This window comes from Ruegeria arenilitoris, from assembly GCF_013030985.1.
Taxonomy (GTDB): Bacteria; Pseudomonadota; Alphaproteobacteria; order Rhodobacterales; family Rhodobacteraceae; genus Ruegeria; species Ruegeria arenilitoris_B.
This window is the reverse complement of the sequence record NZ_WPYP01000008.1, coordinates 1-55,847: the sequence shown is the minus strand read 5'-3', so window position 1 is coordinate 55,847 and position 55,847 is coordinate 1. Positions and strand designations below refer to the sequence as shown.

General features: G+C 60.9%; 57 protein-coding genes (1 of these 57 running past the window's edge). 30 read left to right on the top strand and 27 right to left on the bottom strand.

Annotated elements, in window-relative coordinates:
* A protein-coding gene (locus GOX88_RS16025) for a phytanoyl-CoA dioxygenase family protein (protein ID WP_170403911.1) crosses the window boundary here: on the bottom strand, window positions 1–196 show its 5' end (the start). 602 nt of this gene lie to the left of the window's left edge; only the first 196 of its 798 coding nucleotides appear in the window; its start codon is at window positions 194–196; its stop codon lies off the left edge, out of view.
* An 87-nt stretch (window positions 197–283) separates the two neighbouring features.
* Between GOX88_RS16025 and GOX88_RS16020 the strand changes: the two genes are divergently transcribed.
* Complete coding sequence (locus GOX88_RS16020; protein WP_170403908.1) at window positions 284–1,174, top strand: LysR family transcriptional regulator; 891 nt, start codon at window positions 284–286, stop codon at window positions 1,172–1,174.
* A 2-nt stretch (window positions 1,175–1,176) separates the two neighbouring features.
* Here GOX88_RS16020 and irrA read toward each other — a convergent pair whose 3' ends face one another.
* Window positions 1,177–1,593: an iron response transcriptional regulator IrrA gene (gene irrA / locus GOX88_RS16015; protein WP_170403906.1), complete on the bottom strand. Its 417-nt coding sequence runs from the start codon at window positions 1,591–1,593 to the stop codon at window positions 1,177–1,179.
* Between the two features lie 188 nt (window positions 1,594–1,781).
* Between irrA and fabA the strand changes: the two genes are divergently transcribed.
* Genes fabA through GOX88_RS15995 form a run of 4 tightly spaced genes read left to right on the top strand, consistent with a single transcriptional unit; the run spans window position 1,782 to window position 4,594 of the window.
* On the top strand, window positions 1,782–2,291 hold the full coding sequence (fabA, locus tag GOX88_RS16010; protein ID WP_142639419.1) for a bifunctional 3-hydroxydecanoyl-ACP dehydratase/trans-2-decenoyl-ACP isomerase: 510 nt from the start codon (window positions 1,782–1,784) through the stop codon (window positions 2,289–2,291).
* Window positions 2,292–2,322: 31 nt separating this feature from the next.
* Window positions 2,323–3,552 carry a beta-ketoacyl-ACP synthase I gene (gene fabB / locus GOX88_RS16005; protein WP_170403903.1) on the top strand — a complete coding sequence of 410 codons (1,230 nt, stop codon included), beginning with the start codon at window positions 2,323–2,325 and terminating at the stop codon, window positions 3,550–3,552.
* Between the two features lie 5 nt (window positions 3,553–3,557).
* Window positions 3,558–4,349 carry an enoyl-ACP reductase FabI gene (locus GOX88_RS16000; RefSeq protein ID WP_170403902.1) on the top strand — a complete coding sequence of 264 codons (792 nt, stop codon included), beginning with the start codon at window positions 3,558–3,560 and terminating at the stop codon, window positions 4,347–4,349.
* 59 nt (window positions 4,350–4,408) lie between these two features.
* On the top strand, window positions 4,409–4,594 hold the full coding sequence (locus GOX88_RS15995; RefSeq protein WP_170403899.1) for a hypothetical protein: 186 nt from the start codon (window positions 4,409–4,411) through the stop codon (window positions 4,592–4,594).
* A 23-nt stretch (window positions 4,595–4,617) separates the two neighbouring features.
* Here the strand turns inward: GOX88_RS15995 and GOX88_RS15990 are convergent, their stop codons facing one another.
* The gene (locus GOX88_RS15990) at window positions 4,618–5,046 is read right to left on the bottom strand and encodes an FKBP-type peptidyl-prolyl cis-trans isomerase (protein ID WP_170403896.1); all 429 of its coding nucleotides are present in this window, start codon (window positions 5,044–5,046) and stop codon (window positions 4,618–4,620) included.
* A gap of 127 nt (window positions 5,047–5,173) precedes the next feature.
* On the opposite strand from GOX88_RS15990, the gene GOX88_RS15985 reads away from it, so the two are divergent.
* From GOX88_RS15985 to GOX88_RS15945, 9 genes are all read left to right on the top strand, one after another.
* Window positions 5,174–5,860: a haloacid dehalogenase type II gene (locus GOX88_RS15985; protein ID WP_170403893.1), complete on the top strand. Its 687-nt coding sequence runs from the start codon at window positions 5,174–5,176 to the stop codon at window positions 5,858–5,860.
* Window positions 5,860–6,687 carry an alpha/beta fold hydrolase gene (locus GOX88_RS15980; RefSeq protein WP_170403890.1) on the top strand — a complete coding sequence of 276 codons (828 nt, stop codon included), beginning with the start codon at window positions 5,860–5,862 and terminating at the stop codon, window positions 6,685–6,687. The genes GOX88_RS15985 and GOX88_RS15980 overlap by 1 nt, the downstream gene beginning before the upstream one ends.
* Window positions 6,684–7,658 (top strand): threonine ammonia-lyase, encoded by a 975-nt coding sequence (locus GOX88_RS15975; RefSeq protein ID WP_170403888.1) that lies wholly within the window; start codon window positions 6,684–6,686, stop codon window positions 7,656–7,658. The genes GOX88_RS15980 and GOX88_RS15975 overlap by 4 nt, the downstream gene beginning before the upstream one ends.
* A 58-nt stretch (window positions 7,659–7,716) precedes the next feature.
* Window positions 7,717–8,505 (top strand): 3-oxoadipate enol-lactonase, encoded by a 789-nt coding sequence (pcaD, locus tag GOX88_RS15970; protein WP_170403885.1) that lies wholly within the window; start codon window positions 7,717–7,719, stop codon window positions 8,503–8,505.
* Between the two features lie 12 nt (window positions 8,506–8,517).
* Window positions 8,518–9,240: an alpha/beta fold hydrolase gene (locus GOX88_RS15965; protein WP_170403882.1), complete on the top strand. Its 723-nt coding sequence runs from the start codon at window positions 8,518–8,520 to the stop codon at window positions 9,238–9,240.
* 71 nt (window positions 9,241–9,311) lie between these two features.
* On the top strand, window positions 9,312–10,511 hold the full coding sequence (locus GOX88_RS15960; protein WP_170403880.1) for a TCR/Tet family MFS transporter: 1,200 nt from the start codon (window positions 9,312–9,314) through the stop codon (window positions 10,509–10,511).
* Between the two features lie 82 nt (window positions 10,512–10,593).
* Complete coding sequence (locus GOX88_RS15955; RefSeq protein ID WP_170403877.1) at window positions 10,594–11,688, top strand: Zn-dependent alcohol dehydrogenase; 1,095 nt, start codon at window positions 10,594–10,596, stop codon at window positions 11,686–11,688.
* Between the two features lie 6 nt (window positions 11,689–11,694).
* Window positions 11,695–12,927 carry a mandelate racemase/muconate lactonizing enzyme family protein gene (locus GOX88_RS15950; protein WP_170403874.1) on the top strand — a complete coding sequence of 411 codons (1,233 nt, stop codon included), beginning with the start codon at window positions 11,695–11,697 and terminating at the stop codon, window positions 12,925–12,927.
* Between the two features lie 110 nt (window positions 12,928–13,037).
* Entirely contained in the window at window positions 13,038–13,325 is a 288-nt protein-coding gene (locus GOX88_RS15945) for an ArsR/SmtB family transcription factor (protein ID WP_170404487.1), read from the top strand.
* On the opposite strand, the gene GOX88_RS15940 is transcribed toward GOX88_RS15945, so the two are convergent.
* The gene (locus GOX88_RS15940; RefSeq protein WP_170404484.1) at window positions 13,322–16,318 is read right to left on the bottom strand and encodes an ABC transporter transmembrane domain-containing protein; all 2,997 of its coding nucleotides are present in this window, start codon (window positions 16,316–16,318) and stop codon (window positions 13,322–13,324) included. The two genes, GOX88_RS15945 and GOX88_RS15940, sit on opposite strands and share 4 nt — an antisense overlap.
* A gap of 239 nt (window positions 16,319–16,557) precedes the next feature.
* On the opposite strand from GOX88_RS15940, the gene GOX88_RS15935 reads away from it, so the two are divergent.
* Complete coding sequence (locus tag GOX88_RS15935; protein ID WP_437436429.1) at window positions 16,558–16,917, top strand: DUF3307 domain-containing protein; 360 nt, start codon at window positions 16,558–16,560, stop codon at window positions 16,915–16,917.
* 34 nt (window positions 16,918–16,951) lie between these two features.
* On the opposite strand, the gene GOX88_RS15930 is transcribed toward GOX88_RS15935, so the two are convergent.
* The 6 genes from GOX88_RS15930 to GOX88_RS15905 all read right to left on the bottom strand — a co-directional run bounded on the left by GOX88_RS15930 (window position 16,952) and on the right by GOX88_RS15905 (window position 24,137).
* Entirely contained in the window at window positions 16,952–18,256 is a 1,305-nt protein-coding gene (locus GOX88_RS15930) for an NAD(P)/FAD-dependent oxidoreductase (RefSeq protein WP_170403868.1), read from the bottom strand.
* Window positions 18,253–18,927 (bottom strand): TetR/AcrR family transcriptional regulator, encoded by a 675-nt coding sequence (locus tag GOX88_RS15925; RefSeq protein ID WP_170403865.1) that lies wholly within the window; start codon window positions 18,925–18,927, stop codon window positions 18,253–18,255. Before GOX88_RS15925 ends, GOX88_RS15930 begins: the two co-directional genes overlap by 4 nt.
* Entirely contained in the window at window positions 18,928–20,481 is a 1,554-nt protein-coding gene (locus tag GOX88_RS15920) for a trimethylamine methyltransferase family protein (protein ID WP_170403863.1), read from the bottom strand.
* Entirely contained in the window at window positions 20,481–22,883 is a 2,403-nt protein-coding gene (locus GOX88_RS15915; RefSeq protein WP_170403860.1) for a GcvT family protein, read from the bottom strand. The genes GOX88_RS15920 and GOX88_RS15915 overlap by 1 nt, the downstream gene beginning before the upstream one ends.
* Window positions 22,884–22,994: 111 nt before the next feature.
* The gene (locus GOX88_RS15910) at window positions 22,995–23,624 is read right to left on the bottom strand and encodes a glutathione S-transferase family protein (RefSeq protein ID WP_170403857.1); all 630 of its coding nucleotides are present in this window, start codon (window positions 23,622–23,624) and stop codon (window positions 22,995–22,997) included.
* Between the two features lie 15 nt (window positions 23,625–23,639).
* Complete coding sequence (locus GOX88_RS15905) at window positions 23,640–24,137, bottom strand: class I SAM-dependent methyltransferase (RefSeq protein WP_367647779.1); 498 nt, start codon at window positions 24,135–24,137, stop codon at window positions 23,640–23,642.
* Window positions 24,138–24,370: 233 nt separating this feature from the next.
* Here GOX88_RS15905 and GOX88_RS15900 point away from each other — a divergent pair, with 233 nt between their 5' ends.
* Genes GOX88_RS15900 through GOX88_RS15880 form a run of 5 tightly spaced genes read left to right on the top strand, consistent with a single transcriptional unit; the run spans window position 24,371 to window position 31,592 of the window.
* Window positions 24,371–26,143: an ABC transporter ATP-binding protein gene (locus GOX88_RS15900; protein WP_170403852.1), complete on the top strand. Its 1,773-nt coding sequence runs from the start codon at window positions 24,371–24,373 to the stop codon at window positions 26,141–26,143.
* Window positions 26,136–28,046, top strand: coding sequence for an ABC transporter substrate-binding protein (locus GOX88_RS15895; protein WP_170403849.1), 1,911 nt, complete (start codon window positions 26,136–26,138; stop codon window positions 28,044–28,046). The genes GOX88_RS15900 and GOX88_RS15895 overlap by 8 nt, the downstream gene beginning before the upstream one ends.
* A gap of 14 nt (window positions 28,047–28,060) precedes the next feature.
* Entirely contained in the window at window positions 28,061–29,089 is a 1,029-nt protein-coding gene (locus GOX88_RS15890; protein WP_170403846.1) for an ABC transporter permease, read from the top strand.
* Window positions 29,086–30,240, top strand: a complete 1,155-nt coding sequence (locus tag GOX88_RS15885) for an ABC transporter permease (RefSeq protein ID WP_170403843.1) — start codon at window positions 29,086–29,088, stop codon at window positions 30,238–30,240. The genes GOX88_RS15890 and GOX88_RS15885 overlap by 4 nt, the downstream gene beginning before the upstream one ends.
* Entirely contained in the window at window positions 30,237–31,592 is a 1,356-nt protein-coding gene (locus tag GOX88_RS15880) for a CoA transferase (RefSeq protein WP_170403840.1), read from the top strand. The genes GOX88_RS15885 and GOX88_RS15880 overlap by 4 nt, the downstream gene beginning before the upstream one ends.
* Window positions 31,593–31,681: 89 nt before the next feature.
* Here GOX88_RS15880 and GOX88_RS15875 read toward each other — a convergent pair whose 3' ends face one another.
* A complete protein-coding gene (locus GOX88_RS15875; RefSeq protein WP_170403837.1) occupies window positions 31,682–34,045 on the bottom strand; it encodes a mechanosensitive ion channel domain-containing protein in 2,364 nt (787 codons plus the stop codon).
* Window positions 34,046–34,402: 357 nt separating this feature from the next.
* Here GOX88_RS15875 and GOX88_RS15870 point away from each other — a divergent pair, with 357 nt between their 5' ends.
* From GOX88_RS15870 to GOX88_RS15840, 7 genes are read left to right on the top strand one after another with little or no spacing between them, the layout of a single operon-like run.
* Window positions 34,403–35,617 (top strand): glycosyltransferase family protein, encoded by a 1,215-nt coding sequence (locus GOX88_RS15870; RefSeq protein ID WP_170403834.1) that lies wholly within the window; start codon window positions 34,403–34,405, stop codon window positions 35,615–35,617.
* Window positions 35,614–36,861 carry a glycosyltransferase family 4 protein gene (locus tag GOX88_RS15865; RefSeq protein WP_170403833.1) on the top strand — a complete coding sequence of 416 codons (1,248 nt, stop codon included), beginning with the start codon at window positions 35,614–35,616 and terminating at the stop codon, window positions 36,859–36,861. Before GOX88_RS15870 ends, GOX88_RS15865 begins: the two co-directional genes overlap by 4 nt.
* Window positions 36,861–37,937, top strand: coding sequence for a glycosyltransferase family 4 protein (locus GOX88_RS15860; RefSeq protein ID WP_170403829.1), 1,077 nt, complete (start codon window positions 36,861–36,863; stop codon window positions 37,935–37,937). Before GOX88_RS15865 ends, GOX88_RS15860 begins: the two co-directional genes overlap by 1 nt.
* A complete protein-coding gene (locus GOX88_RS15855) occupies window positions 37,934–38,518 on the top strand; it encodes a histidine phosphatase family protein (RefSeq protein WP_170403826.1) in 585 nt (194 codons plus the stop codon). The genes GOX88_RS15860 and GOX88_RS15855 overlap by 4 nt, the downstream gene beginning before the upstream one ends.
* Entirely contained in the window at window positions 38,515–39,654 is a 1,140-nt protein-coding gene (locus tag GOX88_RS15850; RefSeq protein WP_170403823.1) for a glycosyltransferase family protein, read from the top strand. The genes GOX88_RS15855 and GOX88_RS15850 overlap by 4 nt, the downstream gene beginning before the upstream one ends.
* Entirely contained in the window at window positions 39,651–40,427 is a 777-nt protein-coding gene (locus GOX88_RS15845) for a polysaccharide deacetylase family protein (protein WP_170403820.1), read from the top strand. The genes GOX88_RS15850 and GOX88_RS15845 overlap by 4 nt, the downstream gene beginning before the upstream one ends.
* Window positions 40,424–40,900: a class I SAM-dependent methyltransferase gene (locus tag GOX88_RS15840; protein ID WP_170403819.1), complete on the top strand. Its 477-nt coding sequence runs from the start codon at window positions 40,424–40,426 to the stop codon at window positions 40,898–40,900. The genes GOX88_RS15845 and GOX88_RS15840 overlap by 4 nt, the downstream gene beginning before the upstream one ends.
* Here the strand turns inward: GOX88_RS15840 and GOX88_RS15835 are convergent, their stop codons facing one another.
* Window positions 40,901–42,040: an alpha-D-ribose 1-methylphosphonate 5-triphosphate diphosphatase gene (locus tag GOX88_RS15835; protein ID WP_170403816.1), complete on the bottom strand. Its 1,140-nt coding sequence runs from the start codon at window positions 42,038–42,040 to the stop codon at window positions 40,901–40,903.
* Window positions 42,041–42,092: 52 nt separating this feature from the next.
* Between GOX88_RS15835 and GOX88_RS15830 the strand changes: the two genes are divergently transcribed.
* Window positions 42,093–42,776 carry a DUF1045 domain-containing protein gene (locus tag GOX88_RS15830; protein WP_170403813.1) on the top strand — a complete coding sequence of 228 codons (684 nt, stop codon included), beginning with the start codon at window positions 42,093–42,095 and terminating at the stop codon, window positions 42,774–42,776.
* Here the strand turns inward: GOX88_RS15830 and phnN are convergent.
* The 8 genes from phnN to phnG are packed head-to-tail and all read right to left on the bottom strand — an operon-like array spanning window position 42,758 to window position 48,016.
* Window positions 42,758–43,306 carry a phosphonate metabolism protein/1,5-bisphosphokinase (PRPP-forming) PhnN gene (gene phnN / locus GOX88_RS15825; protein WP_170403810.1) on the bottom strand — a complete coding sequence of 183 codons (549 nt, stop codon included), beginning with the start codon at window positions 43,304–43,306 and terminating at the stop codon, window positions 42,758–42,760. The genes GOX88_RS15830 and phnN overlap by 19 nt on opposite strands.
* Entirely contained in the window at window positions 43,303–43,986 is a 684-nt protein-coding gene (gene phnL, locus GOX88_RS15820) for a phosphonate C-P lyase system protein PhnL (RefSeq protein ID WP_170403808.1), read from the bottom strand. Before phnL ends, phnN begins: the two co-directional genes overlap by 4 nt.
* Before the next feature lie 11 nt (window positions 43,987–43,997).
* Window positions 43,998–44,768 (bottom strand): phosphonate C-P lyase system protein PhnK, encoded by a 771-nt coding sequence (gene phnK, locus GOX88_RS15815; RefSeq protein WP_170403805.1) that lies wholly within the window; start codon window positions 44,766–44,768, stop codon window positions 43,998–44,000.
* Window positions 44,765–45,625, bottom strand: coding sequence for an alpha-D-ribose 1-methylphosphonate 5-phosphate C-P-lyase PhnJ (locus GOX88_RS15810; protein WP_170403802.1), 861 nt, complete (start codon window positions 45,623–45,625; stop codon window positions 44,765–44,767). The genes phnK and GOX88_RS15810 overlap by 4 nt, the downstream gene beginning before the upstream one ends.
* Window positions 45,622–45,891: a hypothetical protein gene (locus GOX88_RS15805; protein WP_170403799.1), complete on the bottom strand. Its 270-nt coding sequence runs from the start codon at window positions 45,889–45,891 to the stop codon at window positions 45,622–45,624. Before GOX88_RS15805 ends, GOX88_RS15810 begins: the two co-directional genes overlap by 4 nt.
* Window positions 45,888–46,979: a carbon-phosphorus lyase complex subunit PhnI gene (locus GOX88_RS15800; RefSeq protein WP_170403797.1), complete on the bottom strand. Its 1,092-nt coding sequence runs from the start codon at window positions 46,977–46,979 to the stop codon at window positions 45,888–45,890. Before GOX88_RS15800 ends, GOX88_RS15805 begins: the two co-directional genes overlap by 4 nt.
* A gap of 3 nt (window positions 46,980–46,982) precedes the next feature.
* Complete coding sequence (gene phnH / locus GOX88_RS15795; protein ID WP_170403794.1) at window positions 46,983–47,558, bottom strand: phosphonate C-P lyase system protein PhnH; 576 nt, start codon at window positions 47,556–47,558, stop codon at window positions 46,983–46,985.
* Window positions 47,558–48,016 carry a phosphonate C-P lyase system protein PhnG gene (gene phnG, locus GOX88_RS15790; protein WP_170403791.1) on the bottom strand — a complete coding sequence of 153 codons (459 nt, stop codon included), beginning with the start codon at window positions 48,014–48,016 and terminating at the stop codon, window positions 47,558–47,560. Before phnG ends, phnH begins: the two co-directional genes overlap by 1 nt.
* Window positions 48,017–48,119: 103 nt before the next feature.
* Here phnG and phnF point away from each other — a divergent pair, with 103 nt between their 5' ends.
* Complete coding sequence (gene phnF / locus GOX88_RS15785) at window positions 48,120–48,830, top strand: phosphonate metabolism transcriptional regulator PhnF (protein WP_170403789.1); 711 nt, start codon at window positions 48,120–48,122, stop codon at window positions 48,828–48,830.
* Window positions 48,831–48,995: 165 nt separating this feature from the next.
* Here the strand turns inward: phnF and GOX88_RS15780 are convergent, their stop codons facing one another.
* From GOX88_RS15780 to phnC, 5 genes are all read right to left on the bottom strand, one after another.
* Window positions 48,996–49,610, bottom strand: a complete 615-nt coding sequence (locus GOX88_RS15780) for a chloramphenicol acetyltransferase (protein WP_170403786.1) — start codon at window positions 49,608–49,610, stop codon at window positions 48,996–48,998.
* A 23-nt stretch (window positions 49,611–49,633) separates the two neighbouring features.
* Window positions 49,634–51,001, bottom strand: coding sequence for a phosphonate ABC transporter, permease protein PhnE (phnE, locus tag GOX88_RS15775; protein WP_170403784.1), 1,368 nt, complete (start codon window positions 50,999–51,001; stop codon window positions 49,634–49,636).
* Window positions 50,998–51,879 carry a phosphonate ABC transporter, permease protein PhnE gene (gene phnE, locus GOX88_RS15770; protein WP_170403781.1) on the bottom strand — a complete coding sequence of 294 codons (882 nt, stop codon included), beginning with the start codon at window positions 51,877–51,879 and terminating at the stop codon, window positions 50,998–51,000. Before phnE (GOX88_RS15770) ends, phnE (GOX88_RS15775) begins: the two co-directional genes overlap by 4 nt.
* 68 nt (window positions 51,880–51,947) lie before the next feature.
* Window positions 51,948–52,850 (bottom strand): phosphonate ABC transporter substrate-binding protein, encoded by a 903-nt coding sequence (phnD, locus tag GOX88_RS15765; RefSeq protein WP_170403778.1) that lies wholly within the window; start codon window positions 52,848–52,850, stop codon window positions 51,948–51,950.
* Window positions 52,851–52,916: 66 nt separating this feature from the next.
* Window positions 52,917–53,738: a phosphonate ABC transporter ATP-binding protein gene (gene phnC / locus GOX88_RS15760; RefSeq protein ID WP_170404480.1), complete on the bottom strand. Its 822-nt coding sequence runs from the start codon at window positions 53,736–53,738 to the stop codon at window positions 52,917–52,919.
* 163 nt (window positions 53,739–53,901) lie between these two features.
* Between phnC and rpe the strand changes: the two genes are divergently transcribed.
* Window positions 53,902–54,588: a ribulose-phosphate 3-epimerase gene (gene rpe / locus GOX88_RS15755; RefSeq protein WP_170403775.1), complete on the top strand. Its 687-nt coding sequence runs from the start codon at window positions 53,902–53,904 to the stop codon at window positions 54,586–54,588.
* Here rpe and GOX88_RS15750 read toward each other — a convergent pair.
* Window positions 54,585–55,250: a Crp/Fnr family transcriptional regulator gene (locus tag GOX88_RS15750; protein ID WP_170403772.1), complete on the bottom strand. Its 666-nt coding sequence runs from the start codon at window positions 55,248–55,250 to the stop codon at window positions 54,585–54,587. The two genes, rpe and GOX88_RS15750, sit on opposite strands and share 4 nt — an antisense overlap.
* A 142-nt stretch (window positions 55,251–55,392) precedes the next feature.
* Window positions 55,393–55,596 (bottom strand): hypothetical protein, encoded by a 204-nt coding sequence (locus tag GOX88_RS15745; RefSeq protein WP_170403769.1) that lies wholly within the window; start codon window positions 55,594–55,596, stop codon window positions 55,393–55,395.
* Window positions 55,597–55,847: the final 251 nt, after the last annotated feature.

Sequence of the window (55,847 nt, the reverse complement as noted above, 5' to 3'; positions counted from 1 at the left end):
TGCAATAATCGTCAAAGAACAGGCCGGTCTCGCCCTGCTTCTTGTTGTCGGACGCATAAGGCCCCGGCTCGGCCATGTTCGCGGCAACGCCATCGCGCAAGGCCTCGACGTGATCGGCAAACAGCCCTTTGATCAGGACAACTCCGTCCTGCTGATAGGCGTCGATCATCTCTTGCGTGACCAGAGGGTGCGTCATGTCTGTCTCCGTGTCGTAGGGTTGGGTGATCTGCACATGGGAAAGCCCTCTGTTCAAGTCATATCTTTCAAAGATACACTTAACTTCATGTTATATATCTCGCTGCGCCAATACGAATATGTCTGTGCCATCGGACGGCATGGCAGCCTGTCCGCCGCGGCGCAGCACCTGAATGTCTCGCAACCGGCGCTGTCCAACGCCCTGACCCGGGTCGAGGAACAACTGGGCTATCCCCTGTTCGCCCGTCGGCGCGGTGCTGCGATGGCGTTGACCCCGCAGGGGCGCAGCTTCATTGAAGAGGCCGAGGCGCTGCTTGCCAGCGCCGCACGGTTGGAAAACGCGGCCGAAAGCGGCACGGGCAAGGCGCGCTTGCGGCTGGGCTGTTTCGTCGATCTGGCCCCGTTTCTGCTGGCTCGCGCCCTGCGACAGTTGCGCGCCGAGATGCCGGATGTGGCGATGTCCTACCGGGTGGACAGTTTCGAGGGCCTGATTTCCGGCCTGATCGACGGGCGGATCGACCTCGCGCTGACCTATGGGCTGAGTATGGACGCGACGTTCACTCGACACACCTTGTTCACCAGCTCTCCGCGCGCACTTTTGTCGCCGGATCACCCTTTGGCCACAAACAGTCAGGTTTCCCTGCAGGACCTGGCCGCACACCCGCTGATCCTGTCCGAGGAAGGTCTGTCCGCCCAGCATGTGCTGGGGCTGTTTCGTCAGATCGGAGAAAGCCCGACAGTGGCCCACCGCGCCGCCTCGCTGGAGATTCAGCGCAGCCTTGCAGCCCATAATGAGGGCGTCGCGATCAGCTATGCCAATCCGCCTGCCCAGGTCAGCTATGACGGAATGCCGCTTCTGACCCTGCCGGTCACGGACCCGTTCGCAGCCGAACCCGTGGTGCTGGCTCGACACGGCACGGGCCCCACGGACGCGCAGATAGCGGCCGCCGAGCGAGCACTGAAAGGACTGGTGACGTGAGGTTACTTCTTCCGCAGACGGATCACGACATCGACGGACGCGATCTCAACCCCTTCGGGGGCGTCGGGCAGGCGCTGAATCACCAACTGTTCTGAGGGTGCATCGCTCAGCCGGCTTTCGTCTTCCCAGTAGAAATGGGGGTGATCATGGGTATTGGTGTCGAAATAGCTTTTCGACCCGTCCACCGTGATTTCCTGCAGAACACCGGCCTCACAAAACGCGCGCAGCGTGTTGTAGACGGTTGCAAGAGACACAGCATCGCCGTTCTTTTTTGCCGATTCAAACAGGCTTTCTGCCGTTACATGGCGGTGGCGGCCATCGCCGACCAGCAATTCAGCCAAAGCCATACGCTGACGCGTCGGACGCAATCCTGCGTCGACCAACCAATTCGTGGCTCTGCTCTGGCTCTGAGGTGTCATGAATCCGAAACCCGTTTGTTGCTGATCTATATATAAGTACTCAGGTCAGGTAATTTCAAATGAAATTCATTCGCAAAGAATGTCCAGAACACAACATGATGTGGGCGACCGCTCTTGCAGGACCTTGCATACGGGTGCTAGGTGAGGCCAGATTAGAGAAACGGACCCCTGGCAGGAGAGGCGGCAGAATGGCCCAATTCCCGAGCAGCTTTGACAAGGACGATCTGCTGAAATGCGCCCGAGGCGAATTATTCGGCCCCGGTAATGCGCAGTTGCCTGCCCCGCCGATGCTGATGATGGATCGGATCACCGAAATCTCGGCCGATGGCGGCGCGCATGGAAAAGGTCACATTCTGGCCGAGTTCGATATCACCCCGGACCTTTGGTTCTTTGACTGCCATTTCCCCGGCAACCCGATCATGCCCGGTTGTCTGGGACTGGACGGACTGTGGCAGTTGACAGGCTTCAACCTGGGCTGGCGCGGCTGGCAGGGGCGCGGCATGGCCGTGGGTGTGGGTGAGGTCAAACTGACCGGCATGGTACGCCCGGACCGCAAGATGCTGACCTATAAAATCGATTTCAAAAAGGCGATCCAGACACGCCGCCTGACCATGGGTGTGGCGGATGGTATCGTCGAAGCGGACGGCGAAATGATCTACGACGTCAAAGACATGAAAGTCGTTCTGTCCGAAGCCTAAGCCGGACCGGCCTGAAATAAGGAGCACGCACATGCGTCGAGTAGTTGTCACCGGTCTGGGGGTTGTGTCCTCCATCGGGAACAATGCCGAAGAGGTTCTGGCCTCGCTGAAAGCCGGTAAATCCGGCATCGAGGCCAATGAACAGATGGTCGAACATGGCTTTCGCAGCCAGATCGCCGGAACGCTCAAGATCGATCCGGCCGAGCATGTGGACAAGCGGACGCTGCGCTTCATGGGGCCCGGTGCCGCCTATGCTCATATCGCGATGAGCCAGGCGATTGCCGATTCTGGCCTGACGGAAGATCAGGTTGTAAACCCGCGCACCGGTCTGGTTGCCGGGTCCGGTGGCCCCTCGACCAGTGCGATGCTGACGGCGCATCAGACCGTGCTGAAAACCGGCGCCACCAAACGGATCGGACCGTTTGCGGTTCCGAAATGCATGTGCTCGACGATATCCGCGAACCTTGCGACCGCGTTCAAGATCAAGGGCATCAACTACTCGATCACCTCGGCCTGCTCGACCTCGCTGCACTGTATCGGCAATGCGGCAGAGCAGATCATGCTGGGCAAGCAGGACGTTATGTTTGCCGGTGGCGGCGAGGAATTGGACTGGACCCTGTCCTGCCTGTTCGACGCGATGGGCGCGATGTCCTCGAAATACAACGACACGCCGGAAAAAGCCTCGCGCGCGTTTGATCAGGATCGCGATGGGTTCGTGATCTCGGGCGGCGGCGGCATCGTCGTACTGGAGGATTTGGACCACGCGCTGGCGCGCGGTGCCAAGATTTACGCCGAGGTCACCGGCTATGCCGCCACTTCGGATGGCCACGACATGGTGGCCCCGTCGGGTGAAGGCGGTGAACGCGCGATGCGTCTGGCGCTGGCGACGCTGCCCGAAGGCCGCAAGGTCGATTATATCAACGCCCACGGTACCTCGACCCCAGTCGGCGACGTGGGTGAGGTTGAAGCCGTCCGCCGCATCTTTGGCGAGGGCTACGTGCCGCCGATTTCTTCGACCAAGTCGATGACCGGCCACGCACAGGGTGCCGCTGGTGCGCTGGAAGCCATCTTCTGTCTGCTGATGCTGGACAATGACTTTATTACTCCGTCGATCAACGTCGACACACTTGCCGAAGGCATCCTGCCCGGTGAAATTGCAACTCAAGTAGTTGAAAACGCAGGTCTGGACAGTGTCATGACCAACAGCTTCGGCTTTGGCGGCACAAACGGGTCCATGGTTCTGTCAAAATATAACGGGTGAACATGATGTCGGATCTTCTCAAGGGCAAACGCGGCCTGATTATGGGCGTGGCCAACGACCGCTCGATTGCTTGGGGCATTGCCAAGGCGATGCACGAGGCAGGCGCGGAACTGGCTTTCACCTATCAGGGTGAAGCATTCGGCAAACGCCTTGAGCCGCTGGCTCAAAGCCTTGGCAGCGACTTCATGGTGGATGCCGATGTCACTGATGACGAGTCGCTGGACCGCGCGTTCAGCGAGCTGGGCGCACGCTGGCCGACGATAGACTTCGTGGTCCACGCCATCGCCTATTCGGACAAGTCAGAACTGACCGGTCGGTTCCTGAACACCACGCGGGCGAATTTCAAACACTCGATGGATGTGTCGGCCTATTCCTTTATCGAGGTTGCGCGCCGCGCCTATCCGCTGATGAAGGACAATGGCGGTACTCTGTTGACGCTGACCTATCAGGGGTCGAACCGGGTTGTGCCGAACTACAACGTCATGGGTGTGGCCAAGGCCGCGCTGGAATCGGCAACGCGCTATCTGGCAAACGACCTTGGCCCCGAAGGCATCCGCGTCAACGCCATCTCGCCTGGCCCGATGAAGACGCTTGCGGGCGCGGCCATCGGCGGCGCACGCAGGACCTACAAGTTCTGCGATCAGAACGCGCCGATGCGCTCGAACGCGACGTTGGAGGCCGTTGGCGGCACCGCCGTTTACCTTGCATCCGAAGCCGGGGCCTGCACCTCGGGTGAGATCATCAAAGTCGATGGCGGCTTCCACGTTCTGGGAATGCCACAGCCCGATCACATGTGACCCGATCTTTCCCTGCCCGCGCCAAGATTTGACCATCTTTCGCGGGCACGGATAGCGGCATGAGCAAAGCAGAACAAATCCTCTCGAACACCTCTCGGGCTTCCCGGCGCAAACAGGGTTTTCTGGGGCAACGCGGCCGTTTCGCGTTGCTGAGCCTGACCGTGCTGCTGCTGCTGTTTGTGTTCTTCACACAACCAGATGTGCGCGCAGCCCTTACATCATGGACCAGCCTGATTTCAGGCTGATCCTTCACACTGACCTTCTGTGTTCAGTTGACTGAAACGACTTCGATTTCAAAAATCAGGTCCTGACCGGCCAGCGGATGATTTGCGTCCAGCGTGACGGTCGCTTCGTCTGAATCCACCACGGTCACCGGCACCGCCTGCCCGTCCGGCGTCTGCATCTGCAGCTGAGTGCCGGGCTCCAGCGGGATGTCGTCCGGGATGCCTTCACGCGGGATCTGCTGGCGCGCGGCAGGGTTGATCGGGCCATAGGCGTCCACGCAGGCGATCTCGACCCGCTTTTTCTCCCCCACCGTAAGACCGGGCATTGCCGTATCCAGCCCGGGGATGATCTGACCTGACCCGACCACGAACTCCAGCGGATCGCGCCCTTCGGAACTGTCGAACACGTTGCCGTCCAACAGCGTACCTGTGTAGTGGATGCGAACGGTGTCGCCTTGTTTGATCTCGGTCATGGGTGGCCTCCGGCCGTTAGGGGTTTAAGCGGCCAAGCCTAGGGTGTGACACGGCATTGTAAACCCTTCCCCCTTTTGCGCTTGCAACTCTTGTGCCAACCTGCGCGCGACCAAGGGAGGGGTACTGATGCCGATCACCACCTGCGTTTTTGACGCTTATGGCACGCTGTTCGATGTCGCCGCCGCCGCACGACAGGCGGCTGGCGAGCCGGGGTTCGAGAAACTGCAGCAGAAATGGCCCGAACTGGCCAATCACTGGCGGTTGAAACAGCTGCAATACACGTGGCTGCGCGCGATCACCGACGCCCATGCCGATTTCTGGGATGTGACGCAAGACGGGCTGGACTGGGCGCTTGAGGCCTCCGGGCTGAAGGGCGACCCAACCCTCCGACAGCGCCTGCTGGACCTGTATTGGGAGTTGCAGGCTTACCCCGAGGTGCCCAAAATGCTGGCCGATCTGAAAGCCGGAGGGCTGAACACCGCGATCCTGTCCAATGGGTCACTGCCCATGCTGGATGGCGCGGTGCAATCGGCAGGGATCGGCGACGCACTGGACGATGTACTGTCGGTCGAAAGCGTCGGCGTCTTCAAACCCCATTCCAGTGTCTATGATCTGGTACAGCAAAGGTTTGGCGGAGATCGCGAAGAGGTGCTGTTTGTCAGCTCGAATGGCTGGGACGCTGCGGGTGCCAGCGGCTATGGTTTCGTGACCGCCTGGGTCAATCGGGCAAAAGAACCGATGGACCGCTTGCCATGGACACCAGCGCATGTACTGTCCGACCTGACGACGATCCCTCAACTGGCTGGACTTTAATGGCTTTCTTCACAACTTCCGATGACAGGCGCCTCTACTATACCGACACCGGGTCCGGGATCCCGGTATTGTGCCTGGCCGGGCTGACCCGCAACAGCCGGGATATCTCATTCCTTGCGCCGCATATCACCGATCTGCGGATGATCACGATGGATTACCGCGGGCGCGGGCAGTCGGAGTTCGACCCGGATTTCATGAACTACAATGTTCTGCGTGAATCCCATGACGCGATTGAATTGCTGGATCATCTGGGGCTGGATCGCGTGGCCGTTCTGGGCACCTCACGCGGTGGTCTGATTGCGATGGCTCTGGCAGCCAGCCACCCCGAGCGCCTTTCCGCCGTGGTGCTGACCGATGTGGGGCCGGTGATCGAAACCTCGGGCATGGCCAAGATTATGGAATACGTCGGTCGGCAGCCGGTGGCGAAAACCTATGACGAAGCCGCTCAAACCCTGCAGCAGGTGATGGATCCGCAATTCCCCGGCGTCCCCCTCAGCCGGTGGCGGCAACAGGCCGAGGTTCAGTACGAGCAAACCGAGGACGGCTTGGCCCTGCGCTATGATCCCGCCTTGCGCAAGGCCCTGCTGGATCAGGCCGCTGCCGGGGCCATCCCGGATATGTGGATGTTCTTCGAGGCGTTGCGCGACATCTCCACCGGCGTCATTCGGGGCGTGAACTCGGACGTTCTGGGCAAGGATACGCTGACCGAAATGCACAAACGCCATCCCGGTCTTATCTCTGTAGAAGTTCCGGATCGCGGGCATGTTCCGTTTCTGGATGAACCGCAGTCACTGGACCTTATCCGCAAGGTATTGGACGCCGCATGAGCACGCTGCAAATGATCGAAGCCGCCGCCGCACGGCTGAAGGGCCACGTTCGGGAAACACCCCTGCTGACATCGCCCTTTCTGGACGAACTGGCCGGGCGCCGGGTGCTGGTGAAGCCCGAATGCCTGCAACATACAGGCAGCTTCAAGTTTCGCGGCGCGTGGTCCGCAATCTCGGCTTTAGACGAGGCGGACCGGAAACGCGGCGTGATCGCCTTTTCCTCGGGCAACCATGCTCAGGGTGTGGCCTATGCCGCCGCGCTGCACGGGATTGCTTCGGTGATTGTCATGCCCTCGGATGCGCCGCAGCTGAAGATCAACAATACCCGCGCGCTGGGGGGAGAGGTGGTTCTGTACGACCGCGCCAATGAAAGCCGCGAAGAGATTGGCGAGGCGTTGGCGGCAGAACGCGGCCTGACCTTGATCCGCCCTTATGACGAACCGCAGGTGATTGCTGGTCAGGGAACCACCGGGTTAGAGCTTGCCAGACAGGCCGCCGAGATGGGCGTAGAACAGGCCGATGTGCTGGTCTGCTGCGGCGGGGGTGGGCTAACCTCGGGCATTGCGCTGGCACTGGAGGCTCATGCGCCCGGCCTGCGCGCCCGCCCGTGTGAGCCCGAGGGGTTCGATGATGTCAAACGCTCGCTGGCAACCGGCCAGATTCAAAGCAACAACGCCGCTTCGGGGAATATCTGTGACGCGATCCTGACGCCACAGCCGGGCCAGATCACCTTTCCGATCCTGAACCGCCTGTGCGGGCCGGGCTTGTCGGTCACCGAAGAAGAGGCAATGCGGGCCATGGCGCAGGCGTTCCTGCGACTGAAGCTGGTATTGGAACCGGGGGGTGCCGTGTCACTTGCCTCGGCCCTGTTTCGCCGTGACGAAATCGAAGGCGATGCGGTGATCGTTGTGGCCTCGGGGGGCAATACGGACCCTGAAGTCTTTGGAAAAGCACTGGAATTCCTGACCTGACATGGATCAATGATTGGGTCACTGTGACGGCTTAACGTATGGCGACGGGGATTGAGTCATGCATATCTTGGATCTTGGTGAAGTGCAGTTGCACTATCGGGTCGATGGTGATCCAGATGGTGCGCCGATTGTTTTTGCCAACTCGCTGGGCACCGATCTGCGTCTTTGGGATGCGATGCTGCCCCATCTACCCGCTGGGCTGCGGATCATCCGCTATGACAAGCGCGGGCACGGGCTGTCCTCGCAGCCCCCTGCCCCCTATTCCATGGGTGCGCTGGTACGCGATGCCGAGGCGCTGCTGGATCATCTGAACGTGCGGGATGGCGTCTTTGTCGGCCTCTCGATCGGCGGGCTGATCGCGCAGGGTCTGGCGGTGAAGCGGATGGATCAGGTCCGCGCGCTGGTGCTGTCGAACACCGCTGCCAAGATCGGCATCCCCTCGATCTGGCAGGATCGGATGGACGCTGTGCGTCAGGGCGGCATCGAAGCCCTGGCCGATGCGACGATGGAACGGTGGTTTTCGAAGAAATTCCGCGCCTCGCCCGATCATCTGCTGTGGCGCAACATGATGGTGCGGCAGCCGGTCGACGGGTATCTGGGCTGTTGCGCCGCAATCTCGGGCACCGATTTCTATACCCCCACCAGCGGCCTGCGCCTACCCACGCTCGGCATTGCCGGCAGCGAGGATGGCTCGACCCCGCCGGATCTGGTGCGTGAAACCATCGACCTGATCCCCGGCTCGAAATTCGAACTTATACGCCGGGCCGGTCACCTGCCCTGCGTCGAACAACCGGCGGAATACGCGGCCCTGCTGCGGGACTTCCTGACCGACATCGGACATATTTGAAGGAGCGTGACAATGGCAGATTTTCTGTTGGTCCATGGATCATGTCACGGCGCATGGTGCTGGCGCGATCTGGCCCCTGCTCTTGTGGCCTTGGGCCATTCGGTGCGCGCAATTGATCTACCCAGCCACGGGTCCGACCCGACGCTGATTGCCGACGTCACGCTGGAGGGCTGCCGGGATGCGGTGCTGTCGGCCTCGACCCCGCAGACGGTTATCGTCGGCCACTCGTGGGGCGGCTACCCCATCAGCGCGGCCGCCGAAGCGGACCCGAACGCCATGCGCGCGCTGATCTACCTGTGCGCCTATGTTCCACGGGATGGTCTGTCCATGGTTGAAATGCGCAGACGCGCACCCCGGCAATTGATCGTCGATTCGGTCGAGAAATCCACTGACGGCCTGTCCTACACAGTCAGGCCAGAAAAAGTACACGACCTCTTCTACCACGATTGCCCGCCAGAGATTATACCCTTTGCCTTCGCGCGCCTGTGCCCGCAGGCGATTGCCCCGCAGGAAACCCCTCTGCCGCTATCCGACAATTTCGCGCGCGTTCCCAAGGCCTATATACGCGCCACGGATGACCACACGATCCCGACGGAATACGAAGAAGAAATGAGCCATGTCGCCCCCGAGAATTTGCGCGCGACAATCAACAGCTCTCATTCTCCGTTCTTCGCCCAGCCGCGCCACCTGGCCGAAATCCTGGATGATCTGGAACAAAAGCTGCCAGCTGCATAACCCCGCGTCACAGACACTTCACAGGTGAACCAAGCGTGATAGGGTCCGGGCAAAACTCGCGAATGGGTGCCATGCGTCTGCCTTTTCTCTTCGTTCTCGGCACGGTCATGATCGACGCCATGGGCATCGGTCTGGTGTTGCCGATCATGCCCGACCTGATTGTCGAGGTTCAGGGCGGCACCCTGGCCGATGCGGCGATCTGGGGCGGTGTCCTCAGCACCGCTTTCGCCGCGATGCAGTTTGTGTTCGGTCCAATTCTGGGGAACCTGTCCGACGCCTATGGTCGCCGCACGGTTCTGTTGGTGTCGCTGTTCGTGATGTCGCTGGACTATGTGGTGATGGCCATTGCAGGCAGCATCTGGCTTTTGCTGGCAGGTCGTATCATCGGAGGTATCACGGCGGCCACCCATGCCACCGCCGCCGCGTTCATGGCAGATGTGTCGAAACCGCACGAGAAGGCCGCGAATTTCGGCCTGCTGGGCGCGGCCTTCGGGGTTGGTTTCGTGCTTGGGCCGGTAATCGGCGGGCTACTGAGCGAATACGGCACCCGCGCCCCTTTCTGGGCCGCCGCCGCGCTGTCGGCCCTGACATTTATGGCCGGTCTGCTGGTGATGCCCGAAACAGTCACCGACAAAACCCGCCGGGCTTTCAGCCTGCGCCGCGCCAATCCGGTGAACTCGCTGCGGGCCATTGCCGCGCTGCCCGGCATCCGCCCGATGCTATGGGTTTATTTCCTCTATTCGGTATCGATCTATGTCTACCCTGCGATCTGGGCCTATTTCACCACCGAGCGTTTCGGCTGGTCGCCGCAGATGATCGGCCTGTCGCTGGGTGTCTACGGCATCGGCATGGCCGCTGTTCAGGGGGGGCTGATCCGACCGGCAACGCGATACTTGGGTGAGCGGGTCACGATCATCTACGGTATGGCCTTCGAGGTCGTCAGCTTTCTGCTTCTGGCCTTTCTGACCAACGGCTTTATCGCCCTGATGCTGATCCCGATCACCGCAGTCGGCGCGGTGGTGACCCCCGCACTGCAGGCCCTCACGTCCCGCGCCACGCCGGATTCACAGCAGGGCGAGTTGCAGGGTGTGCTGACCTCGCTGCATGCGCTGTCGATGGTGATTTCGCCACTAGTGATGACCAGCGTATTCGCCCATTTCGCCAAACCCGAGGCGGCGATCTATCTGCCCGGTGCACCCTTCCTGCTGGCATTGCTTTTGATGGTCGTCGGATTTGCATTGTTTTTGCGATCACGCCCTGTCGCGGCGTAACAACGACACCCGGATGACGGTTTCCGTCTTGCAGCCTGCATGTTCCCGCGCCACCGTGGACCAAAGGGAGTGAGGAACAAGAATGCAAACCATCAAAGCCGCCGTCTGCCGGGCGTTCAACGAACCTTTGGTCATCGAAGACATCCAGATTGCGCCGCCCGGCACCGGAGAGGTCGAGGTGACGCTAGATGCGGTGGCGATCTGCCATTCGGACATTACCTATGCCAGCGGCGCATGGGGTGGACATTTGCCTGCCGTCTACGGGCACGAGGCCGCTGGTGTAATCACTGCGACCGGAGACTCGGTCGGCGGTTTTCAGGTGGGCGATGCGGTCGTGGTCACCCTGATCCGCGCCTGCGGGTCCTGCCCGTCTTGCGCAGGTGGCCAGCCAACGATCTGCGAAACTCCTTATGACTCGGTCAACGGCCCGCTGCGCACGGCAGATGGTGGTCCCCTGGATCAGGCAATGGCCTGCGGGGCCTTTGCCGAAAAGGTTGTAGTCAGCCACCGGCAGATCGTGAAAATCCCCGAATCCATGCCGAAAGATGTAGCCAGCCTGCTGTCCTGTGGCGTCATCACCGGGGTCGGCGCGGCGGTCAATGCGGCCAAGCTTCGCCCCGGTCAGGACGTGGTGGTCATCGGTGCGGGCGGTGTCGGCCTGAACGCCATTCAAGGCGCGCGCTTAGCCGGTGCGCGGCGTATTGTGGCGGTAGACATGACCGAAGAAAAACTGGAGATCGCCAAGGAGTTCGGCGCGACACATGGCGTGCTGGCCCACCTCAAACAACCCTGGAAGGCTGCTTTCAAAGCATTGGGCGGGCGCGGCGCGGATGCAGTGCTGATCACCGTTGGCGCCATCCCGGCCTACGATCAGGCCCCGCGCTATTTGGGCCGAGGGGGCAAAGCCATCATGATCGGCATGCCACATTCCGGCGACATGTCTACATATGAACCCGTTGTTCTGGCTGCGCTGGGACAGGGCGTGGTCGGGTCGAAAATGGGCGATGTGGTCATTCAGCGCGATATTCCGTGGATGATCGACCTCTATAAACAGGGGCGGCTGAAACTGGACGAGCTGATCTCGGGCCGTTGGTCTCTGGATCAGATCAACGAGGCGATCGAGGACACCAAGACCGGATCGGCCAAGCGCAACGTGATCCTGTTCGATAGGGGGTAACGGCGGATGAAACTGCAAGACCTAGACATCATCGTCACTGCGCCACCCGCACCAGGCTGGGGCGGGCGCTATTGGATACTGGTAAAAGTTACCACCGATACCGGGGTAACCGGATGGGGCGAATGCTATGCCTCTTCGGTCGGCCCCGAGGCGATGCGGCACGTAATCCGCGACGTGTTCGAACGGCATATGCTGGGTGAAAACCCCGAGAATATCGAGCTGATGTTCCGCCGCGCCTATTCCAGCGGGTTCACCCAGCGCCCGGACCTGACCGTGATGGGCGCGTTTTCGGGGCTTGAGATCGCCTGTTGGGACATTCTGGGCAAGGATCGCGACCGTCCGGTCTATGCCCTGCTGGGCGGACTGATGAACCAGCGTATCCGCGGCTATACTTACCTCTACCCCCTGCCGCAGCATAACTTGACGGATTTCTGGACCTCACCCGATCAGGCCGGGGAATGCGCGGCAGAGATGTTGCGGCGCGGGTTCACGGCGGTGAAGTTCGACCCCGCTGGCCCCTACACCATTCGTGGCGGACACATGCCTGCGATGTCCGATATCTCGATGTCGGTCGCCTTCTGCAAAGCGATCCGAGAGGCCGTGGGCGACAAGGCCGATCTGCTGTTCGGCACGCACGGCCAGTTCAACACAGCGGGCGCGATCCGGCTGGGTCAGGCGTTGGAGCCGTATTCCCCGCTGTGGTTCGAAGAACCCACCCCGCCTGACATGATCGAGGACATGGCAAGGGTCGCACGCAACGTCCGCATCCCCGTCGCCACCGGCGAACGCATGACCACAAAGGCCGAGTTCGGGGCCGTCCTGCGTGCAGGAGCCGCGGAAATCCTGCAACCAGCCTTGGGCCGCGCAGGCGGCATTTGGGAAATGAAGAAAGTCGCTGCCATGGCCGAGGTGTTCAATGCGCAGATGGCCCCGCATCTTTACGCAGGGCCGGTCGAGTGGGCCGCCAATATCCACCTTGCCGCGTCGATCCCGAACCTTCTGTTGTTGGAGACCATCGAAACCCCCTTCCACGACGCCCTGATCAAAGGCTCACTGCGCGTGGACGAGGGATTTGTGACCGCCCCAACCGCGCCTGGTCTGGGGATTGAAGTGGATGAAGACCTGGCCCGCGCCCATCCCTACACCGGCGATGGCCTACACCTGCAAATGCAGGAAGAACCCTGCGACTATGTCAACGGAAACGCCTTTCAGGGCGGCGCGCCTGCAACCGAGGGGTGACAAGCAAACCCGATCTGGGGCATATTGCGCCAACCCCATCTCGAAACAGGCCGCGCGTGACCATCAAAGCCCACGACATCGCTAGCGCACATCCTGAAACCCCCGCGGACATGCAGGAAAACGCCGCGCGTGCTGCGGCCTTTCTGAAGACGCTGGCCCATGAGGGCCGTCTGATGATCCTGTGCCATCTGGGCGAGGGTGAAAAGTCGGTCAGTGAGCTTGAGGACCTACTGCAAATCCGGCAGGCCGCCGTCAGCCAGATGCTGGCCCGCCTGCGTCAGGAACGGATGGTCTCGACCCGCAGGGATGGCAAGACGATCTATTACTCGCTGCAGGATGGCAACACGGCGCAGGTCATCGGGCTGCTGTATGACCTGTTCTGCAAGCCGGACAATTAGTTCGAGACGTAACCCGCAATGACCTGCAACAGCTTGAACGCGGTTGCGGCGTCGTTTTCGACCACGGCCAGGAATTCTTCCTCACCGATCCGCAAACAGGACAGCTCGGTCTCGGCGATCATGCTGAGCGCACGAGGTTCCTTGCGGATCAGCCCCAATTCCCCAACCAAAGCCCCCGGTCCGACCTTTGTGATCAACTGATCCGGGCCTTCCATCTGCGGCAGATACAGCCCGGCCTCGCCCTCCAGCACCACATAGGCGCCGTCGGTGGGCTGGTCGTCTTTCAGGAACACGACCTCGCCCGGCTGGGCATCGTACCAGCGTGCACCAAAAGCCAGCAGGCGCAGCTGTCTGCGGTCGAGACCGGAAAACAGCGGTGTCTGCTCCAACGCGCGCAGCTTGCGCGCCAGATCGGCCGAGGCGGCACTGTCCTCTTCCACCGTGACATCTCCTTCGTCCGACACCACCCGACCCTGCCTGATTTCGACAAAATTGTCGAATTTGTCCGGGTTTTCAAAATGGTCGTTCAGATAGATCACGGTCGCATCCGGCAGCAGTTCGCGCAGGTTTTTGTAGACCGCGACCTGAGTTGCCATGTCATAGCTGGCCAGCGCATTTTCCAGAATCAGGATGTCCGGCTTCTTGATCGTCGCGCGGGTAAAGGCCAGCGGTTCGGCAAAAACGGCCGGCAGGTTCTGACCGCCAATCGCGACCGGGACGTCATAGATCAACTCGACCACCAGCGGGCGCGCGCCGTTTTCATCCAAGACATCGACAATCAACTTGCGTGCCTCGTCCGAGCGACCGCCACCGATTTCGCTGACCTTGCCGAACAGCGCGTTTTCCATGACCGTCAGACCCGGCGCAAAGGCGTCTCGATGCAGCGGTAAAAAGACATCCTGCAGCCGCTCCAACAGTTTTTCCGAGTGACTGTGACGCAGCTCCAGAATGCGGTTCTTGAGCTCATCCGTAAAGGCAGGCCCGATCTGCTCGGCCGAGATCACGAAAGGCACCGCCAGAAGATTCGCCAGCTTTTCGTCATCCAGCCCCGCCACGCCCTCATTCCGGGTTTTCTCGACAAGCTCAAGCGCAGCCTCGTAGGTTTTGGCTTCCAGACCAAGCTTGCGGAACAACGGGTGATCGGTTCCATCCAGGCCAAAGATCTGACGCAGCATCTCAATCACGTCCTGGGTCAGGCTGACGAGAGTTTTGTCCAGCCCCAACTCGCGCAGCTGGCCAAGGAAAACGGTCTGGCGGGCCAGCAGGTCCTGCGTCACCGGAACCCGCGGGGTGGCGAACAGCAGGTTTTCCGCGACCGGCAATGCCGAATTATACGTGCACCAGTCAAAAACCAGCGCCTGCTGCCCGAGCCCGGCCTTTTGCACGGCTTGTTGCACCAGCGGGCGCAGTTCGACCAGTTTCTGCGCCAGTTCCGGGTGTTCGGCGGCGTCGAAAACCTGATCCGACCCGCGCTGGAACAAGGCGGCCCCCGATCCCATTCCGTCGATCAGATGCAGCCACCAATCGCGTAACGCCTCGGGGCTGTCCAAACCGGCCAGGGATGGGTCCAGCCAGTCTGCCCTGTACGGGTCGGAGCTGTTGCCTGCGCGCTGCGTTTCAGCAAAGTCGGGGTCGTCGCTCTGGGTCGTCAGCGGCTTCTGACGCATCGGCATCATGACGTTGTCGCCCAGCGTGCCCTGAAACAGGACCGGGCGCGACGAGGCATAGCCGATGCGCGCGGCAACAATACCCTGGTGCAGGGTCGCCAGATTTTCGCCACCCACCTCTACCCGGCCCGAGCTGGGCAGGATTTCCCGCGTCAGCAGCTCGGCCACGGCGCGCCTGTCTTCTTCGCTGGGGGCGGCAATGCCGATGGTTTGCCCGCCCGCAAAGGTGAGGTTCAGATCATCCAGCACCTGATTGCCATCCATATCCCGGACCGAAACCCGATCCAGCACGATATCACCGTTCAGACGCGGGCTGGTTCCGGGTTCACCCTCGAACAGCTTTTCGTCCGGCATCCCCGGCGGAGCAAAGCGTTCGATCACCACGTCCCACCGCAGCGACATGTCTTGCGTTTGGTTGTAATAGGTCAGCAGTTCCTTCCACGGCGAACTCAGGTCTTTATACGCCGCCAGCGCCGCCACCAGCGCCCCCAGCGAGACCGAGCCCTGCAACACCAGAAGGCCGCCGACCAGATAGAACATGAAGGGTGTCAGCTGTGAGATGAAGTTGTTGATGAACTTCATAAAGAACTTTTTCTGGTAGATCTCGAACCGAATACCAAACAGCCGCCCCAACTGATCCGAGATCATCGCTCGGCGATACCGCCAGCCGCCATTACCCCGAAGGGTCGAGGCCCCGGCGGCGTTCTCGCCGATCTGTGCGGCCAGAATGCGGACTTCCTGAATGCGTTTCTTGTTCAGCAGATTGATCTGCCGCTGCAACTTGGGGATCAGCCAGGCCTGCAGCGGGATCAGCGCCACGGCGGCCAGGCCGAACCAGACGCTTTGCAGGAAAAGAAAGGAAAGGATTGTGATCATCTGACCGGCCTGCAACACCGGCTGGCTGATCGCGTCACCCATCAAGCCGCCCATCGGCTCGCTTTCGGCGGTGATCATCGACACCATCTCGCCTTGGCTGACCCGCTCGAAATAGGGCTGCGGAAACCGCAGGGCGCGGTTGATCAGCTGATACCGGAACCGGCGCAGCATCCGTTCGCTCAGCACCCCTTTCATGGTGTTGATGCGCATCTTCATCAGGCCGTGCGCCAGCACCGCCACCAGAAATGCACTGCACAAGAGGATCAGAAACGTAGTCTGCGGCAGTTCATATCCCAGAACATCGACCACCGGGCTGGCCGCGCCGATCGCATCGTTGATAATGCGCTTGGGCAGCTCCAGCGTCAGGTACAACAACGGAAATAGCGTAGAGGTCACGGCCAGCAGGATCAGCTGGTCGCGTTTGGAGTACTTCCAAATAAACCCGAAAATCGAACGTTCTATGGAGCCTGCCCCTGTTTTGGATCACCGATCCTGAAGAAAGTGCCGCAAATCAAACACTCCGAATTTACAGCAATCGTGACCTGTGACGCAAATAATTTCCAGTTTGATCATATATCCGCCATGTGTGAACTAGTTCATTTGCGCCGCAACAGTTTAGCCCCTAAGATTTGCTTCAGGACGATATCGGGAGGAACAATTTGACTGCCAGCATAGGCGCAGTACTGTTGATGCTCTGCTTATTGCAGATCAAACATATGTTTGCGGACTATTACCTCCAGACGCCGAAGATGTTGTCCGGGCGCAGTGAGTATTTTCACTGGGGTCGTGCGCAGCATGCCGGCGTGCATGTTGTTGGGTCAGTTATTGTCTTTCTGCTGTTCGGAGCGCCGTGGTCTTTTATCCTGATCATTGCCGCTCTGGAATGGATCGTGCATTTCAATATCGACTTTGCCAAAGCCAGCTATTCGGACAAGAAACAACTGTCACCGACGCAGGCTGCGTTCTGGCGGGCAGCCGGGCTGGACCAGTTCATGCACAACCTGACCTATATTGCGATGGTCTGGGCCTGGGTGAGTTTCGCCGCCTGATCAACCCTAACCCTGCGGCGATTTTCCCGACCGGTTAGCCCAGAACCGAAAAACTGCTTTCTTCGTTGATCGGGCGCTTGCGGGAATAGAAGCCAACGTCGATCATCCGCTTGATATAGGGCAGTTCGAATTGCAGCGGTTGGGTATCGTGATCTGTCCCGCCCTCACAATAGTCGATCAGGGCCGCCATCATCTTGCCTGCAATCGGCGCATTCTTGTACTGGTTCCCGCTGGTGCCGCAGGCCATGTAGAACCCCGGCAGGCTGGATTTGTCATAGATCGGAATCCAGTCGGTCGAGGCGTCATACAGATCAACTACCCCGCGCGTCTTGGACGGGATGCCCAGGCTGGGCACCCGCTGGGCATAGCGCATGGCCTGCGTCGTCCACTGGTCGGTGAAGTCGTGGTTGTAATGTACGTCATCCTCGCACCACTGATGCGTATCGCATTCCGGGTCTTCTGAGCCGACCAGAATATGGTTGCCGTGTTCGGGGCGGCAATAGCAGGCGATGTCACTGTCCGACACGATGGTGCCGTCGTTTTCGAAATCGAACCCTTCGGGCGCGGGGACATGCACCACCTCCTGCCGCAGAGGGCGTGTCTCGATAGTCATGTCCTCCAACACGCCCGCCATCTTGTTGATGATTGCCGAACCCGGCCCGGCCACATTCACCACCACCTTGGCACGGATTTCCTCGCCCGAGGCCAGCTTGACCCCGGCCACGCGGCCGTCTTCGGTCAGAATCTCAACCACCTCGGCCCCGGTACGGACCTCGGCGCCATGCTGTTTGGCAGCATCCATCAGGTTCTGCGCCGACAGGGCCGGGTCGGTGACATACCCCGCCTGCGGCCAATACACGCCACCTTTTATCTTGCGCCCGTTCGGTTGGCCAAATTCCGGATCGTCCATGCGGCGTGCGGGCGCAAAACTGTCCAGCGAATAGATCGGCAGGCGCTCGGTGATTTTCTCGGGCGACCATTCCTCGAACGGGCAATCCAGATCGGCACTGTTCTTCATGTGCTTTTCCAACATCCCGTTGGCGTCCGTTTTCATCACTAGCGTGCCCGTCTCTCGAAACTGTGCCAAATTGGCATCTGCAGGCAGGCCCAGATACTCGGCCCAGTCGCGCCAATAGTGATACCCCTCCCAGGCAAAAGCGGTGCCGTCGAAGGTCGAGTAGTGCATCCGAATGATCGCGCAGGACCCCGCAGTCGAGCCATGGCCCACCTGTGAATTGCGATCCAGCGACAGGGTTTTCCATCCGGCCTTTGCCATCTCGAACGCGATGGCGGCCCCGATCACACCAGTACCGATGATGATTGCGTCTGGTTGGCTCATGACAGGTCTCCTTTCCAGCAGCGCAGGGAATATGCGCTGAATTCCTCAACTTCTTCAGGTTTCGGTTCGACGCCGGTGAACGCGTACAGGTAATGCGGCACCATCGAAATCCGCGTTTCTATCGGCTCGTTCAGTTGCGCCAGATCGTATCCGATCTGCATGTAGTACAGAACGCGGGCCCGGGTTTCCGCTTCGACCTCGGAATAGCCATAGCGCGCGAACATGGCGTGCAGGGCCTCAAGCCGCCGGGCGTCCGACTGATCCAGCGCACGCCGCACCTTGCCCGACTTGCGCGCCCAATCCCGGACAGCAAAATCCAACGCCGTATCGAACAGATCGGTATTCACCACGCAGCGATGCACATTGCAGACCGCAGCCGTGATTGTGTCGGCAGGGGCCTCGGCCTGTGCAACCAGACCCGCGGTATTCGTGGCCTGCCAGCGGGAAAGCAACGCGTCCAGCAGCTCTTGCCGAGACTTGAAGTACCAATAGAAAGAGGATCGCGACACCGCCATCCTTTCGGCCAGGCTCAGCACCTTGATCTGGTCCACCCCGTCCGAGATCAGCACATCCATCGCCACGTTCAGCCAGTCGTCACGCGTGACCTTGATGTTGCCGACCAGAGGTTCAGCTTCGGGGTCGTCCCTGTGCAGGATCGGTTTGGTATTCATTCAACTCTCCGGCGGTGCGCCGCCCTCGGCAGTACGACGCGCGATGAAGTCCTGCAAGGCACCCAGTCGGTCACTGTCTCCAGTAGACGGTTTGAAGTCGTTCAGGATGCCCTTCCAAACGGCAGTCGCGCGGTGGTTGGCATCGATCGATCCGCGCTCGGTCCAGGTGCCGAAATTGGCATAGTCGTGGACGTGCGGCTGATAGAACTCGGTATTGTACCGTTCCATCGTCTGGCTTGAGGCAAAGAAATGGCCACTGGGTTCCACCTCGCGCAGGGCGGTATCGAAACCGATCTCGGCGGTGCCGGCCTGCGCCCCGGCGCAAAGCTCGGCGACCATGTTCAGCACCTCGGCGTCGCAGACCAGCTTTTCGAAGGAGACGGTCAGCCCACCTTCGAGCCATCCGGCCGAATGGATGATCACGGTCGCTCCGGCCATCAAACAGCCCCATAGCCCAAACTGGTTCTCATTCGCTGCCTGCACGTCGTTGATGTTCGATGCCGACCCGGCAGCGGATCGCCAGGGCAACCCCAGATGCCGCGCCAACTGCCCCGCCGCCAGCGACGCCTGAAAATGCGAGGGCGTCCCGAAGGCAGGCGCGCCCGATTTCATGTCCACATTGCTGGTGAACGTGCCGTAGCATACCGGAGCGCCGGGATTGGTTAACTGCGTCAGAGTCAGCGCCGCCAGAGCCTCGGCATGGGATAGGGTGATTGCCCCGGCCACCGTGATCGGCGCCATCGCCCCCATCAGGGTAAAGGGCGTGATGATCGACATCTGACCGTGGCGCGCAAAGTCGATCAGCCCCTGCGCCATGGGGATGTCCAGTGTCCGCGGGCTGTTGGTGTTGATGATCGTGTAGCAATGTGCATTGCCACGAAACTCATCATTCGACAGGCCCCGCGCGGTGGAGAGCATTTCAAAGCAATCCATCACCTGCGGCGTCCCGCGTGAGTAGAAGAACGGGAACTTGTCCGTCAGCTCCATCTGCGCCTGCGTGGTGAAGTAGTGGCGCAGATGGGTCGGCACGTCCTGCGGCTCGACCTGGGGTGAGATCATCTGGAACACGTCGAAATGATGGGTGAGCTTCAGAAAGTCCAGATAATCCTGCCCGGTTGCGGGGCGGCGCCCCCGTTCCAGATCAGTCGCGTTCGGGGCCCCTGCCCCCGGCTGAAACACCAGACTGCCGAGTTCCAGCGTGAAGTCGCGGTGACGCGCACCTGCCTGACAGGCGATCGATTTCGGGGCCGAGGCAACGGCCGCTTCGACCATGTCGCGCCCGATGAAAACCATCTCGGTGCTTTCATCGACGCGCGCGCCTGCTGCGGCGAAAATCCGGCGGGCTTCGGGCAGCAAGACCTTCACCCCAAGCTCCTCAAGCGTCCGCAGGGACGTTTCGTGCATGTCGGCGATCTGATCCGCCGGAAACACCTCCATCTGGGGGAAGGGATTTCTGAGCTGGCGATAGTTCACGTCGCGCGTGGGTGGAGGCGCGGCCTCGGCCCCGCGCCCACGCCGCCGCCTGCCGCGTTCAGAGGTTTGCGAGATCACCATCAGCCCCTCATCGCCTTGCCTTGCGGATCGTATGGCGAAGGCGCAATTACCCGTGCGGGCCGTTCAACGCCCACCACATGAACGGTCAGTTCAGTTCCCGGTTCGGCCTTGTCGCGGTTGACTAAAGCCATAGCCAACGACTTGCCGGTATAGTGGCCGTAACCGCCCGAGGTCACAAAACCCACCCGATCTTCGCCCGACCAGATCGGCTCATACCCGCTGGCATCAGCATCCAGCGCGTCCACCTCAAGCGTCACCTGAACCTGTGCGGGGCCGTTGCCGTCACGTTCGGCCAGGGCAGCTTCTTTACCGACAAAGTCCTTATCCCAGTCAATCCAACGGTCCATCCCGGTCATCCCCGGAGTGTAAAGCTGTGTGAATTCCGCCGACCAGATGCCAAAGCTCTTTTCCAATCGGGTCGAGAGCATCGCGTTAAAACCACATTCGCGGATGCCCTCGCCAGCGCCCGCTTCCAACAACATCCGGCGCAGTTTGATATGATCGCCATAGCGGCAGTTGATCTCGTACCCCTTCTCGCCAGTCACCGACATGCGCGCGACGCGGGCACGCACCAGTCCGATGTCAAAATCGCCACAGCCCATGAAATTGAGGCCCGAGATATCCTGCTCGGCCAGTTTCTCAACCACCGCTTGCGATTTCGGGCCAACCACGGCAAAGCCGCAATATTCCTCACCCAGATCACGGATTTTGACGCCGTCGATCATGTGGTCATCAAACCAGCGCATATGCCACGCGCGCAGATAATAGCTGCCCATGATCCACCATTTGCCGTCGCCCCAGTTGAGCACGGTCAGGTCACCCTTGAGCCGCCCGTTTTCACCCAGCATCGGGGCCAGCTTGGCACGGCCCGGTGCAGGCAGTTTCGAGGCCATGATCTTATCCAGCCAAACCTCGGCGTTCGGGCCGCTGACCTCGAACCGCGAAAAGCCCGAGATATCCAGCAGACCTGCGCCTTCGCGGATCACCTTGCATTCCTCGGCCACGATGTCATGCGCGTTCGAACGCTTGAGCGTCGGCGTTTCCTCGAACCCTTTGGGCGCGAAGTACAGCGGCACCTCCAGATCCCAACTGACACCCCATTTGCACCCGGCCTCGGTCATTGCGTCATGGGCGGGGGCCATTTTCAGCGGGCGACCGGCCGGCAGCTGCTCATTCGGGTAGGTCATCACAAAGCGACGGGAGTAAAACTGGCCCGTCGTCTCTCGGATATAGCGTTTGTTCTGCGCAAAGTCGCCATAGCGCGCCACGTCCATGGGCCACGCGTCTGCCTCGGGTTCGCCATGGATCATCCACTCGGCCAATGTCTTGCCAACGCCGCCACCTTGCAGGAAGCCCGCCATCACCGCGCAAGCCGACCAATAGCCGGGTTTGCCGGGCACCGGACCGACCAGAGGGTTGCCGTCAGGTGAGAACGTAAACGCGCCGTTCACCCATGTCTTGATGCCGACATTCTGGATCGAAGGATAGCGTTCAAAGCCCAGCGTCAGTTCGTTTTCGATCCGGTCGAGCTGTTCCTGAAACAGCTCCTCGCCGTAATTCCAAGGCGCGCCGTCCATCGCCCAATGTTCATGGTCGACCTCATAGATACCAACCAAAACGCCCTTCTGGTCCTGCCGCATATAGGTGAAGCCCTCGAGGTCTACGGTCATCGGCATCTCGAAATCGGCCTCGGCCACCTCGGGTACGGTGTCGGTGATCAGATAGTGGTGTTTCAGCGGCGAAACCGGCAGTTCGATCCCCGCCATCCGACCCACCTGCTTGGCCCAGAGACCCGCCGCGTTGACCACATGTTCGCAGGTGATCGTGCCGCGGTCGGTTACAACCTGCCAACCATCTGCGGTCTGGATCAGTTCCTCGACCTTGGTTTCCTCATAGTATTCGGCTCCACGTTTCTTGGCCGCTGTGGCGTAGGCCTGCACCGTACCGGTCGTGTCGATATAGCCTTCGCGGTCGGCCCACATCGCGCCCAGCACGCCCTCGGTGGACATGATCGGGCACCGTCTCTGCGCCTCTTCCGGGGACAGTAGCTCGCAATCGTCTATGCCGATGGATTGGAAAATACGGTAGTTGGCCTGAAGCCATTCCCAGCGCTCGAGCGTTCCGGCCAGCGTCAGGCCGCCGGTCATGTGCAGGCCGATATTCTGGCCGGACTCTTTTTCAATCTCACTCAGCAAGTCGATGGTATAGGACTGCAAAGACGCCATGTTCGGATCGGCATTCAAAGCGTGCACCCCGCCTGCCGCATGCCAGGACGAGCCCGAGGCCAAACACCGCCGTTCGAGCATCACCACATCCGACCAGCCGAACTTGGCCAAGTGATACAGAACCGAGGCGCCCACGACGCCGCCCCCGATGACCACAACGCGATACTGAGATTTCATCCTGCCCTCTCCTGCATGGCTTGCAGTGGACGCTAGACGCACTGTTCACATCTGTCTAGACATTTCTGTACAGTTCCAGCCACACGCGGTCGGCAAGCGGAAATCACCGTTTTAAAGTTGAGCGCTGGGACGCGCGCAGATCTTTTCGAACCACGCCAGCGTAGCCGAATTCCCCTCTGGAATCCGCTGCTTGATCACGCGGGCAAAGTCGACGAAGACGAAGGCGGTAATATCGGCCAGAGTGAATTCCGGCCCGGTGAGATAGGGGCTTTCCGCCAGCCGCCTTTCCAGCAGATCGAAGAAATGCCCGACCCGCGCCGCGCCCCGTTGCGCCAGTTCGGGGATCTGAGCGTGATTCTCGGGACCGGGAATCGCCCGGTCGGTAAAGGCGGGATGGGTGTTGCGCAGTATCTCGGCAATCGGCTGACCGCCCTGTTGTTCAATGATGCTGTTCCACATCAGAACCAGCCCCATTTCATCCGGGGTGCGCCCCATCAGGGGCGGCTCGGGAAATCGCGCCTCGAGATATGCCGCGATGCCAAGGTTCTCGGCCAGCATCGTGCCTTCATCGGTGACCAGAACCGGAAGGGTCCCGTTTGGATTGACCGCCTTGAATGCGTCGCTCAGCTGCTCTCCGTTGGCGATCGAGATGTCGCGGGTTTCGACCTGCAGCCCTTTTTCCGCGATGAACATGCGGGCCCGGCGCGGGTTCGGGGCGGTGGAGCAGTCGTAAAACAGCATGGGAAACCCTCTGGGTCAGCGGCGATAGATGAAACAGCGCCCCTCGACGGCATTTGGCGGCAAGGGCAGCTCGGTCAGCGTATCGAAATACATCCGGTCGCTGGACACCATCAGCCCGCCTTCGGCCAACAACGGCTCGATCAGGGGAGAGACGAAGCGGGCGAAGGCGTCGTTCTTTTCCCGGTTATGCCCGCCAAGGTCAGCGTGAATCAGGCTGGCAGTCGCGCCGAAACGATCCAGTGCAGCGGGCAGCGTCTCGCGCACGTCACCCAGAATCACCCGTTCATCGGGGGGTGTCGAATCCGGATGCGAGGCCACCGCACGTTCAAACACATAGACCGGGCGGTTCTTCACGTATCGCACCATGTGATGATAGGTGCGCCCGTTGCCCAGCCCCAGCTCGAACACTGGCCCTGCCAAGCCACGCGTCTCGGCAATGGCGAAATCCAGACAGGCGCGCTGCGACACCATGCGGTCAATGAACAGATCCAGTCGGCTTTGATCGTCGGACACGGGGAAATCTCTCCTTGATACCAGTCGACTTGTCAGAAGGTGCCGACAAGGCATGTGATGACAAATCCTCAAGACTTTGTGTAGGTGAATTGGTGCCAGTTTCACGATTTCGCGACATTTCACCCCAAGAACGGGTTTGACTAGCCAGCACCAACCGCGCGAAACTGCGACAAAAAACACGGGGAGTTGATCAAGCGAATGCCGACCTACGGCCCAACGGGTGGAACACCCGCATGACCGCGTTGTTGTCCGTCCGCGATCTGAGCATTAGATTTGGCGCGGGTGAGCCTGTTGTCAAAGGCGTCAATTTTGATGTCGAAGCCGGTCAGACGCTGGCCTTGGTGGGGGAGTCCGGATCGGGCAAGACGATCTCATGCCGGGCAGCATTGCGGATTTTGCCGCGCACGGCCCAGATCCGCAGCGGCACGATTATCCTGAACGATTCCAAAGGCACCGAGGATCTGACCCGGATCAACGAAAAGCAGATGCGCGGGATTCGCGGCAACCGGATATCGATGATCTTTCAGGAACCGATGCGATCCCTGTCGCCTCTGCACAAGATCGGCAATCAGGTCAGCGAAGTTCTGTGGCTGCATCGCGGCGCGTCCGAGGCGCAGGCCCGCAAAGAAGTTATTACCCAGTTCGAGCGTGTGGGCTTTCCCGATCCCCAGCGGGCCTATGATTCCTACCCGTTTGAATTGTCCGGCGGGATGCGTCAGCGCGCCATGATTGCGATGGCCATGGTAGCCAAGCCGGAACTGTTGATTGCGGATGAGCCGACCACCGCGCTTGACGTGACGACACAGGCGCAGGTGCTGGGCCTGATCAAGGAGTTGCAACGCGAGACCGGGATGGCCCTGATCCTGGTCACGCACGATCTGGGCGTGGTTGCCAATATGGCCGAACAGGTCGTTGTCATGCACAAGGGCCGCGTGATGGAGGCCGGTGCCGCAGCCCCGATTCTGACCGCGCCCGCGCACCCCTATACGCAGCAGTTGTTCAACGCCGCACCCGAGATTCCGGACGAGGAATCCGTCGGCATCCCCATGCCCGACGAAGACTTGATCCTGCAGATGAAAGGCGTGTCAAAGACCTATACCATGCGCTCCAGCAGGGGCTGGCAGGGCGATAAACTGATCCATGCCTGCCGTGGCGTCGATCTGAATCTGGCGCGCGGCAAGACACTAGCCATTGTCGGCGAAAGCGGCTCGGGCAAGACCACGGCAGCCCGGATCGCGCTAGGGGCCGAACCGCCCGACCCCGGTGGTGAGGTGCTGTTTCGAACCTCACCGGACACCGACCCGATCACCGTGCACCGCATGACCCGCGCCCAGCGCACCGCCTTTCAGCGCAAGGCGCAGATGGTATTTCAAGACCCCTACAGTTCGCTCAGCCCCCGGATGCGCATTCAGGACGCCATGACCGAGCCGCTGGAGATTCACAACATCGGCACAACGTCGGAACAGCGGGACAAGGCGGCCGAGATGTTGCAACGGGTCGGCCTGAACGCCGACATGCTGAAACGCTACCCTCATGCCTTTTCCGGCGGTCAGCGTCAGCGCCTGTCAATCGCACGCGCCATGATGCTGGACCCGCAACTGATCGTCTGCGACGAGCCTACCTCGGCGCTGGACGTCTCGGTTCAGGAACAGATCCTGACGCTGTTGGAAAGCCTGCAGGACAGTCTGAATCTTTCCTATTTCTTCATCTCGCACGACCTTGCTGTCGTGGCGCGGATCGCCGACGAGGTCGCCGTGATGCGCCGGGGCCTAGTGGTCGAGCAGGCCCCACCCGAAACCCTTTTCTACAATCCCCGCCACCCCTACACCAAGGCGCTGATTGCCGCTCAGCCAGAACCCGACATCAACCGACCCATTGACCTGAAATTGGTTGCTTTGGGCGCGGGTTCGCCAGACAGTTGGGATGACGCCTTCCGATTTACCGACTCCGTGATACCTTCACTGGTAGAGATGGAGCCCGGCCATAAGGTAAGATGCCATGTTTAAGACCACTCGCCCCCTGTTTCTCGCCGCCGCGCTGGCCGCCACATGGATTCTGCCCGCCACGGCGGGCACCCCCACCCCACTGGAAGGAGAATTCTGGGTCACCGAAGTAAAGGCCGGGCACCTGCCCCCCATTCAGGACCGCCTGCCCAATGAACCGCTGGTGGTTGACCTGGCCGCCAAGGGGCGCGAGTTCGGCACACCCGGCGGCACGTTGCGAACCATGGTCACCCGGTCCAAGGACATCCGCCAGATGGTTGTCTATGGCTATGCCCGGCTGGTCGGGTTCAACGAGAATTACGAACTGGTACCGGACCTGCTGGAATCCTACGAAAGCGAGGGTAACCGCAAATTCACGTTGCATCTGCGCGAAGGGCACAAATGGTCGGATGGGTCGCCGTTCACGTCCGAGGATTTCCGCTATTGGTGGGAGGACGTGGCGAATAACGAACTTCTCAGCCCTTCGGGTCCACCGGATTTTCTGATCGTCGAGGGCAAGCTGCCCACCGTGTCCTTCCCCGACGAAACCACTGTTGTTTATGAGTGGGAAGACCCTAACCCCGACTTCCTGCAATCGCTGGCGCAGGCGCGCCCGCCCTTCATCTACCGGCCCGCCGCGTTTTTGAAGAAATACCACCAGCAATATGCCGACACAGAAGAGCTTGCTTTTCTGGTCAGCGACGCACGCGTCAAAAGCTGGGCGGCGCTGCATAACAAGCTGGACAACCTTTACAAGTACGACAACCACGAACTGCCGACACTGCAGCCCTGGCTGAACGCCAGTTCGGGCAAGAAGATCCGGCACAACTTCGTCCGCAACCCCTATTACCACCGCATCGACAGCAACGGCGTGCAACTGCCCTATATTGATGTGGTCGAGATGGAGATCGTCGCCCCCGGTCTGGTCGCGGCCAAAGCCAATGCCGGTGAAACCGACCTGCAGGGGCGTGGGCTGGCATTCCGCGATGCCTCGATCCTGAAAAAGGGTGAAGAGGTAGGAAACTACAAAACACGGCTGTGGAAGACCGGTGTTGCTTCGCAGATTGCGATCTATCCGAACCTGAACTTTGCCGATGACGGCTGGCGCGAGGTTCTGCGCGATGTGCGCGTGCGCCGAGCCCTGTCGTTGGCCATTGACCGCAACACGATCAACCAGGCGCTCTATTTCAAACTGGCGCGACCCGGCGCGATGTCAGTTTTGCCCGCGTCCCCGTTTTATAACGAGGAAAACGCGCAGGCCTGGGCCCAATTTGACATCGAACAGGCCAACGCCCTGTTGGATGAGGCCGGTCTGACCGAGCGCAACAAGAACGGCATCCGCCTGCTCCCCGATGGCCGCCCGATGGAACTGATCGTCGAAACCGCGGGTGAACGGCAAGAGGTCGAAAACGCGCTGCAGATCGTCACCGACACCTGGCGTGAGATCGGTGTTGATCTGGTGATGCGTCCACTGGACCGCGATATCCTGCGCAACCGCGTGTTTGCGGGCAACACTATGGCCTCGGTCTGGTTCGGCTGGGATGATGGCATTCCGCAGACCCATACGTCTCCTGCTTATCTGGCGCCGACGGATCAGGTGTTTCTGGCCTGGCCGAAATGGGGTCAGTATTACCAGACCAGCGGCGACGTGGGCGAAGCGCCCGACATGCCCGAGGCTAAACGGCTGATGCAATTGGCCCACGACTGGGAAGTGGCCACCACCGACGAAGAGCGCGAGGCGATCTGGACCGAGATGCTGAACATCCACGCCGACCAGCTTTTCGCCATCGGCATCCTGAACGGTGCGCCACAGCCGGTCGTGGTCTCGAACCGTCTGCGCAACGTGCCGGAACAGGCCATGTGGGCATGGGAGCCCGGCGCGCATTTCGGCATTCACCGGCCGGACGAATTCTTCTTCGCCGACTGATCAGGAGCAGCTAAATGGTTATGCTGCGCTATGCAGTCTATCGCTTTTTCACGATGCTGCTGACGCTGCTGGTGGTGTCGGTTCTGATCTTCGTGATCATCAATTTGCCGCCCGGCGACTACCTCAGCAACCAGATCGCTGAGTTGCAGGCCTCCGGGCAATCCGCCGGTGTTGCCAAGGCCGAATTCCTACGCGCGGAATACGCGTTGGACAGACCCATCTGGGAGCAATATCTGATCTGGGCTGGGTTTTGGCCCGGACCCCACGGGTTCGAGGGGCTGCTGCAGGGCAACTATGGCTGGTCATTCGAATTCGACCGTCCCGTGGCCGATATCGTGGGCGACACGCTGTGGTTAACCGTGGTGGTCAACCTGGCCGCAATCCTGTTTGTCTACGCCGTTGCGCTGCCGTTGGGTGTAATCGCTGCAGCACGGTCGCGGACATGGATCGACTATACCTCGGCCTTTGTGGGGTATCTTGGGCTGGCAACGCCGAACTTTCTGCTGGCGCTTATCCTGTTCTATTACGGTCACCGTTATTTCAACCTGCCCATTGGTGGTCTGATGGACCCCAGGTTCGAAGGTCTGCCAATGAGCTGGGACAAATTGAAATCCATCCTCGTTCACCTGATCGTTCCGACTTTTGTCATCGGCACATCCGGTGCCTCGGCCATGATGCAGCGTCTGCGCGCCAATATGCTGGATGAGCTGGGGAAACCTTACGTGGAAACCGCCATCGCCAAGGGCATGGCCCCGTCACGGATGCTGACGAAATACCCGCTGCGCGTGGCGTTCAACCCCTTCGTGGCCGACATTGGCAACCTGCTGCCGTCGATGGTGTCCGGCTCGGTTCTGGTCTCTGTGGTTCTGGGACTTCAGACCATCGGCCCCACCCTGCTGACGGCGCTGAAAACGCAGGATCAGTTCCTGTCCGCCTTCATCCTGATGTTCGTGGCGCTGCTGACCCTGATCGGCACCATGATCTCTGACATCCTGCTGGTCATGCTGGACCCGCGCATCCGGTACGAAGGGCGTGAAGCATGACCCAACATCCTGACGGTCGCTATGTCGACGATGCCCCGTTTGATCCAGAAGCGGCCCTGCAACAGCTTGAGCGCGCCGATTTGGACGCGCCCAACTGGGTGCTGGTCTGGCGCAAATTCAAGACCCACAAGCTGGGCCTGATCTCGGGCGTCTTCTTGCTGCTGTGCTACCTGATGCTACCCTTTGCCGGGTTCATCGCGCCCTATGGGCCGAATGAACGGAATGGAGAGCACCTCTATGCCCCGCCGCAAAGCGTCAGCTGGTTCCATGAGGGCGAATTCATCGGTCCCCATGTCTATCCTATCGTGGCCGAGGCCGACCTCGAAACCTTCCAGTGGAAGTTCGTCCCCGACCTGGATGACCCCCGCCCGCTCAGGTTTTTCTGTGAAGGGGCCGAGTACAAACTCGCCGGTCTGATCAGGTCGGACACCCACCTGTTCTGCGCGCCCGAAGGGGCGACACTGTTCCTGTGGGGCTCGGATCGCCTGGGCCGAGACGTTTTCAGCCGCATCCTCTACGGCGCGCAGCTGTCGCTGACCGTGGGTCTGATCGGCATCACCGTGTCCTTCGTTCTGGGCATCTTCTTCGGCTCGATGGCCGGGTATTTCGGCGGCAAGATCGACTGGGTCATCAACCGCGTAATCGAGATCCTGCGCTCGCTGCCGGAACTGCCGCTGTGGCTGGCCTTGTCCGCTGCGGTGCCGTCGAACTGGAGCCCTGTCGCGGTGTTCTTCATCATCTCGATCATCCTCGGCATCCTCGACTGGCCCGGCCTTGCCCGTTCCGTACGCGCCAAGTTCCTGTCGCTGCGCGAAGAGGAATACGTACGCGCCGCCGAGATGATGGGCGCAAGTTCGGGCCGGGTGATCCGCAAGCATCTGCTGCCGAACTTCATGTCCCATTTGATCGCTTCGGCCACCTTGTCGATCCCGGCGATGATCCTAGGGGAAACCGCGCTCAGCTTCCTGGGCTTGGGTCTGCGGGCCCCCGCGGTCAGTTGGGGCGTGATGTTGAACGACGCGCAAAACCTGGCCTCGATCGAGATCTACCCGTGGACGGCGATCCCGATGCTGCCGATCATCGTCGTGGTGCTGGCCTTCAACTTCCTCGGTGACGGTCTGCGCGACAGTCTGGACCCTTATCAGCAATGAGCCTGTTCTCCGCCCTCCCCGCCGCCGACAGCTACAAGACGACAGGAAAGGGCGCGCGGCCCAGCGCGTTTGCGGTTTCGGAACTGGCCACGGCCAGCTTTGCCGCCGTGGGTCAGGAACTGGCGCGTCTTGTGACTGCTCTGAACCTTGCACCGGGCACGCCAGAGATTTCAGTTGATCACCGGCTTGCCTCACTCTGGTACGGGTTTTCGTTCAAGCCGGACGGGTGGGACATGCCCAGCCTCTGGGATGCCGTGGCGGGGGATTATCAGGCCTCGGACGGCTGGATCAGGTTGCACACCAACCTGCCGCGCCACAAGGCGGCAGCGCTGAAGGTTCTCGGGGTTCAAGGCAATCGAGACGCTGTCGCGCAAGCGTTGAAAGAGTGGTCGATCGCAGATCTGGAAGCCGCAATTGTGGCCGAGGGCGGCGTTGCCGCCGCCATGCGCAGCCGTACCGAATGGCTCGAACATCCGCAGGGGCGTTCTGTGTCCCGCGACCCGCTGATCGGCTGGCAAAACCCTAGACACATCACGCTGCGCGACCGCCCTCAGGCCACAGCCCGCCGCCCGTTGGCGGGCCTGCGCGTTCTGGACCTGACGCGTGTACTGGCCGGCCCGGTCTCGACCCGAACGCTGGCGGGATTCGGGGCTGAGGTTCTGCGCATTGACCCGCCCGGATGGGACGAGCCCGGTGTCATCCCGGATATCTCTCTGGGCAAACACTGCGCCTATTTGGACCTGAAATCGCCCGATGGCCTGACAAAATTGCAGGACTTGCTGGCGCAGGCGGATGTCTTCATCCACGGCTACCGGCCCGGCGCGCTGGATGCACTTGGTCTGACCAAGATCAAACGCGACAAACTGGCCCCAAACCGGGTCGAGGTCACCCTGAACGCCTACGGTTGGCAAGGCCCGTGGTCCACACGGCGCGGCTTTGACAGCCTCGTGCAGATGAGCGCCGGGATCGCGGATGCCGGCCGCGCATGGGCCAAGGCCGACAAACCGACACCGCTGCCGGTTCAGGCGTTGGACCACGCGACGGGCTATCTGATGGCCGCTGCCGTCTTGTCCGCACTGGCCGAGGCAGCCTCCGGCAGCTCCATCATGCTGGCCCAACTGTCACTGGCTCGCACGGCAGAACTGCAGGCAGCACTGGCGAAATCGGAAACCCAAGGTGACATTACCGGCGCTTCAGCTGCTGACTACATTCAACAGCCCGAAGAGTCAGGCTGGGGAACAGGCCATCGCCTGAAACCAGCGTTGACCGTCGGGGCCGCGCAGATGTCCTGGCCCCTGCCCGCCTCGAAACTGGGTACATCCCAACCCATCTGGTCCTCGCTGTCCATCTGACACACCCGCCGCGCGGTACGCGCGGCCCGGCCCAACGCTTTGGGGCGCGTCTTGTCAGAGACGCAACCCAAAGGGGCGGGAGCCGCCCCCTAGCGGTCATCCCCTCCGGGGCCGATATCGTCCAGGTAGTCCTCGTCAATTGCCGCCTGCACAGCGCCTGTCACGGCCTCGCGCTGTTTCGGCGTCAGATCCTCAGGTTCTTTACCTTCGGCCAATCGCACGGTGACTTCGCGATGGGCAAACTTGATACCTTCCCGCGCGAACAGCTCGCGGATATCCTGATAAACTCTCTTGCGCACCAACCACTGATCGCCGGGCTTGGTCATAAACTTGACCCGGATGATCATCGCGGAATCCTGCATCTCGATCACACCCTGCGACTTCAATGGCTGGATGAAGTTGTCACCGATCACCGGGTCGCTCAGCAATTCCTGACCCAGTTTCTTGATCAGCTTCCGCACCTTCTCGACATCAGTGTCATAGGTCACGCGCAACGGCAGCTTCATGATCACCCAATCACGGGAATAGTTGGTCAGCACCTTGATCTCGCCAAATGGGATCGTATTCAGCGCGCCCAGATGGTGACGCAGCTGGAAGGACCGGACCGAGATCTTTTCGACTGTCCCTTTCACGTCCCCGATGTCGATATATTCCCCTTTGCGAAAGGCATCATCCATCAGGAAGAACGCCCCCGAGAATATATCGCGCACCAGCGTTTGAGACCCGAATCCCACAGCCAGACCCACCACACCGGCACCGGCGAACAGCGGGCTGACATTGATACCCAGCTCCATCAACACAATCAGAACGATGGTGACAACAACGACGGCCAGGATCGCCCCGCGGAACAGCGGCAGCAGCGTGGCCAGACGGCTTTGTCCGCTTTCACCGCCCTCATCACCCAATTCGGCCTCTTCACCGGCATCGACGGTTTCCTCGGCGATTTTCGAGTCTATCCAAATGCGGAAGAAATGGAACAGGATGTAGCCAATGAACAGGATGACCATTACATCCAGCGCGCGCTCGACCGGCAGGTCTTCGCTCCAGCTGGCTTCGGGATTCCAGATCACCACCAACGCATAAAGACCAACCACAAAGGCCAGGATGCCCGCCACGCGACGGGCCAGATCCTCATATGTCAGGATCGAATGTAGACGCCTCTCAGCCTCTGGCGTCTCGACATGTTCTTCAGCTTCTTCAACGGCCGTGGTGTTCAAGTCTTCGATCTGACGATTACGGTCGAAGTAACGCTCCAACAGGTAATTCATCGCCCCGTAGGCCACGACCACCGACATGAAAATCGCATAGCTGCTGGCCACAATCGGTAGCGAGTTTTCATTCTCAAGCACCAGATCGACCGCCAGTTTGAACCAGCTGAACACGATGTAAACGATCAGCACTGGAGCCCAGGCGAATGAGATGAACCGCGAAATCCACGACACCTGACCCGGTGCCCGCCCGCCGCGAATGGCGTTCGAAATGGCGCGGGCGTTGAACAGGATCATCAACACATTGCCCAGCGCGCCGAACATGGTCAGGCCGCCATAGACCATAGCGTAGACGTTGTAGTTCAGCCCGAAATCCGCGACCCAGGTGGCAAACAGCGCGACCGAGATATCATAAGTCGCAATTGCCGAAGCCCAGAAATACAGCCGCTTTGCATCCCGGTCCGAGAAAGGCGGCAAGCGGTACTGGCTCAGATAGGGCGACAGCACCATGCGCCACAGGTCCGACACCGTGCGCGACAGGAAAAACGCCGTGAAAACCGCCGTGACCGTGAACTGGATCGAGATATCCTCGGCCTCACCAAAGAACAGATACCCAACAATCAGCGCCATCAGCATCGCAAAGATCGTGGCCCCAATGCCCATGAAAAAGCGGAACACAAGAAACGGCATCTTTTCGCGATAACCTTGCGGATTTTCCTTGGACCGCGCCACGACAAGCTTTTTGGCCATGCGCTTGCCATAAATCTCGGTGGACAGCCAGCGCCCCAGCAGCAGCAGCAGAACATTCAACAGCAAGACCTCGACATAGGTCTGAATACGGCCATCGGGGCTGGTCTGGCGCAGGATGTATTGCACTTCGAAGATCGAATAGGGCAAGGCCTGCAACCGCGACTCCATCGACTCGCGGAATTTCGAGAACCTCTCTTGCGCCTTCATCAGCTGCGAGCCTTCGGCCATCGGATCATGGGGCTCATCCGCTGCGGCGCCGGCATCGCCCGAGGACACGACCTGCCCCGTGCTGTCGATGACGATCACGCTGGCGCCGGCCTCGGTCGCGGCCCGTATGGCGGCGGCCAGATCACCTTCGGCGTTTGTGTCAGCTTCGGAACCGGATTCCGAATTGTATCCCGGGATCAAAGACGTCTGCGCCGCCGCTCCGGTGACAAAGGCCGCTGCAAACGCCCAGATCAACAGGGCCATCCCAGCAAATAGTTTAAGTTTCATCGAGTTATTCGTCCAATCCGCGTGATGCACCACAGGTTACCGAAGCGCCTGAGTGTATTCAAATATTCAGCCTTTCAACTCCCAAGATCGTGTCAATTCGTGTTCCCGGTGCAATGATGGCGACTTGGGTGTTTGCAACCTCGAAAAAACTGAATATGACCAATCCGGCATATTGGATGGAATGGTCGCATCAGGGGTGGGAACATCTGCAAATCCGGAAGCGTCGGATGTTGCCATTTCGCAATGCTTGTTGATTTTGCACAATCGCATCACACCCTTTGGCAAGCGACAGCAAAGAATATACGGTAACGGGTGTAAACGCGCGGATTTGCACCGAGAAACACGACAGGCGAAGGCATGAGCCTAGGAATACAAAACGACACCACCGGCCGGGCGCCGCGCATCCTTTTCTACAGCCACGATACGTTCGGATTGGGGCATCTGCGCAGATCGCGCGCCTTGGCCGCAGCCATAACGCAGGCCAACCCCGAGGCATCCGCCCTGATCCTGACCGGGTCCCCGGTGGCCGGGCGTTTCACCTTTCCGCGCCGGGTCGACCATGTGCGCCTTCCAGGCGTGACCAAACGTGCTGACGGGTCTTACGCGGCCCGGACAATCGGCATGGGGATCGAAGAGGTGACCGAGCTGCGCGCGGGCCTGATCCAGACCGCCGTGCAACAATTCGACCCCGATATGCTGATCGTCGATAAAGAACCCACCGGCTTTCGCGGCGAGTTGCTGCCGACACTGGAAACCCTGCTGCATTCGCAGCGCACCAAGCTGGTGCTGGGTTTGCGCGACGTGCTGGACGAACCCGAGGTTCTGGCCGCCGAGTGGGAGCGGAAAGAGGCCTTGGCAGCGACCGAGCGTTTCTATGACGAAATCTGGGTCTATGGGCTGCGCTCGATCTATGACCCGACTCAGGGCCTGCCGCTCAGCCATGCGGCGCAGTCGCGCATTCACTGGACAGGCTACCTGCGCCGCGATCTCGGTCCGGTCGGGGAACCACCTGAACAACCCTATATCCTGATCACACCGGGTGGCGGTGGTGACGGCAAGGCGATGGTAAACCTTGTCCTCTCGGCCTATGAAAAGGACCCGACCCTGTCGCCGCGCGCGGTACTGGTCTATGGCCCCTTCTTGTCCGGCGAGCTGCGCGAGGAATTTGAGACCCGCGTTGCCGCGTTGAACGGGCGGGTGACCGCAGTAGGCTTTGAATCCCAGATCGAAACGCTGTTCGCCGGGGCCGCCGGGGTGGTCTGTATGGGCGGCTACAACACGTTCTGCGAGGTTCTGTCATTTGACAAACGCGCTGTCATCGTGCCCCGCACGACACCACGGCTGGAACAGTGGATCCGTGCCTCGCGCGCCGAAGGTCTGGGCCTTGTCCGGATGCTGGACGAAAACCGTGATGGTTTGAGCCCAGACTCGATGATACAGGCGATCCGCAGCCTTCCGCACCTGCCCCTGCCATCGCAGGCCATCCAAGGCGGGCTGCTGGACGGGCTGGACTACGTCACCGACCGGGTTGACGCCCTGCTGAGCCAGGAACAGGAACGGGCCACCGGATGACACTGCCTCAGCCGAAACTGGCGGTGCTGGTCAAGGGATGGCCGCGCCTGTCCGAGACGTTCATCGCGCAGGAACTCGTCGCCTTGCAAGAGGCCGGGCACAGCTTTGACATCTGGTCCCTGCGCCACCCGACCGACGTAAAGCGGCACCCGCTGCACGACCGGTTCCGGGGGCAGGTACGCTACCTGCCCGAATACCTATACGAAGAGCCGCAGCGCGTCTGGGCCGCGCGACAGGTGGCGCAGGCGCTGCCGGGATATGCCGAGGCCTACCGGGTCTGGCGCGCCGACCTGCGCCGTGATCCGACCCACAACCGCATCCGTCGTTTTGGTCAGGCCTGCGTTCTGGCCGCCGAACTGCCTGCGGCGACAAGGGTGATGTACGCGCATTTCATGCACACCCCGTCCTCGGTCGCGCGCTACGCCGCCATCATGCGCGGCCTGCCGTGGAGCTTTTCGGCCCATGCCAAAGACATCTGGACTTCGCCCGACTGGGAAAAGACTGAGAAGCTGCAGGCGCAGACCCATGGCGCGGCCTTTGGCGCGACCTGCACCGCCATCGGGGCCGAACATCTGCGCAGCCTTGCCGATGATCCGGCGCGCGTTGACCTGATCTATCACGGGCTGGACCTGGCCCGTTTCCCCGCCCCGCCGGACCGCGCCCAGCGCACACCGGATGCACCGTTTCACATGCTGTCGGTCGGTCGTCTGGTCGAAAAAAAGGGTTTTGACCGTCTGATCGATGCTTTCGCCATGCTGCCGGACACGCTGGACTGGCACTGGACCCATATCGGCGGCGGCACACTCAGCGACACCCTGCGCACCCGGGCCGAGGCTGCGGGCGTATCGCATCGGATCACATGGAAAGGCGCATGCGACCAGCCCGAGGTGATCGCGGCGATGCGCGCGTCCGACCTGTTCGTGCTGCCCAGCCGGATTGCCGCTGACGGAGACCGCGACGGGCTGCCCAACGTGCTGATGGAGGCGGCATCGCAACTGTTGCCGATCTTGTCAACGCCAGTGTCGGCCATTCCCGAGTTTATCGAAACTGGCGTTCAAGGCGTCTTGTCAGACGACGACCCCGCCGCGCTGGCCTCGGCCATCACCAACATGGCCTCAGCACCCGGGCAAACCGCATCGATGGCCACCGCCGCCTATGACCGCCTGATAGCCGAGTTTCGCATGGCCCCCGGAATCGCCCGCCTGTCAGAACGGCTGCGCGCGCTGGGTGCGGACACGGTCTGATGGCAAGGGTCGCCTTTTACACGCCAATGAAGGCGCCCGACAGCCCGGTGCCGTCAGGCGACCGCGAGATGGCGCGCAACCTGATGCAGGCGATTGGGGCACAAGGTGACATGGTCCAGCTGGCCTCGCGGCTGCGCATCTATGACAAGGTCGGGGACACGCAGGCGCAGGCGGCATTACGTGCCGAAGCAGATACCGAGGCCCAGCGTTTGATCAACGACCTGCCACCGGACACAGCCCTGTGGGTGACCTATCACAACTATTACAAGGCACCGGATCTTCTGGGTCCCCACGTCTGCAAGGCGCGGAATATCCCTTATGTCCAGCTGGAGAGCACCCGCGCAACCAGCCGCCTGAACGGTCCCTGGGCCGGGTTTGCAAAGGCCGCGCATGACGCCTGCGACGCGGCACAGGTGATCTTCTACCACACCGCCAATGATCTGATCACGCTGGAACGGGAACGACACGGGGAACAGCGCCTTGTGGAGCTGCCCCCTTTTCTGCCCTTGTCGGAACTGCCGCCCGCCTCGACCTGCGATGGACCGATGCTGACGGTCGGCATGATGCGGCACGGCGACAAGCTGGCGTCCTATACCCTTCTTGCACAAACACTTGCATTTTTGCCCGGCGACTGGACCCTGAACATCGCGGGCGACGGCCCCGCCAGGTCCGAGGTCAAGGCCCTGATGGCTCCGTTCGGCCCAAAGGTTCGGTTTTTGGGGCAATGCGACCGTGATGCCCTTCGGGCGCTCTACGCCGAGGCTTCCGTTCTGGTCTGGCCCGGCGTCAACGAGGCCTACGGCATGATCTACCTTGAAGCGCAGGTCAGTGGCGTGCCGGTTGTCGCTCAGGATCGGCCCGGCGTACGGGATGTGCTGACCCCGTCCGAGTACCCTTCGATTGAGGCTGGGCCGGAAGGGTTGGCCGCGCGGCTTCGCACTTTGCTGGGTGACCAGAACCTTCGTCTGTCACAGGGGGCCGAAGCCCGCGCACGGATGGCCGAACGCCATCTGATGCCAGCCGCCACAGATCGTTTTTGGCAGGCCGCCCGCCCTTTGGTGGAGGCCGCCCAATGACCCGGCTGGCCTTGTTACGACACGGACACACACATTGGAACCGCGCGGGCCGCATTCAGGGGCGAAGCGACATTCCACTGGATGAAGAGGCCCGGGCAGAACTGGCCGCCACGCAGCTGCCCGCGCCGTGGGACGGAGCGACCCTCTGGTCCAGCCCGTTGCAGCGCGCCAGTGAAACCGCCCGTCTGGTGGCCGGGCGCGATCCGTTGACCTCGGATGCGTTGACCGAAATGAACTGGGGCGATTGGGAAGGTCTGCGCGGAGTCGATCTGATAGCCGACCCCGACAGCGGTTATCGGCATATCGAGGACTGGGGATGGGAGTACCGCCCCCCAAGCGGCGAAACCCCGGCCGAGGTTTGGACCCGGCTGCAGCCCTGGTTGAAAAGCCTGTCGGGCGATACGGTTGCGGTCTGCCACATCGGGATCATGCGAGTCATTCTGGCCCGGGCCTGGGGTTGGGATTTCGACGGTCCCGCTCCCTTCAAAATCAAGCGCAACCGCATGTATATCGTTGATATGTCGAATATGACGCCCCTGCCCGAACCCATTCGCCTGATCAGACCCGAGGCCTCCTCATGAAGGTCATGATCGTCGTCACGCACCTGTTAGGTACCGGACATCTGAGCCGCGCGCTGACACTGGGCCGTGCCTTTCTGCGCACCGGGCATGAGACCTTTGTCGTCACGGGTGGGATGCCTGCGCCGCAACTGGACAGTTCCGGCATGACCCTGCTGGGGCTGCCGCCGCTTCGATCGGATGGCACCGATTTCACCCGGTTGCTGACCCAAAGTGGCGACGTTGCGGACCCGGCCTATCTGGAAGCCCGCGAGGCCGCGCTGGTTGAAGCCGTTCAGAGTTTTACGCCTGACGTTCTGATCACCGAGTTGTTCCCCTTTGGCCGCCGATCATTGGCCTCCGAGTTCACCGCAGCATTGGAGGCAGCCCACACCCTACCGCACCGACCGGTTGTTCTGGGATCGATCAGGGACATTCTGGCACCACCTTCAAAGCCCTCGAAAGCGGAACGCGCGGAAGAGATCGTGCGTAGATACTATGACGGCATTCTCGTCCATTCCGACCCCGGCATAGTTCCGCTGGAGGTCAGTTGGCCAGTGACCGACCAACTGCGCGAGCGGTTGTTTTATACCGGCTTTGTAGCCCCCGAAGCCCCTGCGCCGCACCCGGACGCGATGGGCAAAGACGAAATACTGGTCAGCGCGGGTGGCGGTTCGGTGGGCCAGCCGATCTTTCACGCGGCCATCGAGGCCGCCCGAAAGATGCCCAACAGGCGCTGGCGCCTGTTGGTGGGCGGACAGGACGCCCCAGCGCGCATTGAACAACTGCAAAAGCTGGTTGGCGATGCCCCGGTTACCCTTGAACCCGTACGCCCCGATTTCCGGCAGATGCTGCCCCTTGCTGCAGCCTCGGTCAGTATGTGCGGCTACAACACCGCGCTGGACATCCTGCAATCCGGGACGCCCGCCGTATTTGTGCCGTTCGACGATGGCAAAGAGGTCGAACAGAGCCTGCGGGGTCAGAGCCTCTCGAACCTGCCCGCCATCGAAATATTACCCAGTAAGGAACTTGATGGAGCGGCTTTGGCACAGGCCGTCGCCACCGTCATGTCCGAAGGCTCCCGCCCGGTATCCACCAAGGGCTTTGACGGGGCCGACAGATCGGTTGAGATTGCGTGTTCCTTGAGGGGGCAGGCATGAGCATCGACTGGCGCCCCTTGGAAACCGAGCTGGACATCTGGCAGATGCAGGGTCTGCCCCTGCCCCTGTGGTGGCGGGACGATGACGCGGTATCGGTGACGCCGCAGCTTGAGACGTTGTCAGGGCTGACCCGGACCCTCGGTCTGCCTGTCCACCTTGCGATCATCCCCCGCGATGCCGATGCCGGATTGGTGGAGTATATCGGGCGGCGCAGTGCGCTGATCCCGGTTGTGCATGGCTGGGCGCATCAAAACCACGCACCGCCAGAGGAAAAGAAGTCCGAGTTCCGGTTGCACCGGCCGAAGTCGGATATCCTTGCCGATGCGCGCGCGGGGTTCGAGCGATTGCACGGGCTGTTCGGTGACAGGCTGTGCCCGATCTTCGTACCCCCCTGGAACCGGATCGCGACCGAAGTGGTGCGCGAATTGCCAGGGCTGGGGTATCGCGTCGTCTCCACCACTACCCCGCGAAAGACACCAATGCCAGTGCCCGGGTTGGAGCAGATCAACACCCATCTGGACCCGATCGACTGGCGGGGGACACGAGGGCTGATCGCCCCAGACAGGCTGATTGACCAAACGACCAAGATGCTGCGAGACCGACGTGAAGGTCGAACCGACAATGCCGAACCTTTCGGGATATTGACCCACCATCTTGTCCATGATCCAGACATCTGGACCTTTACCCAAGAAATGCTTCGCAGGCTTTTGGACGGCCCCGGTTTGGCCTGGACCTTGCCTGCCACCAACACACCAACCGGAGACCCCGAATGAGCCGACTGGATTCCATGCTGCGCCGCCTGACTGCGCAACGCGACGGACTGAACTGGGCCGTCGCTCAGATCAGCGAATTAGAGGGGGACGTTCTGGATATGGGGCTGGGCAACGGCCGCACCTATGACCACCTGCGGGAGATCCTGCCGGAGCGACGCATCTGGGTAATGGACCGGGTGCTGCAATGCCACCCGTCCAGCACCCCTCCGGCCGAAGATTTTTTGCAGGGTGAAGCAGAACCCATGCTGGAAAAGCTGGCCGCCGACGGGGCCAAAATCGCGCTGGCGCATTATGATTTCGGACGCGGCATCAAGGAAGAGGACGTGGCCGAAGCGGCACGCCTCAGCCCTCTGATCGCGCAGGTGATGCGGCCCGGTGGATTGTTGATCTCCGGTCAGCCTCTGGTAGGCTTCGCACAGATCAGTGGCCCGGACACAATCGCGCCAGACCGGTACCTGTTCTATCGCGCCTGATCAGGCTACACGCCGCCCGCGTGACCAGACACCGTTCAACGCGGGCGCGCCTTCGCGCATACGGAAGCGGATGACGTCCGCGCGGGCACCTTGGCGCAATTCTCCACGATCCTCCAGCCCGACGACCTTGGCGGGAGTTTGCGTCACCGTCCGCAAACCGCGCGCCATATCCCCCCAACTCTCGCCCAGACGTGTCGCCGATAACAGCAATGCGGCCGGGACGTAGTCCGAGGACAAAATGTCGAGATGGCCCAGATCGGCCAACTCCTGCGCCGCCACGTTGCCGGAATGCGACCCGCCCCGGACGACGTTGGGCGCGCCCATCATCACCTTGATGCCGTGATCGTGACAGGCCCGGGCAGCCTCGACCGTTGTGGGGAATTCAGCCAGCCGAATGCCGTGACCCGCGGACACCGCCACCTGTTCCTGCGTGGTATCATCGTGGCTGGCCAACATCGCGCCGAAACGTCGGGCGGCCTTGACGGTTTCAACCTCGTGCCGGTCACCGAACCGGTCCCGCAGCGCCTTGAGCTGCGCTACGTGCTGCAGGAAATCGTCATCGGTCATGCCATGTTTGCCCTTCATGTAGGCTTCAAGCTGCGACATGTTCCGGAACTGCCGCTGTCCCGGCGTGTGGTCCATCAGCGACACCAGCCCGACGCGATCTTCCGGGCCGAACTCGTCCAATTCAGCCACCAGAGTTTCCGAACACACCTCGGCCCTTAAATGCAGAAAGTGGCTGATCTTCAGCGCGTCCTGTTCGCGCAATTGCCACAGCTCGCGCGACAGATCGCGGGCATATTTCTTGTATCGGTTGCCGCTGGGGATCGAGCCGATGCGCATCGCGTCGAAGACCGTCGTGATCCCTGTACTGGCCAGCTCGGCGTCATGGGCCAGGATCGCCGCCGCATGGGGCCAGTCGACCCTGGGGCGCGGCTGGATGTGGCGCTCAAGGTTGTCCGTATGCAGCTCGACCAGTCCGGGGCTGACATAGTCACCGCCGCAATCGACCGCCCCTGTGGGAATTGCGGTACCTGCGGCGACCTCGACAATGGTTTCGCCCACAACCCGCACGCTGCCTGTAACGGTCTCATCCGGCAGAATAAGCGTGGCATTGGCAAGGATCATTTCTTCTGTCATCTGAACTTCACACGGTCTGAGCTATTGGGTAGGCCACGCATAGGAGGCCAATGTGACATTCACGCGATACGCGATCTATTTTGCGCCACCGGCCGGGGCGGAATGGGCGAGATTTGCCACCAACTGGCTGGGCTGGGACATGGAAACCGGCGAGGACGTCGCGCACCCGTTGGTCGATGGTGTGGACGTCGCAGCCGTCACGCAGGTACCGCGCAAATACGGGCTGCACGCGACGATGAAGCCGCCCTTCCGCCTGCGCGACGGGCAGTCGGTGGAGGCACTGACCGAGGCCTGTGCGCGGCTTGCGCAGACGCAACCTCCGGTCACGCTGGACGGGTTGGAAATCGCCCGCCTCGGCCGGTTTCTGGCCCTGTGCCCGGTGGGGAACAAGGCCGCGCTGAATACGCTGGCCGCCGCCTGCGTGCGTGATCTGGACAGCTTTCGGGCGCCCGCGCCCGAAGCCGAGTTGGAGCGCCGCCGCGCCGGTGGTCTGTCGCCCGAGCAGGACGCCAATCTGGTGCAATGGGGCTATCCTTACGTGATGGAGGCCTTCCGCTTTCACATCACGCTTAGTGGCAAGCTGGACAAACCGACGCTGGCAACGGTGCAAGCCGCCCTGCAATCGCAGCTTGTCCCCCTGCTGCCCAAACCGTTCCAGATCACCGATCTGGCCCTTATGGGCGAGGCTGAAGACGGGCGCTTTCACCTGATCCATCGCTACACCCTTTCCGGCTGAAGTTGGGACAAGATGGCCGCCACCGTTGCCTCTAATGGACCGGAGTTGTCGACCCGGATGACCCGTTTCAATCCAACTGGCAGCGGTTTCGCGGCGTGCGCCAGCCGCCGCTCCTGTTCATCGACGCATTCGCGGGCGCGCGTTGACAGGCGTTGCGCCAGTACCTCTGGATCAGCGGTCAGAGAGATTACGATCAGATCGCCAAACACCTCTTGCGCCTGCAGCAAAACCGCCCGGGACAGGTTGACCAGAACCGCGTCCGACTGGTGCCGCAAGTCGTCAATTCCCTTGGGCACCCCGTAAAGCAAGCCATGCGCGGGCCAGTGCAGGGCAAAAGTGCCCTCGGCTGCCATCTGCTGAAACACTTCAACGGATACACGGTCGAAATCTTCGCCCTCTGCGCCTGCGGATCGGGTGATCACCCGGCGGGCTCTGACGATACCCGGCGTGCTGGCCTCCAGCGCCTCAATCACGCTGTCCTTTCCAACGCCCGAGGGGCCGACGACCGCTATGATCGGAGCAAGGGTCATGCGGCCACTCCCGGGGTGAAATCCGAGACGTTGATCTCACGATCACAGACCTGGTCGCGCGCGCCAACATCGTGGAAAATGCCAACGATGGCGGCACCGCGCGCCTTGGCCTCTTCGATCAGTGACAGCACCGTTTCCCGGTTCTGCGCATCCAGCGAGGCGGTAGGTTCATCCAGCAACATCGCCGGGTAGTCATGCGCAAAGCCGCGGGCGATGTTCACCCGCTGCTGCTCACCACCTGAAAAGGTCGTTGGGCTCAGCGACCAAAGCCGCTCCGGTATGTTCAACCGCGCCAGCAAACCCGCCGCCTTATCCATCGCCACCTGCCGGTCACACCCAATGGCCAACAAAGGCTCCGCCACCACATCCAGCGTCGGCACCCGCGGCACCACGCGCAGGAACTGGCTGACATAACCCAGCGTCTCGCGGCGCAGCGCCAGAATCTCGCGCGGCTCAGCCTGCGCCACATCCAGGCCACCGACCAGTACCTGACCCGAGGCCGCCAGATAGTTGCCGTAGATCACCCGCATCAGGGTGGACTTGCCCGCGCCCGACGCGCCCGTAAGCGCGACACACTCACCGGGCGCGACCTGCAGCGAGGCCCCCGTCATCACCGGGATCACCGCGCCACCCTGATTGTGCAGGGTAAAGCTCTTGCTGACATCTTTAAGCTCAATCATCGCCTTCACCTTCAAACCTGCAGAACGCTGGATACAAGCAACTGCGTATAGGCGTGTTGCGGGTCATCCAGCACCTGATCGGTCAAACCGGCCTCGACCACATGACCATCCTTCATCACCATCAGCCGGTCCGCCAACAGGCGCACCACAGCCAGATCATGCGTGACGATGATGGCGCTCAGCCCCATTTCACGCACCAGCCCGCGCAGCAGGTCCAGCAGCCGCGCCTGAACCGAGACATCCAGACCACCCGTCGGCTCATCCATGAACACCAGCCGCGGCCCCGTCACCAGATTGCGCGCGATCTGCAGGCGTTGTTGCATCCCGCCCGAAAACGCGGTCGGGCGGTCATCCACACGGGCGTCGTCAATCTCGACCCGACCCAGCCAGTCAATCGCCCGGTCGCGGATCTGGCCATAGTGACGATCGCCAACAGCCATCAGCCGCTCACCGATATTACCGCCAGCGCTCACTGACATGCGCAGCCCGTCGCGGGCGTGTTGGTGAACAAAGGCCCAATCGGTACGGCCCAGCATCCGACGTTCGGGTTCCGACATGGTCACCGTATCCACCGGGCCATCGGATCTGGTGTCAAAGATCACCTGCCCCCCGTCGGGCACCAGGTGCCCCGCAAGGCAGTTCAGCAAGGTTGATTTGCCCGAACCGCTTTCGCCGACAATGCCCATCACCTCACCGGGGTAGAGATCGAAGCTGACGCCCGTGCAGCCGATCCGCGCGCCATAGAGTTTCTGTATCCCTTTGACCTGCAACAACGGGGTCATACCGCGCCCTCCTTGCTCAAGCGTCCTTCGTGGCCCTGCGCGCGGCGGGACCGACAGAAATCTGTGTCCGAACAAACAAACATCCGGTTGCCCGCATCATCCATAATCACCTCGTCCAGATAGCTGTCCTCGGCCCCGCACAGATCGCAGGGGTGGTCGGCCTTGGTGGCCTCGAACGGATAATCCTCGAAATCAAGGCTGACGACCTTGGTGTGAGGCGGCACCGCGTAGATGCGCTGTTCCCGTCCGGCTCCGAACAGTTGGATTGCGTCCATTTCCAGCTTGGGGTTGTCGAATTTCGGGATCGGAGACGGGTCCATCACGTACCGCTCCGACACTTTCACCGGATAGGCGTACGAGGTCGAAATCGCTCCGTGCTGGCTGATGTCTTCGTACAGTTTCACATGCATCAGGCCATATTCCTCAAGGCTGTGCATTTTGCGCGTCTCGGTCTCGCGCGGTTCCAGGAACCGCAGAGGTTCCGGGATCGGCACCTGATAGACAATGATCTGATCCCCGGTCAGTTTTGCCTCGGGAATGCGGTGACGGGTCTGGATGACCGTGGCCTTTTCGGTTTCCTCAGTGGTTTCAACCCCGGCGGTATTCTCGAAGAACTTGCGGATCGAGACCGCGTTGGTGGTGTCATCTGCGCCCTGATCAATCACCTTGAAGGTATCATCCGGCGTCAGGGTCGCGGCCGAGACCTGCACCCCACCGGTGCCCCAGCCATAGGGCATCGGCATCTCACGGCTGGCAAAGGGAACCTGATATCCGGGGACAGCCAACCCTTTCAGGATGGCACGGCGGATCATCCGCTTGGTTTGTTCGTCCAAATATGCGAAATTATACTCATTCATTTTTTGTACTTCGCTTTTTTATTGGTGTTTTTATGGACGTAATTGTTGTTACCACGTTCGTTTTGCTCGTTTTGGCATATCTCTTCAGACATAACCGTCACGCGAAACTTCGCCGCCGCGCGCAACGGAGAGACCCAAAGGGGGTCTGGTGTTCGGTTGGCGCGTCGCATCTGTGTTCGAAACGCAACAGCGCCCGATCCGGGAAAGCAGAACCGCGGACACGTGCCGAAGCCACCTGCGCTGAACAGTCTGGTCCCTAAGGTCATTCTGCTGCCTCCCTCGGTGTGATCCGTTTTTCGGCCTCGCGGCGCAGCTTGCGGACCAGTTCCAGCTCGGACTGGAAATCGACGTAATGCGGCAGCTTGATGTGTTCGAGGAACCCGGTGGCCTGAATGTTGTCGGCGTGACTCAGGACGAACTCCTCATCCTGCGCGGGGGCGCCCAGATTGTCCTCGCCCAGTTCTTCCCAGCGCAGCGCGCGGTCGACCAGAGCCATGGCGATGGACTTGCGTTCCGATTGGCCAAAGACCAGCCCATAACCGCGGGTGAACTGCGGCGGTTCGGTCTTTGATCCCTTGAACTGGTTGACGGTCTCGCATTCGGTCAACTCGACCTCGCCGATGTCGATGGCGAAACCCAGTTCGGGGATGTCCATCTCAACCGCGACCTTGCCGATCCGCAATTCACCGACAAAGGCGTGGTTACGGGCATAGCCGCGTTGGGTTGAATAGGCCATGCCCAGCACGAATCCCTCATCCCCTCGGGTCAGCGATTGCAGGCGCAGGGGGCGACCGGCTGGGAACTCCATCGGTTCGCGGGTCAGGTCGCCAGGGGTGGCGTCGCAGGCAGGTTCGTCCTGAATGATGTCCTCACCCTTGAGGAACTCGGTAATATGCGGCGTCGTTTCCTCACGCGGCTGGGCTTTGGGTGCAGCAGGAACCTCACCCTCGGCAGCCAGTTTGAAATCCAGCAGCCGGTGGGTGTAGTCGAAGGTCGGCCCCAACACCTGACCGCCCGGCGCGTCCTTGAATGTGGCCGAGATCCGGCGGTCACAGGTCATCTCTCCGGTTTCCACCGGGTTCGAATATCCAAACCGGGGCAGTGTCGTGCGGTAGGCGCGGATCAGAAAGATCGCTTCGATCAGATCGCCACGCGCCTGCTTGATCGCCAGAGCCGCCAAGTCCGGGTCGTACAAGGACCCTTCGGCCATCACCCGGTTCACCGCAAGGGACAATTGCTCGCGGATTTGCGCGATGCTCAACTCGGCAACATCCGTCGATCCACGGCGTTCTTCGGCCAACCAGGCATGAGCGTTATCGATGGCCTTCTCACCACCTTTGACGGCGACATACATAGCCTAACCCTCCACCCTGATCTGCGTGCTGCGCGGCAGGGCTGCCAGCCTGTCACCGCTTGTGAAGAAAAAGTCGCAGCCCAAAGGATAGAGCGCCGCGTTCGCCCGAAGCGCAGGCACATTCGGCAGGGACAGACGCGCTGTATCTTTGATCCCCGGACCGGTCAGTTCTGCACCCGCTTGTTGCAAGTCATCGCATTCGACGATCAGAGTGGTCGAGCGATCAGGATATTCCGGCGTTCCGCTGCGATATTGGGACAGCGGCCCAAGCTCCTGCCATGATCCAACGGCAAAGTCCGCTTCGGGCGCCTCGGAAATCGGCGCGCCCGTGTGGAAGGTCAGCCATTGGCGCACAGTACCCGTGTCCAGGTCGCCCGCCAGATGCACTCGGGTCTCTGGATCACACAGGGTCAGCAGCAACGTCCCCGCCGCCACAGACAAAGGCGCGGGTGGCTGCGCACCCGAAATCAACCGAATCTCACCGGGCCGTGCCATGACAGTCATAGCGGCACGGAACGCATGGGCTGCATCGATCGGTGCATTGTCAAAGCCGCCCGAGAACTGGGTTTGCGCGCTCATCAATCCTCTCCTCGTACAAGCGTGAAGAACTCAACTTTGGTGGCCGCGGCTTTCGCCGCCCGCGCCGTTTTGGCTTCCTGCATCTGCTGGCTGAGCGGTGTGATCACCCGATCGCGAATGTCCTCGGCTGCATCGGTCTGCATCAGCGCATCGATCAGCGCTGCGGCTTCGGCCTTGCGCTTTGACCGGCCCTGCACATAGCCATGCCCGACCGTGCCGTCCTTCAGCACCAGAGAACACCGCGTGACGGTCATTTCCCCAAGGTTGAACGGCGCGCCTGTGCCTCCTGTTCGACCGCGCACCATGACACCCCCCACTTCAGGGCTGCGAAGCCAGTCAAATCCCGGGGGCGTTCCAACAGCGCCCCACAACTCCATCAACGCGTCATCCGGTGCACGCGCCAAAAGGCCCATCCAGTCCCGGCGAGCGGTATTTGCAATATTTTGGTGATCCGCCATCGAAACCTCTTGGCCGGGTTGTCTACGTGAACTATACAACTAGACAAATATTACACCTCGAAGGTGAGTCTCGCAATCCGTGGAACTGTGAAAGTTTGGTGACATGAGCAAAACGCCTGTCTGGAAAAGCATCGCGCTAAGCCTGACCTCGGACATCGCCGAGGGACGGTACAATACCGGAGACCGCCTGCCCACCGAGGCGCAACTGGCCGCCAAACACGGCGTTAATCGCCACACGGTACGGCGTGCACTGGCGGACATGGCGGAACAAGGGTTGGTGCATCCAAGGCGCGGCGCAGGTGTGTTTGTGGCCGCGCGCCCGACAGATTATCCGATTGGCAAACGGGTCAGATACCACAAAAGCATCTCGGCCAGCGGCAAGATACCCGGCAAAACGATCCTCTCGCTGACCACGCGCACCGCTGATGAGACCGAGTCCGAGGCGTTGCAACTGGCGCCAGGCGACAAGGTGCATGTGTATGACGGGCTATCGCTGGCCGATGGTCAGCCCATAGCCCTGTTCCAAAGCACCTTTCCCGCAGACCGCCTGCCCGACATCCTGACCACTCTGCAAGAGACGCAATCCGTGACCAAGGCTCTGCAACGCTGTGGCGTCGCGGATTACACCCGCGTTTCGACCCGCCTGACGGCACGGGCCGCGACAGCAACGCAAGCCTTGCATCTGCAATTGCCGGAAGGTGCGCCGGTCCTGTTTTCGATCGGGGTGAACGCCGACCTGTCAGGCGTGCCGGTTGAATACGGACGCACCGTATTTGCCGGAGAACGGGTGACGCTGACATTGAACGACGACTAGGCGACAGGGGCCTCCCGCCCGTCTTCAGCCTCCTTGCGGAGGCCTCATCCCGTTGGGCGTAGCGCCGCGCTTTGCGCGGCGCCGGGCCCAAAGCCGCCAAGGGGGATCGGCGCAGCCGATGCTCCTGCGGGTGCGGGAGCCTTTCCGTGCTCTTGTGCGACAGTCTTATTCGTATTTTTCAAGAAAGGCTTCTGCCGCAAGGGAACGGAAGTCCGGCAACGCGGTTCGCAGGCGCTGGGCATCCCAGCCCCACCAGGCCAAAGCCAGCATTCGTTCGGCAATGTCCTTCGAGAAGCGAAGGCGGATCGGTTGGGCAGTTACACCGCCGACAATAGTGTACGGATCAACATCCTTGGTCACCACGGCGCCCGAAGCCACCACCGCGCCATGGCCAATCGTCACTTCGGGCTTGATGATCGCCGCATGGCCGATCCATGTGTCATGTCCGATCACGGCCTTGCGGCTGGCTCGATAGGCGAACCAGTCCTGATCGTCTTCGACATCATCCCAGTAAGCCGCGGACCGGTACAGGAAATGATGCTGAGACGCCTTTTCCATCGGGTGATCGGTTGCTCCGATCCGTGTAAAGCTGGCGATGTTGGCGAATTTTCCAATCTCGGCATTGGCGATATCGCAGGTCCGGTCGCAATAGGAGTAATCCCCCCAGACCGAGTTCGCGACACGACTGCCTGCGCCAATCTCGACATATTCGCCAAAACTGCTGTTCGTGATCTGACAATCGGGATGGATGAACGGCTTGTCCGGGCGCAAGCGTGCCATGATCTTATGTCCCAGCTTTTCGCTCAGCCCAACGGCTGCGGCTTTGCTTTCAGACCGCGGGGTTTGCGCTTTTTACCCGCTTCACCCTGGATCAGACGCCGACGCAGCCAGCCCGAGAACCAGTCCATCAGCATCACCATCAGAATGATCAGCACGATGTAATAGGCCACTTCCTCCCAATCTTTCTGGGTGATGATCGCCTGCGTCAGCAGCAGACCGATCCCGCCACCGGTGATTGCGCCGATCACGGTGGCGCTGCGGGTGTTGGATTCAAGGAAATAGAGCAGCTGGCTCAGCAACACCGGTGTCACCTGCGGGATCACGCCAAACCGATAGCGTTGCGGTGCGTTAGCCCCGGTGGATTGCACGCCCTCGATCTGCTTGTTGTCCACATTTTCCAGCGCCTCCGAGAATATCTTGCCGAAGGTGCCGGTATCGGTCACCAGAATGGCCAGCGCACCGGTCAGCGGGCCGGGGCCAAAGGCGCGGGCAAGAACCACGGTCCAGATCAAGGCATCAACGCCACGGACAAAGTCGAACACACGGCGGGTTGCGAAACGCACGGTTTTCATCGGGTTGAAGTTGCGCGTCGCCAGAAAGGCCAAAGGCAAAGCCACAATCGCCGCACCCAACGTGCCCAGAAACGCCATCAGGATGGTCTCAAAGATAGCCCAGGCCACGTCCTGATGCCGCCACATCTTGTTGGTCCAGAAATCGTTCAGGATCGCACCGGCCTCACCGTTCATGGCCCGCCCGGCCAGTTCGGGGAAGGGTTTGCCGTAGTATGGGCTGTCGAGCGTGAACCAGAACAGCTCCCACCCGGTGAAATACCGGAACACTTCGGACCGGTTACGCGTGACGGTCAGGCGCCCCGCATCCGTAGTGACGGTCAATCGGTTTTTTGACACGCTGATCCAGTCTGGCACGTCACCTGCGGGCAATTCCACCTGCACCCCGGCCGCACGGGTTGGTGTCGCCCGAACAATGCCATAGCCGGGGATGTCATATTCGACCATTTCGGGACCGAAACGAACGATATGACCGTCTTCCAGATCAATCACCGTTGTCTCGCCCAGCGTCACCCAGTCCGGGGCCTGACCTTCGGGGTACGTGCCCTTGCGCTCGCCCTCGATGGCGGCGGACACCTCGCCCGAACGGTTGTCCCGCTCGATATGCGTTTTGTAGCTGTAGCTGTCCGACACCAGCGTCTTGCCGTTTTCCCATTTCGCCCGCGCCGCCAGACCCGGCACATCGAAGGCAAAGAACACGTAGACCAGGTAGGCCAGTACCAGCGCGGGCAGGCCGAAATTCACCAGCCGTTTGTGGCTGAACATGCGATCCGCCTCGGCCTTGAGCTCATCAACTGTCAGGTTGGTTGCGAATGTGCTCATGCCGTGGCTCCTTTTTCCGACCCGTGGGCCAGACGGTCGCGCAGATAACCCGAGATTTGATCCACAACGACGATTGTGACGAACAGAAGGATGAAAATGGCGGCCGCTTCGTCGTAACGGCCCTGCCCCCAGGACATCGCATTGCGCAGCTCATAGCCCAGACCGCCCGCACCGACGAAACCAAGGATGGCCGAGGCGCGGATGTTGATCTCGAACCGCAGCAAGGCATAGCTGACGTAGTTCGGCCCAACCTGCGGGATAACACCCAGATACATCCGCTGCGACCAGTTTGCGCCTACCGATTGAAGCCCCTCGACCGGTTTGAGCGAGGCGTTTTCATTCACCTCGGAAAACAGTTTGCCCAGTGCGCCGGCGGTGTGGATCGCGATGGCGATCATCGCGGGCACCGGCCCGCCGCCCAGAATGAAGATCAGAACCAGCGCGATGACGATCTCGGGAATCGCCCGGAAGATGTCCGAGATGCGCCGGAACAGAGGGATCAGCACGGGCCAAAGCGCCATGCCGCGTGTCGACATAAGCGCCAGAAACGTGCCTACGATGGTGCCGATCAGGGTCGAGGCCGCGGCAATGTTCAGCGTTTCGACCAGCGCCGGGAAAAACTTGACCAGATTTTCCGGCATGGCCCCGATCTTTTCCCACGCCTCGGACAGAACCTCGGACGGGTAGTCAAAAATGCGGTGCCAGCCGTCGATGAAACTGCCCGCGTTACGGTCGTCAGCCATGCGGAACCCTGCGGCCATCATGGCCACGAACACGATCAGGAGGATACCACCATAGGCACGCTTGCGCCGGGTCATCTCGGCATAGTCGGCCCGAATCTGGTCAACGCTGGGGGGGCCAGCAGTCAGGTCTGTCATGGAATGCTCCTGAGAGGAAAAACGGGGCCCGGTTTCGTCACCGGACCCCAATCATTGGGTGTGCAGGCTTAGTTGGACTTCAGCTTGCGCGCTTCGATGATGACTTCGTAGGCGTCATGCGTGATCGGATCAAAGCTCTTGGCTTCGCCCGCGGCCACGCCGTAGAAGCATTCCTGGTCTTTCTCGCTCAGCGTGTCCCACAGTGCGGTCACCTTGGCTTTGACATCTTCCGGCAGTGCCTTGCGAACCACAACCGGACCTTCCGGAATCGGCTTGGATTTCCAGATTTCAACCATGTCGTTCATGTCGACCAGACCGGCATCCACAGCACGGCGCAGGGCGCCCGACTGGTAGCCGTCTTCCCATTCGCCCAGACCGTCGGCCCAGGTCACGCCGCCATCAACGTCACCGTTGTTGACGGCGACGATGGTCTGTTCGTGACCGCCAGTGAACTTCACTTCGCCGAAGTAGTCGCCCGAGTCCATGGTCGCGCCGGTGGCGGCAGGAATTTCGATCGACGGGATCAGATAGCCCGAGGTCGAGTTCGGATCACCAAAACCAAAAGCCTTACCCTTCATGTCCTCCAGCGAGGTGATGCCGCTGTCTTTGCGGGCAAAACCAACCGAGTAATAGCCGTAGCCGCCATCGGTGTTGACCTTGACCAGAACCGGCTCAACAGCTTCGGGGTCAGACAGGTAGGTTTTCGCGTAACCCGACGCGCCCAGCCAGGCTACGTCGATGGTGCCGCCCAGCAGGCCCTGGATCACACCGTTATAGTCGGCTGGTGCGAACAGTTTCGCAGGAACACCCAGCGCTTCTTCGGTGTAAACGCGCAGACATTCGTTGTTGTTCAGACGATCCTGAGCGTTCTCACCGCCCAGAATGCCGATGCGGAATTCGCTGATTTCTTCGGCCATGGCAGGTGCGGCCAGTGCAGTGGTCGCCGCCAGCGCAGCAATAATTTTTTTCATCTGTCTCTCTCCAGTTTGATTACCCCGGCCTTTCACCGGACCGGGCGATGAAAGGGGGTGGTTGGCTCAGATGGTGGCTTCGGCTTCCATCAGGGCCTTCTGGGTGGCGTCCAGCGTCTCGATCTCGGTCGAGGTCGCCTCTTCCGAGAAGCTTGCATCGGCACCATAAATCTCGCGGGCAACGCCGGTGGTCAGCTGTTCGGGCAGTCCGTCGAAAACAATGCGCCCGTCGCGCATACCGACCACGCGGTCGCAGTACCGGCGCGCGGTGTCCAGCGTGTGCAGGTTGGCGATGACCGTGCGGCCGTCCTCTTCGTGGATGCGGCGCAGCGACTGCATCACCACCTGCGCGTTCATCGGGTCCAGCGAGGCGATGGGTTCGTCCGCCAGAATGATTTTGGGATCCTGCATCAGGGCGCGTGCGATTGCGACGCGCTGCTGCTGACCGCCCGACAGGGCCTCAGCTCGTTTGGGCGCGTGCTCGGCAATGCCCAGACGGGCCAGAATGTCGATGGCGCGGTGAATTTCATCCATCGGGAACAGGTTGAACATGGTCGCCAGTGTTGAGTGACGGTTCAGCGTGCCGTGCAACACGTTCGAGACCACATCCATGCGCGGAACCAGATTGAACTGCTGGAAGATCATCGCGCATTCGGCCTGCCAGGCGCGCTTATCACGGCCCTTCAACTGGGTCACGTCACGGCCTTCAAACAGGATCTGACCGTCGCTGGAATCCGTCAGGCGGTTGATCATCCGCAGCAAGGTGGACTTGCCCGCACCCGACCGACCGATGATGCCGATCATGCAGGGCTTGTCCACATCCAGCGTCGCCGCATCCACGGCCACATTGTCGCCGAAGCGTTTGGTCAGTTTCTCGATCCGCAGCACGTGCCACCCCCAATTCATGTTGGCGGTCAGCTACAGAGGCCATTCAACGGCTGTGTGTCAGAGTGGTGAAAGTTTTGTAACGGCGCGCGAGTCGCGGGGGCTACCCTTTGCAGCGCGGCACAGGTATACGCGACCGCGACTCTTCAGCTGACACGAGGCCGCCATGAGCTTTGACCGCACCATCAAGATCGCCCCGTCGATCCTGTCCGCCGATTTCGCCAATTTCGGGCAAGAGATTCAAGCCATCGAGGCCCAGGGCGCCGATTGGGTCCATGTCGACGTGATGGACGGCCATTTCGTCCCGAACCTGACCTTCGGCCCGCCCGCCGTCAAAGCCTTTCGCCCGCATGTAAAGACGGTGATGGACGTGCACCTGATGATCACGCCCGTCGATCCCTATATTCAGGCCTATGCGGACGCCGGTGCGGATATCCTGACCGCCCATATCGAGGCCGGGCCGCACACCCACCGCACCCTGCAGGCCATCCGTGCCGCCGGCATGAAGGCCGGTGTCGCGCTGAACCCCGGCACCCCTGCCGAAGCGGTCGAACATCTGCTGGACCTGACTGATCTGGTCTGTGTCATGACCGTGAACCCCGGTTTCGGCGGTCAGAAGTTCATCGACATGACCAACAAAGTGCGCAAGCTGCGTCAGATGATCGGCGACCGCCCCGTGCATATCGAGATCGACGGTGGCGTTGATCCGCAGACCGCGCCTCTGGTGGCGGCAGCGGGTGCCGATGTTCTGGTTGCTGGTTCCGCCGTTTTCAAAGGCGGGTCGGTGTCCAATCCCGAGGTCTACGGCGAAAACATCCGCGCTGTTCGGGCTGCGGCAGAAAGCGCGTTCTAAGCGATCTGAACCCTCGCAGTTTGCAGAAAGCGCGAGATTTCAAGCCCGAGGCTTGCTTCTATCGAAATCGCCAGGTCTGGCTGTTTCCGAAGTTCGGCGTTCAACTCGGGCATGTCCCAATCTATGACACGTGACGGCCCAAGCGCCGTCACGGTCACCGGCGCCGTAAAGTTCTGGTCCCTGCTCAGAAACGCTGTCCCGCCGAGGAAACGCCCCTCGCCCAGTGTGTCGACACGATTGCCATTCATTTCGACGCCGAATTCACCGTCCACGATCAGCGAAAGACGTGGAACGAGGTCGCCCTGCGTCAAAACCTGTGTTCCGGCCGGAACGGTTTTCCAGACGCCCGACTTAAGCAGGTTATACGCTTCACGTTCGCTGAAACTGCGCAGCGCAGTTTCGTACAGACGCCGTTCCGTGTCGGTAAACGGCACCGGGCGACGTTCAAGCAACAGGCGTATGATCCAAAAGATGTTGATGCCTGTGAAAAACAGGTTCCACCCGATCGGCGCCCAAAGCGGCGTGCTTTGCAGATAGTAATAGGGCAACAGGATCAGCGCCCCGATCACAGTCAGCACCCGCAGCCAGAAAATGTCCCGGACCGAATACGAAATAAGGTAAAAGACATTCGCCGCATTCACCAACAGGTCCAAACCCACCATACCGTGCCTCATCTGCCATGCGCGCCACATCCTGCGGTGCGCTTTTAAGGGTGCTAGGTGAGTTTAGCCGTGCCGTTGCCCGGCATGGAAGAAATCTGTGCATCTCCCGAACCGGGCGTCAAATACCGGAAAAGGCGAAGGCCTACTTGGAGGACAAACGCTGCTGGGGTGCGTGCTTGTTCGGATGGCCCGAGTAGCAGGCTGTCAGCTTGACCATTTTCTTGGGTTGCGATCCGCCAGCGCCGCCTTCGGACCCCTCTTCACCAAGGATCGCTGTCTGCATGTCATCCAGATCTTTACTGTGCAGGATGCGAGTGCCGTATTGTACGAACTGAAGTCCAAACATGGTCTTCCCCATCTTCTGACCCCTTGGCGTATCGGCCCGCGCACGGTGCGGGCAATTGATGCGTTCAAGCGGATATGATTGCAACATGAGGACAAATGGCATGGCTCGGGCCCGGCGCTTATTGCCTCAAGACTTAGATGGGGCCGCTCCTTTACCGAATGATGAAGACAGGATTAATCCGCAGGATCGCGCATAGAAAAAGGGCGCCCCGAGGGACGCCCTTTCCGATTGATCATTCGCGAGTGCGAATT

Bases quoted from the DNA above. Each gene is read 5' to 3' on its own strand.
- GOX88_RS15840 (WP_170403819.1), top strand. From the start codon at position 40,424: ATGAGCCGACTGGATTCCATGCTGCGCCGCCTGACTGCGCAACGCGAC.
- GOX88_RS15910 (WP_170403857.1), bottom strand. From the start codon at position 23,624: ATGCTGTTTTACGACTGCTCCACCGCCCCGAACCCGCGCCGGGCCCGC.
- GOX88_RS15865 (WP_170403833.1), top strand. From the start codon at position 35,614: ATGACACTGCCTCAGCCGAAACTGGCGGTGCTGGTCAAGGGATGGCCG.
- GOX88_RS15890 (WP_170403846.1), top strand. From the start codon at position 28,061: ATGGTTATGCTGCGCTATGCAGTCTATCGCTTTTTCACGATGCTGCTG.
- GOX88_RS15745 (WP_170403769.1), bottom strand. From the start codon at position 55,596: ATGTTTGGACTTCAGTTCGTACAATACGGCACTCGCATCCTGCACAGT.
- GOX88_RS15965 (WP_170403882.1), top strand. From the start codon at position 8,518: ATGGCAGATTTTCTGTTGGTCCATGGATCATGTCACGGCGCATGGTGC.
- GOX88_RS15800 (WP_170403797.1), bottom strand. From the start codon at position 46,979: ATGTATGTCGCCGTCAAAGGTGGTGAGAAGGCCATCGATAACGCTCAT.
- GOX88_RS15895 (WP_170403849.1), top strand. From the start codon at position 26,136: ATGTTTAAGACCACTCGCCCCCTGTTTCTCGCCGCCGCGCTGGCCGCC.
- rpe (WP_170403775.1), top strand. From the start codon at position 53,902: ATGAGCTTTGACCGCACCATCAAGATCGCCCCGTCGATCCTGTCCGCC.
- GOX88_RS16000 (WP_170403902.1), top strand. From the start codon at position 3,558: ATGTCGGATCTTCTCAAGGGCAAACGCGGCCTGATTATGGGCGTGGCC.
- GOX88_RS15925 (WP_170403865.1), bottom strand. From the start codon at position 18,927: ATGAATACCAAACCGATCCTGCACAGGGACGACCCCGAAGCTGAACCT.
- GOX88_RS15880 (WP_170403840.1), top strand. From the start codon at position 30,237: ATGAGCCTGTTCTCCGCCCTCCCCGCCGCCGACAGCTACAAGACGACA.
- GOX88_RS15990 (WP_170403896.1), bottom strand. From the start codon at position 5,046: ATGACCGAGATCAAACAAGGCGACACCGTTCGCATCCACTACACAGGT.
- GOX88_RS15955 (WP_170403877.1), top strand. From the start codon at position 10,594: ATGCAAACCATCAAAGCCGCCGTCTGCCGGGCGTTCAACGAACCTTTG.
- GOX88_RS15845 (WP_170403820.1), top strand. From the start codon at position 39,651: ATGAGCATCGACTGGCGCCCCTTGGAAACCGAGCTGGACATCTGGCAG.
- GOX88_RS15975 (WP_170403888.1), top strand. From the start codon at position 6,684: ATGAGCACGCTGCAAATGATCGAAGCCGCCGCCGCACGGCTGAAGGGC.
- GOX88_RS15870 (WP_170403834.1), top strand. From the start codon at position 34,403: ATGAGCCTAGGAATACAAAACGACACCACCGGCCGGGCGCCGCGCATC.
- GOX88_RS15915 (WP_170403860.1), bottom strand. From the start codon at position 22,883: ATGAAATCTCAGTATCGCGTTGTGGTCATCGGGGGCGGCGTCGTGGGC.
- GOX88_RS15860 (WP_170403829.1), top strand. From the start codon at position 36,861: ATGGCAAGGGTCGCCTTTTACACGCCAATGAAGGCGCCCGACAGCCCG.
- GOX88_RS15945 (WP_170404487.1), top strand. From the start codon at position 13,038: ATGCAGGAAAACGCCGCGCGTGCTGCGGCCTTTCTGAAGACGCTGGCC.
- GOX88_RS15805 (WP_170403799.1), bottom strand. From the start codon at position 45,891: ATGACCTTAGGGACCAGACTGTTCAGCGCAGGTGGCTTCGGCACGTGT.
- phnL (WP_170403808.1), bottom strand. From the start codon at position 43,986: ATGATTGAGCTTAAAGATGTCAGCAAGAGCTTTACCCTGCACAATCAG.
- phnD (WP_170403778.1), bottom strand. From the start codon at position 52,850: ATGAAAAAAATTATTGCTGCGCTGGCGGCGACCACTGCACTGGCCGCA.
- phnN (WP_170403810.1), bottom strand. From the start codon at position 43,306: ATGACCCTTGCTCCGATCATAGCGGTCGTCGGCCCCTCGGGCGTTGGA.
- GOX88_RS15985 (WP_170403893.1), top strand. From the start codon at position 5,174: ATGCCGATCACCACCTGCGTTTTTGACGCTTATGGCACGCTGTTCGAT.
- GOX88_RS15960 (WP_170403880.1), top strand. From the start codon at position 9,312: ATGCGTCTGCCTTTTCTCTTCGTTCTCGGCACGGTCATGATCGACGCC.
- GOX88_RS15810 (WP_170403802.1), bottom strand. From the start codon at position 45,625: ATGAATGAGTATAATTTCGCATATTTGGACGAACAAACCAAGCGGATG.
- GOX88_RS15980 (WP_170403890.1), top strand. From the start codon at position 5,860: ATGGCTTTCTTCACAACTTCCGATGACAGGCGCCTCTACTATACCGAC.
- GOX88_RS15950 (WP_170403874.1), top strand. From the start codon at position 11,695: ATGAAACTGCAAGACCTAGACATCATCGTCACTGCGCCACCCGCACCA.
- GOX88_RS15930 (WP_170403868.1), bottom strand. From the start codon at position 18,256: ATGAGCCAACCAGACGCAATCATCATCGGTACTGGTGTGATCGGGGCC.
- GOX88_RS15935 (WP_437436429.1), top strand. From the start codon at position 16,558: ATGCTCTGCTTATTGCAGATCAAACATATGTTTGCGGACTATTACCTC.
- GOX88_RS15885 (WP_170403843.1), top strand. From the start codon at position 29,086: ATGACCCAACATCCTGACGGTCGCTATGTCGACGATGCCCCGTTTGAT.
- GOX88_RS16020 (WP_170403908.1), top strand. From the start codon at position 284: ATGTTATATATCTCGCTGCGCCAATACGAATATGTCTGTGCCATCGGA.
- phnK (WP_170403805.1), bottom strand. From the start codon at position 44,768: ATGACCCCGTTGTTGCAGGTCAAAGGGATACAGAAACTCTATGGCGCG.
- GOX88_RS15900 (WP_170403852.1), top strand. From the start codon at position 24,371: ATGACCGCGTTGTTGTCCGTCCGCGATCTGAGCATTAGATTTGGCGCG.
- irrA (WP_170403906.1), bottom strand. From the start codon at position 1,593: ATGACACCTCAGAGCCAGAGCAGAGCCACGAATTGGTTGGTCGACGCA.
- GOX88_RS15750 (WP_170403772.1), bottom strand. From the start codon at position 55,250: ATGGTGGGTTTGGACCTGTTGGTGAATGCGGCGAATGTCTTTTACCTT.
- GOX88_RS15850 (WP_170403823.1), top strand. From the start codon at position 38,515: ATGAAGGTCATGATCGTCGTCACGCACCTGTTAGGTACCGGACATCTG.
- phnG (WP_170403791.1), bottom strand. From the start codon at position 48,016: ATGGCGGATCACCAAAATATTGCAAATACCGCTCGCCGGGACTGGATG.
- phnH (WP_170403794.1), bottom strand. From the start codon at position 47,558: ATGAGCGCGCAAACCCAGTTCTCGGGCGGCTTTGACAATGCACCGATC.
- fabA (WP_142639419.1), top strand. From the start codon at position 1,782: ATGGCCCAATTCCCGAGCAGCTTTGACAAGGACGATCTGCTGAAATGC.
- GOX88_RS15995 (WP_170403899.1), top strand. From the start codon at position 4,409: ATGAGCAAAGCAGAACAAATCCTCTCGAACACCTCTCGGGCTTCCCGG.
- GOX88_RS15920 (WP_170403863.1), bottom strand. From the start codon at position 20,481: ATGGTGATCTCGCAAACCTCTGAACGCGGCAGGCGGCGGCGTGGGCGC.
- GOX88_RS15875 (WP_170403837.1), bottom strand. From the start codon at position 34,045: ATGAAACTTAAACTATTTGCTGGGATGGCCCTGTTGATCTGGGCGTTT.
- fabB (WP_170403903.1), top strand. From the start codon at position 2,323: ATGCGTCGAGTAGTTGTCACCGGTCTGGGGGTTGTGTCCTCCATCGGG.
- phnF (WP_170403789.1), top strand. From the start codon at position 48,120: ATGAGCAAAACGCCTGTCTGGAAAAGCATCGCGCTAAGCCTGACCTCG.
- phnE (WP_170403784.1), bottom strand. From the start codon at position 51,001: ATGAGCACATTCGCAACCAACCTGACAGTTGATGAGCTCAAGGCCGAG.
- GOX88_RS15835 (WP_170403816.1), bottom strand. From the start codon at position 42,040: ATGACAGAAGAAATGATCCTTGCCAATGCCACGCTTATTCTGCCGGAT.
- GOX88_RS15855 (WP_170403826.1), top strand. From the start codon at position 37,934: ATGACCCGGCTGGCCTTGTTACGACACGGACACACACATTGGAACCGC.
- GOX88_RS15780 (WP_170403786.1), bottom strand. From the start codon at position 49,610: ATGGCACGCTTGCGCCCGGACAAGCCGTTCATCCATCCCGATTGTCAG.
- pcaD (WP_170403885.1), top strand. From the start codon at position 7,717: ATGCATATCTTGGATCTTGGTGAAGTGCAGTTGCACTATCGGGTCGAT.
- phnE (WP_170403781.1), bottom strand. From the start codon at position 51,879: ATGACAGACCTGACTGCTGGCCCCCCCAGCGTTGACCAGATTCGGGCC.